The sequence below is a fragment of the Pseudacidovorax sp. 1753 genome, from assembly GCF_040544975.1.
Classification (GTDB): Bacteria; Pseudomonadota; Gammaproteobacteria; order Burkholderiales; family Burkholderiaceae_C; genus Xenophilus.
Map to the genome: position 1 here is coordinate 110,669 of NZ_JBEPKY010000012.1, position 54,620 is coordinate 165,288.

56 protein-coding genes (2 of these 56 running past the window's edge) are annotated in these 54,620 nt (G+C 70.5%); 31 read left to right on the top strand and 25 right to left on the bottom strand.

The annotated features are described in order from the left end of the window. A protein-coding gene (locus ABIC63_RS16475; protein ID WP_294365486.1) for a DUF2177 family protein crosses the window boundary here: on the top strand, positions 1–402 show its 3' portion. It extends 15 nt beyond the left edge of the window; only the last 402 of its 417 coding nucleotides appear in the window; its start codon lies off the left edge, out of view; the stop codon is at positions 400–402. On the opposite strand, the gene ABIC63_RS16480 is transcribed toward ABIC63_RS16475, so the two are convergent. The 6 genes from ABIC63_RS16480 to ABIC63_RS16505 all read right to left on the bottom strand — a co-directional run bounded on the left by ABIC63_RS16480 (position 380) and on the right by ABIC63_RS16505 (position 7,247). Then, on the bottom strand, positions 380–1,600 hold the full coding sequence (locus tag ABIC63_RS16480) for a PepSY-associated TM helix domain-containing protein (RefSeq protein WP_354320539.1): 1,221 nt from the start codon (positions 1,598–1,600) through the stop codon (positions 380–382). The genes ABIC63_RS16475 and ABIC63_RS16480 overlap by 23 nt on opposite strands. After that, positions 1,597–4,026, bottom strand: a complete 2,430-nt coding sequence (locus tag ABIC63_RS16485) for a TonB-dependent siderophore receptor (RefSeq protein WP_354320540.1) — start codon at positions 4,024–4,026, stop codon at positions 1,597–1,599. The genes ABIC63_RS16480 and ABIC63_RS16485 overlap by 4 nt, the downstream gene beginning before the upstream one ends. Positions 4,027–4,193: 167 nt before the next feature. Then, the gene (locus ABIC63_RS16490) at positions 4,194–5,147 is read right to left on the bottom strand and encodes a FecR domain-containing protein (protein ID WP_354320541.1); all 954 of its coding nucleotides are present in this window, start codon (positions 5,145–5,147) and stop codon (positions 4,194–4,196) included. Next, on the bottom strand, positions 5,144–5,650 hold the full coding sequence (locus tag ABIC63_RS16495) for a sigma-70 family RNA polymerase sigma factor (protein WP_354320542.1): 507 nt from the start codon (positions 5,648–5,650) through the stop codon (positions 5,144–5,146). The genes ABIC63_RS16490 and ABIC63_RS16495 overlap by 4 nt, the downstream gene beginning before the upstream one ends. A gap of 224 nt (positions 5,651–5,874) precedes the next feature. Continuing rightward, complete coding sequence (locus tag ABIC63_RS16500) at positions 5,875–6,555, bottom strand: ChrR family anti-sigma-E factor (RefSeq protein ID WP_354320543.1); 681 nt, start codon at positions 6,553–6,555, stop codon at positions 5,875–5,877. Beyond that, on the bottom strand, positions 6,552–7,247 hold the full coding sequence (locus ABIC63_RS16505; RefSeq protein ID WP_354320544.1) for a sigma-70 family RNA polymerase sigma factor: 696 nt from the start codon (positions 7,245–7,247) through the stop codon (positions 6,552–6,554). Before ABIC63_RS16505 ends, ABIC63_RS16500 begins: the two co-directional genes overlap by 4 nt. Positions 7,248–7,330: 83 nt before the next feature. Here ABIC63_RS16505 and ABIC63_RS16510 point away from each other — a divergent pair, with 83 nt between their 5' ends. Genes ABIC63_RS16510 through ABIC63_RS16520 form a run of 3 tightly spaced genes read left to right on the top strand, consistent with a single transcriptional unit; the run spans position 7,331 to position 10,835 of the window. Further along, entirely contained in the window at positions 7,331–8,716 is a 1,386-nt protein-coding gene (locus ABIC63_RS16510; protein ID WP_354320545.1) for an NAD(P)/FAD-dependent oxidoreductase, read from the top strand. Beyond that, the gene (locus tag ABIC63_RS16515; RefSeq protein ID WP_294365463.1) at positions 8,713–9,594 is read left to right on the top strand and encodes a DUF1365 domain-containing protein; all 882 of its coding nucleotides are present in this window, start codon (positions 8,713–8,715) and stop codon (positions 9,592–9,594) included. The genes ABIC63_RS16510 and ABIC63_RS16515 overlap by 4 nt, the downstream gene beginning before the upstream one ends. Beyond that, entirely contained in the window at positions 9,591–10,835 is a 1,245-nt protein-coding gene (locus tag ABIC63_RS16520; RefSeq protein ID WP_354320546.1) for a class I SAM-dependent methyltransferase, read from the top strand. The genes ABIC63_RS16515 and ABIC63_RS16520 overlap by 4 nt, the downstream gene beginning before the upstream one ends. Before the next feature lie 99 nt (positions 10,836–10,934). Here the strand turns inward: ABIC63_RS16520 and ABIC63_RS16525 are convergent, their stop codons facing one another. Further along, complete coding sequence (locus tag ABIC63_RS16525; RefSeq protein WP_294365456.1) at positions 10,935–11,543, bottom strand: Crp/Fnr family transcriptional regulator; 609 nt, start codon at positions 11,541–11,543, stop codon at positions 10,935–10,937. Positions 11,544–11,785: 242 nt separating this feature from the next. On the opposite strand from ABIC63_RS16525, the gene ABIC63_RS16530 reads away from it, so the two are divergent. The 7 genes from ABIC63_RS16530 (at position 11,786) to ABIC63_RS16560 (ending at position 21,159) form a co-directional block, all read left to right on the top strand. After that, positions 11,786–12,838, top strand: a complete 1,053-nt coding sequence (locus ABIC63_RS16530) for a porin (protein ID WP_354320547.1) — start codon at positions 11,786–11,788, stop codon at positions 12,836–12,838. A gap of 13 nt (positions 12,839–12,851) precedes the next feature. Next, complete coding sequence (locus ABIC63_RS16535; RefSeq protein WP_354320548.1) at positions 12,852–15,017, top strand: acetate--CoA ligase family protein; 2,166 nt, start codon at positions 12,852–12,854, stop codon at positions 15,015–15,017. A gap of 41 nt (positions 15,018–15,058) precedes the next feature. After that, positions 15,059–16,096, top strand: a complete 1,038-nt coding sequence (locus ABIC63_RS16540; protein ID WP_354320549.1) for a Bug family tripartite tricarboxylate transporter substrate binding protein — start codon at positions 15,059–15,061, stop codon at positions 16,094–16,096. A 35-nt stretch (positions 16,097–16,131) separates the two neighbouring features. Next, a complete protein-coding gene (locus tag ABIC63_RS16545) occupies positions 16,132–17,496 on the top strand; it encodes a DUF1254 domain-containing protein (protein WP_502935883.1) in 1,365 nt (454 codons plus the stop codon). Then, positions 17,493–18,854, top strand: coding sequence for a DUF1254 domain-containing protein (locus ABIC63_RS16550; RefSeq protein WP_354320551.1), 1,362 nt, complete (start codon positions 17,493–17,495; stop codon positions 18,852–18,854). Before ABIC63_RS16545 ends, ABIC63_RS16550 begins: the two co-directional genes overlap by 4 nt. Further along, positions 18,851–20,125, top strand: coding sequence for an alkyl sulfatase dimerization domain-containing protein (locus ABIC63_RS16555; RefSeq protein WP_354320552.1), 1,275 nt, complete (start codon positions 18,851–18,853; stop codon positions 20,123–20,125). The genes ABIC63_RS16550 and ABIC63_RS16555 overlap by 4 nt, the downstream gene beginning before the upstream one ends. A gap of 65 nt (positions 20,126–20,190) precedes the next feature. Further along, positions 20,191–21,159 carry a Bug family tripartite tricarboxylate transporter substrate binding protein gene (locus tag ABIC63_RS16560; protein ID WP_354320553.1) on the top strand — a complete coding sequence of 323 codons (969 nt, stop codon included), beginning with the start codon at positions 20,191–20,193 and terminating at the stop codon, positions 21,157–21,159. Between the two features lie 66 nt (positions 21,160–21,225). Here the strand turns inward: ABIC63_RS16560 and ABIC63_RS16565 are convergent, their stop codons facing one another. The 4 genes from ABIC63_RS16565 to ABIC63_RS16580 form a co-directional block, all read right to left on the bottom strand. Continuing rightward, positions 21,226–22,437, bottom strand: a complete 1,212-nt coding sequence (locus ABIC63_RS16565; protein ID WP_354320554.1) for a branched-chain amino acid ABC transporter substrate-binding protein — start codon at positions 22,435–22,437, stop codon at positions 21,226–21,228. A gap of 136 nt (positions 22,438–22,573) precedes the next feature. Then, positions 22,574–23,053: a hypothetical protein gene (locus ABIC63_RS16570; protein WP_294365434.1), complete on the bottom strand. Its 480-nt coding sequence runs from the start codon at positions 23,051–23,053 to the stop codon at positions 22,574–22,576. Continuing rightward, positions 23,050–23,487, bottom strand: a complete 438-nt coding sequence (locus ABIC63_RS16575; protein WP_354320555.1) for a DNA polymerase III subunit chi — start codon at positions 23,485–23,487, stop codon at positions 23,050–23,052. The genes ABIC63_RS16570 and ABIC63_RS16575 overlap by 4 nt, the downstream gene beginning before the upstream one ends. A gap of 18 nt (positions 23,488–23,505) precedes the next feature. After that, positions 23,506–25,005: a leucyl aminopeptidase gene (locus tag ABIC63_RS16580; RefSeq protein ID WP_354320556.1), complete on the bottom strand. Its 1,500-nt coding sequence runs from the start codon at positions 25,003–25,005 to the stop codon at positions 23,506–23,508. Between the two features lie 22 nt (positions 25,006–25,027). Between ABIC63_RS16580 and lptF the strand changes: the two genes are divergently transcribed. The 6 genes from lptF (at position 25,028) to ABIC63_RS16610 (ending at position 30,043) form a co-directional block, all read left to right on the top strand. Continuing rightward, the gene (gene lptF / locus ABIC63_RS16585) at positions 25,028–26,116 is read left to right on the top strand and encodes an LPS export ABC transporter permease LptF (protein WP_354320557.1); all 1,089 of its coding nucleotides are present in this window, start codon (positions 25,028–25,030) and stop codon (positions 26,114–26,116) included. Between the two features lie 4 nt (positions 26,117–26,120). Then, positions 26,121–27,230, top strand: a complete 1,110-nt coding sequence (gene lptG / locus ABIC63_RS16590; protein ID WP_354320558.1) for an LPS export ABC transporter permease LptG — start codon at positions 26,121–26,123, stop codon at positions 27,228–27,230. Continuing rightward, positions 27,227–27,598: a sirohydrochlorin chelatase gene (locus tag ABIC63_RS16595; RefSeq protein ID WP_294365417.1), complete on the top strand. Its 372-nt coding sequence runs from the start codon at positions 27,227–27,229 to the stop codon at positions 27,596–27,598. The genes lptG and ABIC63_RS16595 overlap by 4 nt, the downstream gene beginning before the upstream one ends. A 43-nt stretch (positions 27,599–27,641) precedes the next feature. Beyond that, entirely contained in the window at positions 27,642–28,583 is a 942-nt protein-coding gene (locus ABIC63_RS16600; RefSeq protein ID WP_234191764.1) for a CysB family HTH-type transcriptional regulator, read from the top strand. Positions 28,584–28,609: 26 nt separating this feature from the next. Further along, the gene (locus tag ABIC63_RS16605) at positions 28,610–29,770 is read left to right on the top strand and encodes a pyridoxal phosphate-dependent aminotransferase (RefSeq protein WP_294365407.1); all 1,161 of its coding nucleotides are present in this window, start codon (positions 28,610–28,612) and stop codon (positions 29,768–29,770) included. A gap of 114 nt (positions 29,771–29,884) precedes the next feature. After that, positions 29,885–30,043 carry a DUF3309 family protein gene (locus tag ABIC63_RS16610; RefSeq protein WP_017761920.1) on the top strand — a complete coding sequence of 53 codons (159 nt, stop codon included), beginning with the start codon at positions 29,885–29,887 and terminating at the stop codon, positions 30,041–30,043. A 147-nt stretch (positions 30,044–30,190) separates the two neighbouring features. Here ABIC63_RS16610 and ABIC63_RS16615 read toward each other — a convergent pair whose 3' ends face one another. After that, positions 30,191–31,096 carry a LysR family transcriptional regulator gene (locus ABIC63_RS16615; protein WP_294365397.1) on the bottom strand — a complete coding sequence of 302 codons (906 nt, stop codon included), beginning with the start codon at positions 31,094–31,096 and terminating at the stop codon, positions 30,191–30,193. Between the two features lie 92 nt (positions 31,097–31,188). Here ABIC63_RS16615 and ABIC63_RS16620 point away from each other — a divergent pair, with 92 nt between their 5' ends. From ABIC63_RS16620 to ABIC63_RS16635, 4 genes are read left to right on the top strand one after another with little or no spacing between them, the layout of a single operon-like run. Then, a complete protein-coding gene (locus ABIC63_RS16620) occupies positions 31,189–32,517 on the top strand; it encodes a sulfatase family protein (RefSeq protein WP_354320559.1) in 1,329 nt (442 codons plus the stop codon). Between the two features lie 35 nt (positions 32,518–32,552). Next, complete coding sequence (locus tag ABIC63_RS16625; RefSeq protein ID WP_354320560.1) at positions 32,553–33,548, top strand: Bug family tripartite tricarboxylate transporter substrate binding protein; 996 nt, start codon at positions 32,553–32,555, stop codon at positions 33,546–33,548. A 36-nt stretch (positions 33,549–33,584) separates the two neighbouring features. Then, positions 33,585–34,004, top strand: coding sequence for a YidH family protein (locus ABIC63_RS16630; protein ID WP_354320561.1), 420 nt, complete (start codon positions 33,585–33,587; stop codon positions 34,002–34,004). Next, positions 34,005–34,334 (top strand): DUF202 domain-containing protein, encoded by a 330-nt coding sequence (locus tag ABIC63_RS16635; protein ID WP_294365386.1) that lies wholly within the window; start codon positions 34,005–34,007, stop codon positions 34,332–34,334. A 149-nt stretch (positions 34,335–34,483) separates the two neighbouring features. Here ABIC63_RS16635 and ABIC63_RS16640 read toward each other — a convergent pair whose 3' ends face one another. Continuing rightward, a complete protein-coding gene (locus ABIC63_RS16640) occupies positions 34,484–34,837 on the bottom strand; it encodes an alpha/beta hydrolase (protein WP_294365383.1) in 354 nt (117 codons plus the stop codon). Between the two features lie 310 nt (positions 34,838–35,147). On the opposite strand from ABIC63_RS16640, the gene ABIC63_RS16645 reads away from it, so the two are divergent. Genes ABIC63_RS16645 through arsH form a run of 4 tightly spaced genes read left to right on the top strand, consistent with a single transcriptional unit; the run spans position 35,148 to position 37,728 of the window. After that, the gene (locus ABIC63_RS16645; RefSeq protein WP_354320562.1) at positions 35,148–35,477 is read left to right on the top strand and encodes an ArsR/SmtB family transcription factor; all 330 of its coding nucleotides are present in this window, start codon (positions 35,148–35,150) and stop codon (positions 35,475–35,477) included. A 9-nt stretch (positions 35,478–35,486) separates the two neighbouring features. Continuing rightward, positions 35,487–36,566: an ACR3 family arsenite efflux transporter gene (arsB, locus tag ABIC63_RS16650; RefSeq protein ID WP_354320563.1), complete on the top strand. Its 1,080-nt coding sequence runs from the start codon at positions 35,487–35,489 to the stop codon at positions 36,564–36,566. Positions 36,567–36,590: 24 nt separating this feature from the next. Next, on the top strand, positions 36,591–37,013 hold the full coding sequence (gene arsC / locus ABIC63_RS16655) for an arsenate reductase (glutaredoxin) (protein WP_294365375.1): 423 nt from the start codon (positions 36,591–36,593) through the stop codon (positions 37,011–37,013). Then, on the top strand, positions 37,006–37,728 hold the full coding sequence (arsH, locus tag ABIC63_RS16660) for an arsenical resistance protein ArsH (RefSeq protein WP_354320564.1): 723 nt from the start codon (positions 37,006–37,008) through the stop codon (positions 37,726–37,728). Before arsC ends, arsH begins: the two co-directional genes overlap by 8 nt. Before the next feature lie 46 nt (positions 37,729–37,774). Here the strand turns inward: arsH and ABIC63_RS16665 are convergent, their stop codons facing one another. Next, on the bottom strand, positions 37,775–38,962 hold the full coding sequence (locus ABIC63_RS16665; protein WP_354320565.1) for an aspartyl protease family protein: 1,188 nt from the start codon (positions 38,960–38,962) through the stop codon (positions 37,775–37,777). 95 nt (positions 38,963–39,057) lie between these two features. Here ABIC63_RS16665 and ABIC63_RS16670 point away from each other — a divergent pair, with 95 nt between their 5' ends. Together ABIC63_RS16670 and ABIC63_RS16675 are read left to right on the top strand one after the other, a co-directional pair. After that, positions 39,058–39,624 (top strand): hypothetical protein, encoded by a 567-nt coding sequence (locus ABIC63_RS16670; protein ID WP_354320566.1) that lies wholly within the window; start codon positions 39,058–39,060, stop codon positions 39,622–39,624. Between the two features lie 9 nt (positions 39,625–39,633). Then, positions 39,634–39,870 (top strand): helix-turn-helix domain-containing protein, encoded by a 237-nt coding sequence (locus ABIC63_RS16675; protein ID WP_354320567.1) that lies wholly within the window; start codon positions 39,634–39,636, stop codon positions 39,868–39,870. Positions 39,871–40,064: 194 nt separating this feature from the next. Here ABIC63_RS16675 and ABIC63_RS16680 read toward each other — a convergent pair whose 3' ends face one another. From ABIC63_RS16680 to ABIC63_RS16730, 11 genes are all read right to left on the bottom strand, one after another. Continuing rightward, on the bottom strand, positions 40,065–40,805 hold the full coding sequence (locus tag ABIC63_RS16680) for an IclR family transcriptional regulator (RefSeq protein ID WP_354320568.1): 741 nt from the start codon (positions 40,803–40,805) through the stop codon (positions 40,065–40,067). A gap of 195 nt (positions 40,806–41,000) precedes the next feature. Next, positions 41,001–42,428 carry an NAD-dependent succinate-semialdehyde dehydrogenase gene (locus tag ABIC63_RS16685; protein ID WP_354320569.1) on the bottom strand — a complete coding sequence of 476 codons (1,428 nt, stop codon included), beginning with the start codon at positions 42,426–42,428 and terminating at the stop codon, positions 41,001–41,003. Between the two features lie 124 nt (positions 42,429–42,552). Beyond that, positions 42,553–44,262: a bifunctional 3-(3-hydroxy-phenyl)propionate/3-hydroxycinnamic acid hydroxylase gene (locus ABIC63_RS16690; RefSeq protein WP_354320570.1), complete on the bottom strand. Its 1,710-nt coding sequence runs from the start codon at positions 44,260–44,262 to the stop codon at positions 42,553–42,555. A 31-nt stretch (positions 44,263–44,293) separates the two neighbouring features. Next, a complete protein-coding gene (locus tag ABIC63_RS16695; protein WP_354320571.1) occupies positions 44,294–44,590 on the bottom strand; it encodes an NIPSNAP family protein in 297 nt (98 codons plus the stop codon). Beyond that, positions 44,587–45,459, bottom strand: a complete 873-nt coding sequence (locus ABIC63_RS16700; RefSeq protein WP_354320572.1) for an alpha/beta fold hydrolase — start codon at positions 45,457–45,459, stop codon at positions 44,587–44,589. Before ABIC63_RS16700 ends, ABIC63_RS16695 begins: the two co-directional genes overlap by 4 nt. Positions 45,460–45,479: 20 nt before the next feature. After that, positions 45,480–46,082: an amino acid synthesis family protein gene (locus tag ABIC63_RS16705; protein ID WP_354320573.1), complete on the bottom strand. Its 603-nt coding sequence runs from the start codon at positions 46,080–46,082 to the stop codon at positions 45,480–45,482. Positions 46,083–46,123: 41 nt separating this feature from the next. Then, on the bottom strand, positions 46,124–46,615 hold the full coding sequence (locus tag ABIC63_RS16710; RefSeq protein ID WP_354320574.1) for a VOC family protein: 492 nt from the start codon (positions 46,613–46,615) through the stop codon (positions 46,124–46,126). 16 nt (positions 46,616–46,631) lie between these two features. Further along, positions 46,632–47,669, bottom strand: a complete 1,038-nt coding sequence (locus ABIC63_RS16715; protein ID WP_354320575.1) for a WD40/YVTN/BNR-like repeat-containing protein — start codon at positions 47,667–47,669, stop codon at positions 46,632–46,634. 29 nt (positions 47,670–47,698) lie between these two features. After that, complete coding sequence (locus tag ABIC63_RS16720; protein ID WP_017757015.1) at positions 47,699–48,493, bottom strand: SDR family NAD(P)-dependent oxidoreductase; 795 nt, start codon at positions 48,491–48,493, stop codon at positions 47,699–47,701. 42 nt (positions 48,494–48,535) lie between these two features. Further along, complete coding sequence (locus ABIC63_RS16725) at positions 48,536–50,098, bottom strand: acetolactate synthase large subunit (RefSeq protein ID WP_354320576.1); 1,563 nt, start codon at positions 50,096–50,098, stop codon at positions 48,536–48,538. Positions 50,099–50,139: 41 nt separating this feature from the next. Beyond that, on the bottom strand, positions 50,140–51,126 hold the full coding sequence (locus ABIC63_RS16730; protein WP_294365331.1) for a Bug family tripartite tricarboxylate transporter substrate binding protein: 987 nt from the start codon (positions 51,124–51,126) through the stop codon (positions 50,140–50,142). 504 nt (positions 51,127–51,630) lie between these two features. Here ABIC63_RS16730 and gstA (ABIC63_RS16735) point away from each other — a divergent pair. The 4 genes in view from gstA (ABIC63_RS16735) to ABIC63_RS16750 are tightly spaced (at most 36 nt apart) and all read left to right on the top strand, a layout consistent with a single transcriptional unit that may run on beyond the window. Continuing rightward, positions 51,631–52,257, top strand: coding sequence for a glutathione transferase GstA (gstA, locus tag ABIC63_RS16735; RefSeq protein WP_354320577.1), 627 nt, complete (start codon positions 51,631–51,633; stop codon positions 52,255–52,257). A 27-nt stretch (positions 52,258–52,284) separates the two neighbouring features. Then, on the top strand, positions 52,285–52,941 hold the full coding sequence (gene gstA / locus ABIC63_RS16740) for a glutathione transferase GstA (protein ID WP_354320578.1): 657 nt from the start codon (positions 52,285–52,287) through the stop codon (positions 52,939–52,941). Positions 52,942–52,972: 31 nt separating this feature from the next. After that, complete coding sequence (locus ABIC63_RS16745) at positions 52,973–53,950, top strand: Bug family tripartite tricarboxylate transporter substrate binding protein (RefSeq protein WP_354320579.1); 978 nt, start codon at positions 52,973–52,975, stop codon at positions 53,948–53,950. A gap of 36 nt (positions 53,951–53,986) precedes the next feature. Beyond that, positions 53,987–54,620: the 5' portion of a Bug family tripartite tricarboxylate transporter substrate binding protein gene (locus ABIC63_RS16750; protein WP_354320580.1), read on the top strand. Its footprint extends 353 nt past the window's final position; 634 of the gene's 987 nt are visible here — the first part of the coding sequence; it begins with the start codon at positions 53,987–53,989; its stop codon lies beyond the right edge, outside the window.

Genomic DNA, 54,620 nt, shown 5'->3' on the forward strand with positions numbered 1-54,620 from the left:
TCGCACTACCTCACCGCCTACGGCATCGCCGCCGTCGTCTTCCTCGGCCTGGACGCGATCTGGCTAGGCACGATGGCGTCGCGCCTGTACCGGCCCTCCATCGGCCACCTGATGGCGGACGGCTTCTCGGTGGCGCCCGCCGTCATCTTCTACCTGCTGTACCTGGTGGGCATGATGATCTTCGCCATCGGCCCGGCGCTGGAGGCACGCAAGCCCATGCAGGCGCTGGTCATGGGCGCGCTGCTGGGCCTCTTCTGCTATGCCACCTACGACCTCACCAACCAGGCCACGCTCAAGGATTGGCCCTGGCAGGTGACCGTTGCCGACCTGATCTGGGGCACCTTCGTGACCGGCGTGGCCTCGGCGCTGGCCACGCGGCTCACGCTCGCCTGGCGCGGTTGAGGATTCGCGCCCTGCGCTTCTTCTGCCACACCATCACGCCCGTGACGGTGATGACGACCACGGCGATGCCCAAGACGAAGACGAAGACCTGGTAGGACCGCCCGAAGACCTGCGCCATGTGCAGGGCGCCCATCCAGTTGCTCACCGTGTTGCCCGCGGGGCCGCCGGTGGGCAGCCAGCGGCCCATCGGCACGCCCGTGTCGGCGTCGATCAGGACGGCGGTGTTGCCGGCGTCGCTGCGCAGGTCCACCGTCGAATGCACGAGGTAGGCATAGACGCCGCGGCGCCGGTCGAGCTGGAGGCGGTCCTCCCGGTCGACGGTGAAGCCGACCTCAGCCGCCATGTCCTGCATGGCACGCCGTGCGGCGGCATGGGCTGCCGGCCAGTCCAGCCGCGGTGCCAGGACGGGCTTCGGCCGCATGGGCACGGTGCGCCAGGAGTCGTCGAAGGGAAACACCACGCCCATCACCGGCCGGAACACCGGCTCGCGCAGGTTGAACATCACGCTCGACCAGGCGAACAGCAGCAGCACGGCCCACAGCCACAGCCCGCCGGCGCGGTGCAGGTCCAGCGTGGCGCGGTGAACACCTGCCCGCCACTTGACCAGCCATGCTGGCTTCCACTTTGGCAGGAAGGGCCTGCCCTTGGGAAAGGTCAGCCAGGCGCCGACGAAGCAGTCCAGCGTCCACAGCAGCGAGATCACACCCAGCAGCAGCGTGCCCCAGATGCCCGGCAGCGCCAGGCTGTGATGCACCTTGTAGAGCAGCGGCACGGCCTGCTGCGCGGTGAAGGCGATGGCCTCGCGGGCGCGGCGGCCCTGGATGGCACCGGTGTGCGGGTCCACGAACACCTCGTCATAGCCCAGCCGGTGGAAGCCGCCGGCGCCGTCGGGATTCGGCGCGACGGGAAAGCGCGCGGTCCGGCCTGGACGCAGGTCGAGCACCACGGCATCCACCCGGCCCTGGGGCGCCACCTGCTGCGCAACGCGGGCGCGCAGCGCAAAGGGGTCCAGCAGTGGCGCCGCGGCGGGCGAGCGGGCCACGAACAGCTCGGGCGCCAGCCATTCGTCCAGCTCGTCCCGGAAGGCCAGCACGCTGCCCGTGGCGGCGGCCACGACCAGGAAAGCCGCCATCAGCAGGCCGACATACCGGTGCAGCGCCACGACATGCGCACGCTCCAGGCGACGCACGCCGGTCACCAGCGGTAGGTGGCCCGCACGATGGCGTTGCGGCCGTCGCCGTAGAAGCAGGTGGTGGTCGCGTAGTAGCAGGACTGCACGTAGGTCTTGTCGAACAGGTTGCCCACGTTGAGCGTGATGCTCCAGGGTCCGCGGTCGTAGCCGATCAGCGCGTCGACCACCGTGTAGGCCGGCAACTCGGCCGGCGTGGGCGTGCTGCCCAGCACATAGCCGCTGGTGCCGATGACGCGGCGCACGCCCAGGCCCACCTTCACGCCGGGCAGGATGTCCTGCGGCAGGCGGTAGCTGGCCCACACCGACAGGTTGTGCCGGGGCACGCCGGGCGGCGCGGTGCCCTGGTCGCCGTTGTTGCTGCGCGTGATCTCTGCGTCGGTGTAGCTGTAGGCGCCCATCAGCTCGAAGGCGCGGCCGATGCGGGCTTTGGCCTCGATCTCCAGGCCGCGGGACTTGATCTCGCCCGCCTGCACCGAATAGCCGGGATGGTCGGGATCGGTGGTGAGCACGTTGGTGCGGCGCAGGTCGAAGACCGCCGCCGTCATCGACACCGGGCTGTCCGGCGATTCGTACTTGATGCCCGCCTCGTACTGCCGCCCGCGGGTGGGCTTGAAGGGGTTGTTGTTGTAGTCGAGCGCACCGGCCTCGGGCTCGAAGGAGGTGGCGGCGCTCAGGTACGGCGCCCAGCCACTGTCCATCAGGTAGACCGCGCCGACGCGGCCCGTGGTGGCCGAGACGTTGTCGCGGAGGTTGACCGGCGTGATCGGGCTGGTGGCCGAGCCGTTGGTCACCCGGCCGGTGATGTCGCTGCGCGCGCTGTCGTGCCGCACGCCGGCCATGAGCACCCACTGGCGGTCGATCTTGACCTGCTCCTGCAGGTAGACGCCGAGCTGGCTCGAATCGGTCTTGAGCACACGGCTCGGCTGGAAGTTCGGGACGATGGCCGAGCCGTACACCGGCGCATAGAGGTCGAGCGCCCCGACCGTGCCGCGGCGCTCGTTGCGCACCCAGGGCACGTCGGCATAGTCGATGCCCGCCAGCGTGGTGTGCTCGAACACGCCGTGGCGCCATTTGGCTTGCACCTGCGTGTCGATGTTGAAGGACTTGTAGTCGTCGGCGCGGATGAAGGCGAAGCGGTTGAGGCGGCGCTGGTTGGCCGCCTGCAGGCCCGAGCCGTAGGCCGAGTCCCAGGTCATGTCCGACTGGTACCAGCGGGCGTTCTGCCGCAGCGTCCAGGTGTCGTCGAACTGGTGCTCGAACAGGTAGCCCAGCGTCCAGGTGCGGGTGTTGTAGCGGTCGAAGCCCGGCTCGCCGGTGAAGGTGCTGCGCGACAGCTGGCCGTTGCGGTTGGGCAGCAACGTGCCGGCGACCGGCAGGCCCCAGTTGTAGGCCGTGTCGGTGTTCTGGTAGCTGGCCAGCAGCGTGAGCGAGGTGCGGGCCGACGGACGCCAGGTGATGGCCGGCGCGACGTATTGCCGGTCATTGGGGATGTAGCGGGTCTGCGTGTCGGCGTCGCGGGCCATGGCCGTCAGGCGGTAGGTCCATTCGCCCGCGTCGTCGAGCTTGCCGCCCAGGTCCAGGCCAAGCTGGCGGTGGTTGTGGCTGCCGGCCTGCAGGTCGACCTCGCGCAGCGTGTCGGCGGTCGGCCGCTTGGAGACCACATTCACCAGCCCGCCGGGCGTGACCTGCCCGAAGAGCACCGAGCCCGGCCCGCGCAGCACGTCGATGCGCTCCAGGCCATAGGGCTCGACGGTCGAGGCATACATGGCCGGCGCCTGGCGCAACCCGTCGCGGAACACCGGCGTGTTGGACGACGTGGCCAGCCCCGCCGCGAAGCCGCGCACGTTGAACGAGTCGTCGGTGAGGTTGACGCCGCGCGTGCCGATCAGGCCGGGCGTGTAGCGCAGGGCGTCCTGCAGCGCGGGCGCAGCGCCCTGCTCGTCCATCTGGTCGCGCGTGACCACGCTGATGGCCTGGGCGACCTCGATGTTGGGGGTGTCGGTCTTGGTGGCGGTCGCGTTGCGCCGGGCCTGGGGGCCGAAGGTCGAGCCACCGCTCTGCGCCTCGGCGCTGACGGTCAGCGCAGGCAGCGAGGCTGCGGCCTGCTGCGCGCCGGTCCGGGTGGCGGCGGGCGTCCTGCGCAGCGCGTAGCTGCCGTCGGCGGCGCGCAGCGCCTCCAGCCCGGTGCCGGCCAGCAGTGTGTCGAAGCCCTGCTGCACCGTGTAGCGGCCGGACAGACCGCGGGAGGCGAGCCCGTCCGTCAGCGCGGCGTCGAAGGACAGCACGATGCCGGCCTGCGCCGCATAGAGCGACAGCGTCCGGCCCAACGGCCCGGCGGGGATGTCCCGCTGCGTGGCCACCGCCGCGCCAGCAGGGCCCGCCTGCGCCCAGGCGACGGCGGTGCCCGCCAGCTGCAGGGCCAGGGCGGCCATGACGGCCTGCGCCGTCGGACGGAGCAGGGATCGAGAGGGTGCGCAAGAGCGCGGTCGGCGGTGGCGCTGGGCCATGGGCTTCTCCTGGAGATGATGTCGTTCATCTCCTTGCCAATCGAAACGCCGAAAGTGACAGGCCCCGCCCGAAAAAACTTTCAAAGGGCCGATCAGGCGGGACCGATGCGCACCCACCAGCGCGTCAGGCGATGGACCCGCACCGGCAGCGCCCGCGTGGCCGCCGCCAGGGCGCGGTCGGTGTCGTCCAGCGGAAAGGCGCCCGACAACCGCAGCGTGCCGACGGCCGCGTCGCAGGACAGCACCCCGGGGCGGTAACGCGAGAGCTCGGCGGTGAAGTCCGCCAGCCGCATGCCGTCGGCCATCAGCAGGCCCTGGGTCCAGGCATCGGCACTCTCCGGCGCGGGCTGCACGGGGCCGACGCCGTGGCGGTCCAGCCGGACGCTGCGGCCGGCGTCCACCCTTACCGGCGGCGTGGCTGCGGCCGCGGTGTGCTGCGCCTGAACCGCGCCTTCCAGCACGTTCAGTTGCACGACCTCGTCCTCCTGCCGCACAACGAAGCGCGTGCCGATGGGGCGCAGCTCGCCGAAGCGCGTCGCCACCACGAAGGGCCGCTGCTGCGGGTCGTGCGCGGTGCGCACCTGGATTTCGCCCCGGCGCAGCGTCACGCGGCGCAGTTGCCCGTCGATGTGGACGGCCACCTCCGTGGCGGTGTTCAGCATCAGCGCGGTGCCGTCCTCGAGCGTGAGCGAGCGCCGCTCGCCGGTGGCCGTCTGGTAGCGGCCGGGTTCGCCGCGCCAGGGCGCCTGCTCCCACGCCAGCCAGCCGGCACCACCCGTCACGCCCAAGGCCGCGATGGCGCGCAACGCCCGACGGCGCGCCTCGGGGCGCGGGCGGGCCAGTGCCGCCATGCCGGCCGCCGGCAGCAGCAGACCGAAGCGCTGGCTGATCGCCTCGACCTGTGCCCAGGCCTGTTCATGGGCCGGATCGCTGCGCCGCCAGGCCATCCAGGCCGCGCGGTCGGAGTCCGCGAACTCGCCCGAGGTGGCGCGGGAGAACCACAGTGCCGCCGCCCGGGCGACCTCGGGGTCGAGCGACGGCGTCATCGCAGCAGCAGGCAGTTCTGCATGGCCCGCGCGATGTACTGCCGCACCGAGCTGACCGAGACGCCGAGCTGCGCGGCGATCTCGGCATGCGTCAGGCCTTCGAGTTGCAGCAGCAGGAAGGCGCGGCGCACCTTGGCCGGCAGCCCGTCGAGCAGCGCATCGATCTGGACCAGGGCGTCGACGACCAGCGCGCGCTCCTCCGGCGACGGCGAGGCTGCCTCGCCATGGCAGGCCAGCGCCTCCAAATAGGCGGCTTCGAGGCTGCGCCGGCGCAGCATGTTGACCATCAGGCCATGGGCGATGGTGCCCAGGAAGGCGCGGGGCTCGCGGATGTGGGGGGCGTCGTCGCGGCTGAGCACCCGCACGAAGGTGTCGTGCGTCAGGTCGGCGGCGTCGAAGGCATTGCCCAGCTTGCGGCGCAGCCAGCCCTGGAGCCAGCCCTGGTGTTCGACATACATCGCGCCCACGAGGTGGCGCTGCACGGAGTCGGAGACGGCAGGCATGAGGAACGAGGCGAGAACGGTCGGCGGGCATGGCGCGGCCGGCCACGGACGCCATGGCACGACGGCCACCGCGCCCCGCCCTGCCACGCAGTGTCGGAGAGTCGCCATCTTAAACGATAGTGGTTCTCATCTTCATCCGGCTGACCGCTGGATGTGGCGAACCTGCCGAAAGTGCCGAGCCCCTGCGACCGGCACGTCCCCAACGGACGGCCGGTGCCGCCCGGTCACATGCCGACGAGCGATCCCAGCGTGCGCGCGAGGAAGCTGTCGAACACCACGCGGCCGTCTACCGAGGCGAGGCAGATGCATTCGCTGCCCGCCTGCACCACCGGCTGGTGGTGGATGTCGCCATCCGCCGCATCGAAATCGCCCGGACCGAAGAGGGCCCGGCCGTCATGGAAGCTGCCCCACAGCACCTGGGTCAGTTCCAGTTCGCTGTGCGTGTGCGGCGGCAGGAACTTGCCGGCGCCGATGCGCAGCAGGAAGACGTTAGCCGCCGGATCCTGCGGCAGGTGCAGGCGGCTCCACCGCATGCCAGGGCCGATCCAGCGCCAGGGCGTGGCGCTGCAGCCGTCCAGGGCACGCGGCCAGTGCGCGCCGGCCGGAAGCTCAGGACGGGAGAGCCGGTGACCGCGCGCCCGCCGCGCAGGGGACGGCGTGACACGCGTCGCCGCCGGCGCGTCGATGGCGGCCAGCGTGAGGGCCAGCGCCTCAGGCGCCAGGCCGGCATCCGGCAGTTCCTCCAGCAGGGCGCCGCCCAGGGCTTCGAGGTCCATCAGGCGCCCGGCACAGGCCGGGCAGGTTTCCACATGGCAGGCCAGCACGGCCGCCGGGCCGGCGGGCAGCGTGCCCGCGGCAAGTGCGACCAATATGTCGTCGGTCGGGTGATGTCGGATCGTCGTCATGCCAGGCCGTCCAGCAGCTTGCGCAGATGCGCCACGGCCAGCCGCACGCGCGACTTGACCGTGCCCAGGGGAATGCCGAGTTCGTCGGCGATCCGCGCATGCGGCTGGTCCTCGAAATAAGACAGGTGGAGCACCCGCACCTGGTCGGGCGGCAGGCGCCGCAGCGCCTCGCGCAACCGGTGCTCGCAGCGGCGGGCGTGCAGGCGCTCGTCCAGTGCGGGGGCATCCTCGGGCATGGAATCCAGGTCGGCCTGCTCGGCCGAGAGCACCTCCACCGCCCCGCCCTGCCGGCGGTAGCGGTCCACGCGCAGGTTGCGCGCGATGGTGAAGACCCAGGTCGACACGCCGGCCTGCCGCGCATCGAAGAGTGCGGCCTTGCGCCACAGCGCCACCATGGTCTCCTGCGCCAGGTCTTCCGCGGCATCCGGGTCGGCCCCGGCACGCATGAGGTAGGTCTTGACGCGTGGCGCGAAGTGCTTGAACAGCACCGCGAAGGCCGTACGGTCCTGACGCTCGGCCACGGCGCGAACCAGGTCGCACAGTTCGGCAGAGGTGGGGAGTACGGCTTGGGCGTCGGCGAGGTTCACGATGGACACGGGCAGCGGACGCTTCCGTGGCGGGGGGACGTTCGACGGCTGGTACCGGGCTTCCATGATGAAGGCCTTTACGTTGCCGCCGGCGGATTGGATCACGGCATCCGCTGCATCGCCTGTAGGACAGGACGAATCCAAAATCCACGGCCGGCCGTATAGGCGGCATGCACCCTGGAGTTCCGATGAGTCTGACCACCCCTGTCGCCCCCGGCCTGCCGCCCGCGCCCGTCGCTTCCGGGGACGCGCCGCTGAACATCGCGGTGGTCGGCGGCGGCATCGCGGGCCTGTCGGCCGCCTGGCTGCTCAACCAGCGCCACCGCGTGACGGTCTTCGAAAGCGAGCCCCGCCCGGGCGGCCACAGCCACACGGTCGACGCGCCGGCCACCGGCGGCGGCCATGTGCCCGTCGACACGGGCTTCATCGTCTACAACGAGCCCTCCTACCCCAATCTCACCGCCCTGTTCGCGCACCTCGAGGTGCCGACGGTGGCCTCGGACATGTCCTTCGCCGTCAGCCAGGACGGCGGCGCGCTCGAATACGCCGGCACCGACTTGCAGGGCCTGTTCGCGCAGCCGCGCAACCTGCTGCGCCCGCGCTTCTGGGCCATGCTGCGCGACCTGATGCGCTTCTACCGCGAGGCACCGCCGCTCGCGGCCCAGGCCGGCCTGCAGCCGCTGGAAGAATTCCTGGACGCCCATGGTTACGGCCGCGCCTTCCGGGAGGACCACCTCTATCCGATGGCGGCGGCGATCTGGTCCACGCCCGCCGGCCAGGTGGGCCGCTACCCGACCGAAGCCTTCATCCGCTTCTGCGAGAACCATCATCTGCTGCAGGTCAACGGCCGTCCCGTCTGGCGCACCGTGAAGGGCGGCAGCCGGGCCTATGTGCAGCGGCTGACGGCCGGCTTTCGCGAACGCATGCACCTCGACCAGCCGGTCGTCGCACTGCGCCGCGATGACGAAGGTGCCTGGGTGCGCACGGCGGCCGGCTGGTGGCCCGAGCGCTTCGATGCCGTGGTCGTCGGCGCGCATGCGGACCAGGCGCTGGGCATGCTGCAGGATCCGAGCGAAGAAGAGAGCCGCCTGCTGGGCGCCTTCCGCTATTCGCGCAATCACACCGTGCTGCACAGCGATCCGGCGCTGATGCCGCGGCGCCGCGCCGTCTGGTCGAGCTGGAACTACCTGTCCGACCGCCGCCAGCCCGACGGCGCGCCCTGTGTCACCTACTGGATGAACCGGCTGCAGGGCATCGACGAGAAGACGCCGCTGTTCGTCACGCTAAATCCCATCGTCGAACCGCATGGCGATCACCTGATCCGCACGCAGGTCTACGAGCATCCGCTGTTCGACGCGCGGGCCATCGAGGCGCAACGGGCACTCTGGTCGATCCAGGGTCAGCGGCGCGTGTGGTACTGCGGCGCCTACTTCGGCTCGGGCTTCCACGAGGACGGCCTGCAGTCGGGACTGGCCGTGGCCGAGGCCCTGGGCGGCGTACGCCGGCCGTGGCAGGTCGCGAACGAATCGGGCCGCATCCACATCGGCGCCCAGCCGGCCGAGGTGGCCGCGTGAGCGGGCGTCCGGTGGCTGCTGGCGCGCACGACGCCGCACAGGGCGACGGGCAGGCGCTGTACCTCGGCCGCGTGATGCACCAGCGCCTGCGGCCCCGGCGGCATCGGCTGGGCTACCGCGTGTATTCGCTGCTGCTGGACATCGACCGCGTGCCGGCCCTTGCGGCGCGCAGCCGGCTCTTTTCGCTCGGGCGCTTCAACCTGTTCAGCCTGCACTGGCGGGACTACGGCGCCGGCGATGCCCAGGGGCCTCGCGCGCACGTGGAGCAGCAGTTGCAGGCCGCCGGCCTGCCGACGGGCGGGCGCATCCGCCTGCTGACCATGCCGCGCATCCTCGGCTATGCCTTCAATCCGCTGAGCGTGTACTTCTGCGATGCGCCGACGGGCGGCCTGCAGGCCATCCTCTACGAGGTCAACAACACCTTCGGCCAGCGCCACAGCTACCTGCTGCCCGTCGCGGCGGACCACGCCGGTGTCATCGAGCAGCGCTGCGACAAGCAGCTGTACGTCTCGCCCTTCCTGGGGCTGGACATGCACTACCGCTTCCGCATCCGTCCGCCCGAGACCGCTGCCGGCGCCGACAGCCGGCTGGCGGTGGGCGTGGACGCGGTCGACGCCCAGGGCCCGCTGCTGGTGGCGCGGCTGGACGCGCGGGCCCGTCCGCTGGGCGATGCGGCGCTGCTGCGGGCCTTCTTCAGCCATCCGCTGCTCACGCTCAAGGTGATCGGCGCCATCCACTGGGAGGCGCTGCGGCTGTGGCTCAAGGGCGTCGGCCTGGTGGCCAGGCCGGCGCCTCCCCAGAATCCGGTTACCGTGTCGCCGGCAGAGTCCCCGGCCCTGCCCTCCGGCCCGTCCGCCACCTTGCGTCCCACGCCATGACCGCTCCCCTCGATCCCTCCTGCGACCTGACACCGCCGCCCGACTCGCGACGGCCCGGCCTGCTGGCGGCGCTGCTGGCACGGCGCTGCATCCGGCCCCTGCTGCGGCAGCTGAAGGCCGGGCACCTGATCGTGCAACTGCCGCACGGCGAGCGTCTTGAGGCGCGGGGCACGCTGCCCGGTCCGCAGGCGCTGATCCGGCTGCACCGCTGGCGTCCGCTGCTGCGGCTGCTGGCGCAGGGCGACCTGGGGCTGGCCATTGCCTATCGTGAAGGCGAATGGTCCACGCCCGACCTGCTGGCCGTGCTGGAACTCGGCGCCGCCAACGAGGCCGCATGGCAAGGCGCCATCGACGGCATGCGGCCGGCCCGGTGGCTGGCCCGGCTGGCCCATCTGCGCCGCGACAACAGCCGCAGCGGCAGCCGCGACAACATCGCCTTCCACTACGACCTGGGCAATGCCTTCTACGAGCGCTGGCTCGACCCGGCCCTGCAGTACTCCAGCGCCATCTACGCACACGACCACGAGACGCTCGAAGCCGCACAGGCCCGCAAGCTCGGTCGCATCGTCGAGCTGCTCGACGTGGCGCCCGAGCAGTCGGTGCTGGAGATCGGCTGCGGCTGGGGCGGCCTGGCGCGCCAGATCGCCCAGGCCGGTGCCCGCGTCACCGGCCTCACGCTGTCCACCGAGCAGCTGCGCTGCGCCCAGGACCGCGCGGCGCAGGCCGGCCTGCACGAGCGCGTCGACCTTCGCCTGCAGGACTACCGGGACGTGCAGGGCCAGTTCGACCGCATCGTCTCCATCGAGATGATCGAGGCCGTGGGCGAGGCCTGGTGGCCGACCTACTTCCAGGTGCTGAAGGACCGGCTGGCGGCCGGCGGCCGCGTCGTCGTCCAGGCGATCACGATCGACGAGTCGGCCTTCGCGCGCTACCGCGCCGGTGCCGACTTCATCCAGCGCTTCATTTTCCCGGGCGGCATGCTGCCCACGCCCACCCTCATGCGCGAGCAGGGCGAGCGGGTGGGCCTGAAGCTGGCCGAGGTGCAGCGCTTCGGCCACAGCTATGCGCTGACGCTGGCCGAATGGCGCCGCCGCTTCATGGCGCAATGGGCGTCGATCCAGCCGCTCGGTTTCGACGAACGCTTCCACCGCCTGTGGGAGTACTACCTGGCCTATTGCGAGGCGGGCTTCCGCGAGGGGCGGATCGACGTCGGGCTGTACGTCTTCGAGCACGGCCGCTGAGCAGCGGCGCGGGGGCGTGCGCCGCGCCAGGCTGCGCCCTCGGAGGGTGTGAATGAACCGGCGCGGCCGAGCGGCCATGGCGGCTTCGGTCACACCTTCTCAGGTCTCGACAAGCCGCTGCAGGGCCGCCAGATCGACGATGCGCAGGCGCTTGTAGCCTCCCCCGTAGTCGACCAGGCCCAGGCCGCGCAGGTGGGCGAGTTCCTTGTTGATCGTCTGGCGCGACAAGCCGAGCATCGCGGCCAGGTCGGCCTGCGACACCTGCAGGAGGCCCTCGCGGGCGGGTTGCCCCGACAGGTGGTAGCCCATCTCCATGTTCAGCAGGGTGGCCGCCAGCCGTCGCTGGATCGAGCCCACCATCTGCGCGCGCAGCGAGCCCACGCTCAGCCGCTGCCGGTACAGCGCCAGCCGCGCCACCTCGCGCCACAGGCCCGGGTCGGCGTCCAGCACCTCGATCACGGCGTCGGCCGGGATGTGCAGCACCACCGAATCCTCGTGCGCGTCGTAGCCATAGCTCAGCGGCACGTCGTCGAGCAAGCGCACCAGCGGGACCACATGGCGCGGTCCCAGCAGTGAGTTGACATAGCGCCGGCCGGACTCGTTGACCGCGGCCACCTCCAGGCTGCCCGACACCACGACCAGCAGTTCGCGCCGCGCGCTGTCATGCCCCAGCACCTGCGCACCACGACGGTAGCGCCGCAGCCGCACGGCCGGGATCAGCCGCTGGAGGCAGTGCGCCGGCCAGGTGGAAAACAGCTCGCACCAGCGCAGACCGCGCTCGATGAGCGCCGCCTGCGAGGCCGGCCGGATGGAGCCCGTCTTCGGGTTCGCCAGGGGGTGCTCTCCGTATTTGTGTGGGTGGATTGACAGATTTTGGGCTTTCGCCTGCCTATCGTGGAACCCGTTCAAACCACGACAAGGGCCGGACGGCCCCACGGAGACAAGCAAGCATGAAGACTTTCCTGGCAGCCGGCCTCGGGCTGGCGGCGGGCGCTGGCGCGTGGGCGCAAGGCGTCACGATGTACGGCACGGTGGACCTGCACGTGGCCCACGCCCGCAGCGGCAGCAGCTCGTGGACGCGGATGCAGGACGGCGGCCACACCGCCTCGCGCCTGGGTTTTCGCGGCACCGAGGACCTGGGCGGCGGGCTGCGCGCCGGCTTCGTGCTCGAAAGCGGCATCTCGCCCGACACCGGCCTGGGCAACCTGCCCGGCCCGGAGCTGAGCTTCACGCGCCAGTCCTTCGTGAGCCTGGCCGGCGCCTGGGGCCAGGTGGACCTGGGGCGCATGTACACGCCGATGTTCTACACGCTGTTCCGGGCCGATCCCTACGGCCTCAACGCCGTGTTCTCCCCGCTAAACCTGGTGGCGGCGACCGACGCGCAGCCGGGCGCGCAGGCCTTCCCCGGGCGGGCCAGCAACATGGTGCGCTACCGGACGCCGCAGGGCGACGGCTTCTGGCTCGATGCGGCCTTCGGCTTCGGCGAAGCCGCGCAGGCCAGCCGGCGCAGCGGCCAGTTCGAGGGCGCCGCGGCGGGCTGGACGGGCGAGCGGCTGACGCTGGCCTATGCCTTCCAGCGCGCGCATGGAGGCAGCGCCACCGCGCCCCTGGCCGACCCGCCCCGCACCACCTACCAGGCGCTGAGCGCCACCTACAAGCTCGGCGACCTCGACCTCTACGCCAACCACGTGCGTGTGCGCTCCAGCCTGGCGGGCGTGCCGCAGGCCCGGTTGACCAGCCTGGGCGCGCGCTACAGCTTCACCGCGATGTCGCAGCTGATGGTCGAGGCGGTGGACCGCCGGGTGGACGGCAGCGCGCGCCGCCAGCTGGGCTGGACGCTGGGCTACGACCACCACCTCAGCCGGCGGACCACGCTCTATGCCCGCTGGCTGGGCCTGGGCAACCATGCCGACGCCTCGGCCACGCTGGCCGGTGTCACGGTGGCCGCCAACAGCGGCGACGCAGTGCGCGTGCTGGCCGCCGGCATCCGGCACAACTTCTGAGCCTGCTTTCCCCATGGACACCCTGCACTCCCTCCAGAGCCGGCTCGACAGCCTCTCCGCCCTCTTCAACCCGCGCGCGATCGCCGTGGTCGGCGCCTCGGCCAACCCGCAGAAGATCGGCGGCATCCCGGTGGACTACCTGCGGCGCTTCGGCTACGAAGGCCGCCTCTATGCGGTCAATCCGACCACCGACCAGGTCCAGGGCCTGCACGCCCACGCCAGCCTGCAGTCCATCGGCGCGCCGGTGGACCTGGCCATCCTGTCGGTGCCCGCCGCCCGCGTCGAGGCCGCGGTGGAAGACGCCATCGCGGCCGGCGTGCGCGGGCTGGTGCTGTTCTCGTCGGGCTATGCCGAGATCGGCGGCGACGGCGTTGCCGCGCAGGCGCGGCTCGGCCGCCGCGTGCGCGAGGCCGGCATCCGGCTCGTGGGCCCCAACTGCCTGGGCTTCATTAACCTGCGAAACCAGGTCTACGCCACCTTCTCGCCCGCGCCCGGCGTGGGACGGGTCGCGCCGGGCCGCATCGGGCTGGTGAGCCAGTCCGGCGCCTTCGGTGCCTATGCCTATGCCATGGCGCGCGAGCGGGGCGTGGGCCTGTCGCTGTGGGCCACCACCGGCAACGAGGCCGACGTGCAGTTCGCCGACTGCCTGGCCTGGCTGGCCCGCGACCCCGGCACCGACGTGATCATGGGCTACATGGAAGGCTGCCGCGACGGCGAGCGGCTGCGCGAGGCCCTGGCCCTGGCGCAGGCGGCGGGCAAGCCGGTGGTCATGGTCAAGGTCGGCCAGACCGCGCTGGGCGCCGAGGCCGCGGCCTCGCACACCGCCGCGCTGGCCGGCGACGACGCGGTGTACGAGGCCGTGATGCGCCGCCATGGCGTGATGCGCGCCCACACGCTCACCGAGTTCTTCGACCTGGCCCACAGCGCGGCCGTGGCCGGCCGGCCGCGCGACCGCAGCCTGGGCCTGTTCACCCTGTCGGGCGGCGTGGGCGCGCTGATGGCCGACGCCGCGCACGCCCAGGGCCTGGACGTGCGCCCCCTCAGCCCCCAGGCCCAGGCCACGCTGCGCGAATGGGTGCCCTTCGCGGCGCCGCGCAATCCCGTGGACATCACCGGCCAGGTGACCAACGACTTCACCCTGATGGAGCGCAGCGCGCGCCTCATGCTGGAGGACCAGGGCTTCGCCTCGTGGATGGGCTTCCTGGCGGCGGCCGGCGCGTCCGAGGCGTTCTGGCCGGTGCTGCGCTCGCTGGTCGCCTCGCTGCGCGAGGCCTTCCCCGACACCCTGCTGGCCATCAGCACGCTGATGCCGGCTGCGCGCCGGGCCGAGCTCGAGGCCATGCGCTGCCTGGTCTTCGCCGATCCGTCCGACGGCATCCGCACCATCGCCCGCCTCGCCGGGCAGGCACCGCGTGTGGTGACCGAGCCCGCCTCGCGCGGGGCGCCGATCCGCCTGGCGCCGGGCGCCCTGAGCGAGCCGGCCGCCCTGGGGCTGCTGGCCGAATGCGGCGTGCCGGTGGTGGCGCACCGCTGGGTGCACGGCGCGGCGGAGGCGGCCGATGCCGCGCAGTCGGTGGGCGGCACCGTGGCCCTGAAGGTGGTCAGCGCCGACCTGCCGCACAAGACCGAGGCCGGCGGCGTGATGCTGGGGCTGGACGGCGCCGCCGCCGTCCAGGCCGCCTACCGCGAACTGCAGGCCCGCGTGGCGCAGCGCCGCCCCGATGCGACGCGGGACGGCGCCCTGGTGGCGCGCATGGTGCAAGGCGGCACCGAATGCATCGCCGGCGTGCGACAGGATCCGGTCTTCGGGCCGGTGCTGCTCGTCGGCCTGGGCGGCATCCATGCCGAGCTGCTGCGCGACGTGGCCGTTCGGGTGCTGCCGGTGGACCGTGAGGAGGCACTGGCGATGGTGCGCGAGCTGCGCGCCTTCGCCGTGCTCGACGGCGCGCGCGGCCGGCCGCCGGCCGACCTGGACGGCCTGGCCGACACCCTGTGCGCCCTGGCCGATCTGGCCCGCCGGGCCGGCGACACGCTGGAGAGCGCCGAGATCAATCCGCTGATCGTCCGCCCGCGAAGCGAAGGCGGCTGCGTGGCGGTGGATGCCCTCGTGGTCGGCCGGTCGCCGTCACCGCCCGCGGCCGGCGCCGCGCATGCCATCGGCACGAAAGGCCAGGCATGAATGGCCCGACGCGCCCTTCGCCATCTGCTGGCGCCGCAGGCATGCGCAACCGGTCGGCGGATGGCGCGCAGACCGCCGATGCCGGACGGCGACGCCTTCTGGCGGGCCTGTCCGCCCTGGCCGCAGGCGCACTGCCGCTGCGCACGACGCAGGCCTCCACCCCGGCCACCGACGGCTGGCCCAGCCGTGCGCTGCGCATCGTGGTGCAGTACGCGCCCGGCGGCTCCACGGACACGCTGGCCCGGCTCCTGGCCGAGGCACTGTCGCCCCGCCTGGGCCAGCCCGTGATCGTGGAGAACCGCGCCGGCGCGGGCGGCATCATCGGCACCGATGCGGTAGCCAAGAGTGCGCCCGACGGCCTCACGCTGCTGCTGACCGTGCCAGGACCGATCGCCGCCAACCTGGTGCTCTACAAGCGTCTGCCCTACGACCCGCGCACGGATCTGCGCATGGTCTCGGACGTGGCGACGCCCCGCACGGTGCTGGCGGTGCATCCGTCGGTGCAGGCGCGCGACTTCGCCGGGCTGATCGAGCGCATCCGTGCCCAGCCGGGACGCTTCGCCATGGGCTCCTGGGGCGCCGGCACGCAGCCGCACCAGATCCAGGTCTTCATGGACCGGCACTACGGCCTGCACACGCTGCACGTGGCCTACAAGGGCGAGGCGCCGATGGCCATGGACCTCGTGGCCGGCACGGTCCAGATGACCGTGGGCTCGACCACCACGCTGGCGCCCTACATCCAGGCGGGCCGTCTGCGTGCGCTTGCCACCGCCGGCACCACGCGCGCGCAGGTGCTGCCCGAGGTGCCCACCTTCGCCGAGCAGGGCTTCACGGACGAGGTCTATGCGCTGACCGGCCCCATCTCGCTGATGGCGCCCGCCCGGGTGCCCGACGCGGTGGTCGAGCGGCTGGGCCGGGAGGTCCAGGCCGCGCTCCAGAACCCCGCACTGCGCGCCCGCATCGCCGCCCTCGGCGCCGAGCCCATCGGCAACCTGCCGGCGCAGGCGGCCGACAGCTACCGCCGCTTCCTGCCCGTGTCGATGCGCCTGGTCGAAGCCACCGGCGCGCGGCTGGACTGAGCCGCCCATCAACCCCTTTGCCTCCGCCCATGACCATGACCTCCCCTGACACCTTCACCGGCCTGGACGCCGGCCGCCGCGACCTGGCCCGCGCCGTGGGCCTGACCGCCTTCGTGCACGGCTATCCCCTGGTCGAATCGGTGCGCACCTGCCGCCTGCAGACCGGCCATCCGGGCCTGGCGCCGCGGGCCCCCATCAACGCGCTCCATGCCATCACCCGACCTTCCACCGACCAGGACCGCGACATCGTCACGCCGGCCAACGACCTGCTCTACACCACGGCATGGATCCACCTGGGCGACGGCCCCTGCGTGCTGACGGTTCCGGCGGCGGCCGAGCATCCCGGCCGCTACTTCGTGCTGGCGCTCTACGACGCCTACACCGAGAACTTCGAGAACCTCGGCCCGCGCAACTGCAGCGCCCAGGGCGAGCAGGTGCTGCTGCTCGGACCCGGCCAGCGCGCCCCGGCGGCGCTTGCGCACCTGCGGCACGTGCCCTGCCCCACCACGCTGGTGTGGCTGATCGGCCGCATCCTGGTCGGCGACGAGGCCGACTGGCCCGCGGCCCGTGCCCTGCAGGCCGGCATCCGGCTCGCGCCGGCCGAGGGCACCGGCCCGAGTCGTGTGCCGGCCTGCGTGGCCGCCTGGGAGGGCGAGCCCGTGGACGCCATGGCCGACATGCAGGCCGGCGTGCCCACGCAGGACGTGGCCAGGCGCTTCTTCGGCAACCTCTGCCGCACGCTGGCCGATGTCCCCGGCCGGCCCGAGGACGTGGGGCTGGTCGCATGGCTGGGCCAGGCCGGGCTGCGGCCGGGCTCCGGCTTCGACTGGGCGGCCCTGGACGCGCCCACGCGCGAGGGTCTGCAGCAAGGGCTGGCCGAGGCGACCCGGCTGGTCGGCGAAGCGGCACGCAGCCGACGCCGCAAGCCCTGGGTGCTGGCCGGCCGGGCCGGGCGCTATGGCAACGACCACCTGACCCGTGCGCTGACGGCGTACATCGGCCTGGGTGCGCTGGCCACCACCGAAGCGCTCTACGCGGCGGGCCATTTCGATGCCGCCGGCGACGCCCTGGACGGCAGCCGCCGCTACACGATGCGCTTCGAGGCCGATGCACTGCCGCCGGCCGACGCCTTCTGGTCGGTCACGCTGTACGACGCGGACCGCTTCCTCCATGCCAATGCGCTCGGCCGCCATGCCATCGGCGACCGCACGCCCTGCCTGCGGCGCGATGCGGACGGCGGCCTGCGGCTGGTCTTCAGCCACGACCGCCCGGCCGACGACGCCAACTGGCTGCCGACGCCGGCGGGCCGCTTCTACCTGATCCTGCGCCTCTACCATCCGCGCGAAGAGGCCCGCACCTGGCGCATACCCGCCCTGCAGGCCTGGGGAGCAACGGCATGAGCCCCGCGACCAGCACCGCCGACCGCGAGGCCATCGTCTATGCCTATCCGCTCTACGAAATGCGCCGCATGCGGGCCGCGACCTCCCCCAGGCGGGTGGCGGCGCACGGCGAGGCGCCCGAAGGCCAACGATGGTGCAACGTCTTCACCCACAGCCGCAGCCTGCTCGCGCCCGGGCGCAGCCGCGTGGTCACGCCCAACAACGACACGCTCTACTCGACGGCCTGGCTCCATGTCGACGACGAGCCGCTGGTCGTCGAAGTGCCCGACACACAGGGCCGCTACTACGTGCTGGGCCTGCTCGACTTCTTCACCAATCCCTTCGCACATCTGGGCACGCGACTGACCGGCAATGCGGCGCGGCGCTTCGTGCTCACGCCGCCGGGCTGGCAGGGCGAGCTACCGGAGGCACTGCAGTCGGCCGGCACCCGCGTGCCCTGCCCCACGCCCTGGGTCTGGGTCATCGGCCGCATCCTGGTGGATGGCGAGCACGACCTGCCGGGCGCCCATGCCGTGCAGGACGGACTGCGGCTGCACCGCCTTGGCGACTCGGTCGCCGGCCGCGCGCCCAGGCCGCGGGCCTTCGACCCCGACTGCGATCCGTCGGCGCCCGCCGGGCCGGCGCACTTTGCCCACCAGGTGCGGGCGGCACTCGGCGAAAACCCGCCGCCCGCCTCCGACCTGCGGCAGATCGCCGCGCTCGCGGCGCTGGGGCTCGATCCCGCCGGGCCACCGCCGGCGGACGAGGCCTTGCGCCGCCTGGGCCAGGCCCTGGACGAGGCGCTGGCCCTGTTGCGCAACACCGAGACGGGACGACAGACGGCCGAAGGCTGGACGCTGCCGCCCCTCGTGGAAGGCAGCTTCGGCGACGACCACCGGGCGCGGGCCCTTGTGGCGCTCAAGTACATCGGCATGCTCGAAAGCGCCGAGGCCTACTACCCCCTGGCCTGGAAGGATGAGGACGGCGAGCCGCTCACCGGCCGCCGCGTGTACGCCCTGCACTTCGCGCCCGGTGCCACCCCGCCCGTGGACGCCTTCTGGTCGATCACGCTCTACGACGCCCGCGACTACATGCTGGTCGCCAACCCCATCGACCGCTACGCCATCGGCGACCGCAGCGCCGGGCTGGCCTGGGCGGCCGACGGCAGCCTCACGATCCACATCGCGCACGAGGCACCGCAAGAGCCGGACGCGCGCGCCAACTGGCTGCCCGCGCCGGCCGGCGAGTTCTACCTCTGCCTGCGGGCCTACATCCCGCGGCCGGCCCTGCTGGAGGACCGCTGGCGTCCGCCCGCGCTGCGCGTGACCGGCCGGCCCGCGGGAACGGCGGACGCCCCGGGTCCGGAGTCACGCGCATGACCCTGCCGCAACCCACGCCGGGCGGCGCCAGCGCCGAAAAGCCCTTCCTCATCGTCGGCGAAGGCAGCGAAACCGTCGGACCCGGGCTGCATCTGCTGCGCGGCCAGGGCCATTCCTTCGCGGCCGAAACCGATGTGGGCCTGGTGGTGATGGACGCCGGGCCCGGCGGCCGGGTCACCGCGGGCATGATCGATGCGCTGCGCGCGCTGAGCGATGCCCCGCTGCACGCCCTGTGCTTCAGCCATGGGCACCTGGGCTACAACGCCGGCGTGGACCAGTGGCTGGCCCATGCCGCGCAGCGCGGCGATCCGCGGCCCCGGGTGATCGCCCATGCAGGCGTGCTGCGCCGTCACGCGCGCTACCGCGAGACAGCCGGCCTGCAGCACCGGCTGGCGGAGATGCAGTTCCGCCGGCCCGCCGCCTTCTTCGAACGCCACCTGGCGCTGCACGACCCCGACGAGACCTTCGAGGACCGGCTGACGATCGGGCACGACGAGCGGCGCGTCGAGCTGAGGTGGGCCCCATCGGAGACGGACGATGCCATCGTGCTGTGGTCGCCTGCCCAGCGGGTGCTCTACGGCGGCGCGGCCCTGATCGACTCCATGCCCAATGTCGGCACGCCGCTGCGCACGCTGCGCGACCCGGTCCGCTGGGCGCGCACGCTGGAGCAACTCGCCGCGCTGCGCCCGGAGGTCGCCGTCCGCGAGTTCGGCCCGACGCTGCGTGGCGCCCAGCGCGTGCAGGACGTGCTGCTGCACACGGCGCGCGCCCTGCGCTGGTTGCGGGAGCGGACCGTCGCGCTGATGAATGAGGGACTGGACGAGCGCCAGATCCTCGCGCGGCTGGACTATCCCAAGGAGATCTTCGGCGTCGACTGGCTCAAGCCCACCTATGGCGAGCCGAGCTATGTGGTGCGGGACGTCTACCGCGCCGAGAACGGCTGGTGGGACCGCAACCCGACCAGCCTGCATCCCGCCCCGCCCGACCGGGTCGCGCGGGAGGTCGGCGCCGCCATCACGGACAAGGCCGGCGTGCTGGCCCGCGCCGCCGCACTTGCGTCGCGTGGCGAATGGCAACTGGCCCTGCACGTGGTGGACCTGCTGGCCACCGCCGAGGGCGAGGCGGCCGAATTCGCCGAGGCCCGCCGGCTCAAGGCTGCGTGGCTGCGCGAGCGCGCCGGCCAGGTGCAAAGCTATGTGTCGCGCAATCTCTTTCTCAGCAGTGCCGAGCGCCTGGACGCCAGCCTGCCCCCACAGCCGGGCGCTGGCTGACGGCGCCCCCTCCCGCGCCCTTGCCCACCTGCCGGCCCTGCAACATCCCGATCACGGAGACACCCATGCCCACCATCCTGCGCCACGGCGCACTTTTCCTTGCCGCCATCTGCGCGTCCAGTCACGCCGCCGAACCGTACCCACAACGTCCGGTGACGCTGATCGTGCCCACTGCACCGGCCGGTGGCACGGACACCATCGCGCGCATCATGGCCGAATTCCTCGGAAAGCAACTCGGCCAGCCCTTCGTGGTCGAGAACAAGCCGGGTGCCAACGGCGTGCTGGGCGTGGAGGCCGGCGCCCGGGCGGCACCGGATGGCTACCGGCTGCTGTTCACCTATGCGGCGTCGGTGGTGGTCAATCCCGGCCTCTACCGGAAGCTGCCCTACGACCCGGTCAAAGACCTGGCACCCATCGCCCAGATCGGTCGCGGCGGCAACCTGCTGCTGGTGCGTCCGGACTTTCCAGCCCGCACGCTCGACGAGTTCGTGCGCGAGGTGAAGGCGCATCCCGGCAAGTACAGCTACTGCTCCTGGGGCGCCGGCTCAGGCGGACACCTGGCCATGGAAAGCCTGAAGAAGCAGGCCGGCATCGACATGCTGCATGTGCCCTACAAGGGCACCAGCCCCTGCGTGCAGGACCTGGCGGGCCGGCAGGTGGACGCCGCCTTCGGCGACACCTCGTCGACCATCGAACTGGTCAAGGCGGGGCGCGTGCGCGCCCTGGCCAACAGCGGCCCCAAGCGGCTGCCGATGCTGCCCGACGTGCCCACGATGACGGAAGCCGGCTATCCCTTCACCACCTACAGCTGGTACGGCCTGCTGGCACCCGCGCACACGCCGCCAGACATCATCGGACGCATCAATGCGGCCGTGCAGAAGGCCCTGGTCGACCCCGAGGTGGTGCGGCGCATGCGGGAACTCAACTTCGACGATCTTCCGCAGACCACGCCTGCGCAGTTCGGCGCGGTGATCCGCCAGGATCTCCAGGACTGGCGCGGGCTCATCCGCTCGATCAACCTCAGCCTGGATTGAAAGCCGCCGCGCCCAAAGAAAAGGGGCCCGAAGGCCCCTTGCGGTCTGGCGATGCGCCGGAGGTGCTCAGCGCACCACGGCGATCTGCGTGCGCGCGCCACCCTTGTAGGTGTAGAGCGTCAGCGCGCCGTTCTTGATGTCGCCCTTCTCGTCGAAGGCGATGGGGCCGGTCAGGCCCTTGTATTCGATCTTGCCGACTTCGGGCAGGTACTTGGCGGGGTCGGCCGAGCCGGCCTTGGCCATGGCGGCAGCCAGCACCTGCACGGCGTCGTAGACGTACGGCGCGTAGATCTGCACGTCCACGCCGTTCTTTTCCTTGAACTTGGCCTTCCAGGCGTCCAGCGGCGCCTTGAAGTCGCCGTCCACGCCGCCGGCTTCGGCGCAGTAGACCATCTCTTCGCCGATGGCATCGCCGGCCAGCTTGGCCAGCTCGCCCGTGCACAGGCCGTCGCCGCCCATGAACTTGACGTTCAGGCCCAGCTGCTTGACCTGCTTGAGCATCGGGCCGCCGACGGCGTCCATGCCACCGAAGAACAGGATGTCGGGCTTGGCGCCCTTGAGCTTGGTCAGGATGGCGTTGAAGTCGGTGGACTTGTCGGTGGTGAACTCGCGGCCCACGATCGTGCCGCCGGCGGCCTTGGCGGCCTTCTCGAACTCGTCGGCGACGCCCTGGCCGTAGGCCGTGCGGTCGTCGATCACGGCAATGTTCTTGCCCTTGAGGGTTTCGACGGCGTACTTGCCCAGGGTGCCACCCAGCTGGGTGTCGTCAGCCACCACGCGGAAGGTGGTCTTGAAGCCCTGACGGGTGTACTTGGGGTTGGTCGCGGAGGGGGAGATCTGCGGGATGCCGGCGTCGCTGTAGATCTTGGAGGCGGGGATGGTGGTGCCCGAGTTCAGGTGGCCGACCACGCCGTTGACCTGGCTGTCCACCAGCTTCTGGGCCACGGCCGTGCCCTGCTTCGGATCGCCGGCATCGTCCTCGGCGATCAGCTCGAACTTGGCCGTCTTGTCGCCGATCTTCATGGCCTGGGCATTCAGGTCCTCGATGGCCATCTTGGCGCCCAGTTCGTTGTCCTTGCCCAGGTGGGCGATGGCACCGCTGGTGGGCGCCACGTGGCCGATCTTGACCGTGAGAGTTTCACCCGCCGGAGGCGCAGCAGGCGCGGGCGCCGCCGCCGTGGCTGCCGGGCTCGCTGCGGGTGCTGCGGCTTCTTCCTTCTTGCCACAGGCCACCACCGAGAGTGCAGCCAGGGCGACCGCGGTCCATTTCAATTGCATGAGAAACCTCCAGAACGATGAAGACAGGATTGATGTTGGTCTACCGGTCGATGCAACCGGCGCGCCATGCTGGAGCAAGTTCCAGGCCGACGCACCGGCTGGCGGCACCCGCGCGCCCTCCGACCTGCGGGTCAGTTTAGCCCAACGATGGTGCACGAACCCCGGCGGAAACACGGGGTTGGGCGGCCGAAAGCTCCTCGGCCAGGGCGTTCGAAATGAGCTGCCGCAGCTGGTCTTCGAGACGGTTGCGAAGCACCGGGATCATGGCGTCGAGCTGCTGCTGGACGGCCTGCGAGACGACATCGGTCAGCGCCTCCTCCAGCCGCAGGTCGACGCGCTGGAGCACACGGTGCAGCAGTTCTTCCTCGATCTCGAAGACGTCCTCCGGGCGGATGGCCACCATGGAGGCGGTGGGCGCCGGCTCGGCAGAGGCCTGCGCCACGGACATGGCTTCGGCGGCCGGCGGGACCGTGGCGGCGGGTGCATCGGCCTGGAGCACCGGAGCGGGCGTCTCGGGCCAGACCAGCTCGGGGCCCACCACCGACGGCGCGTCGAGGTCGACCACCGCGGTGAGGGTCGGCACGAAGCGCGGCGGGGTGCGGGGCGGCACGCTCATGCGCTGCGCGATCCCACGTCGTGTCGCGTGATGGCGTAGCCGCGATCCGAATAGTGGCGCCAGCGCGTGCGGCCGGCCAGCCGCTCGTCGTCATCGAGGCCCACCACGTCGATCAGGCGATCGAAGCGCTCGAAGCCCTGCGGCAGGGGCCGACCCAGGTTGAGCATCACCTGCCGGTGGGACGGTGGTTCGCCTTCGGCCAGGCCCAGCAGCACGGCGGAGCGCCCGCGCACATGCACTGGCGCATCGGCCTTGCAGTGCGGGATGAAGTCCGCCGGCGAGAAGCGCCACAGGGCTTCGTCCAGCGCGTCGAGCAGTTCGCCGGGCCCTTGCACCACGACCTGCGCATCGGCGCCGAGCACGGCCTTGCGCAGGAGCCGGCAGGCATGCTGCAGCTTGTCGGCCGTGTTGTAGTGGACGTCGATCTCGGTCACGGGGCGTTACGCTCGGCCTCAGGCCGAGGCTGGCGTCTTGCGGGCGCGCTTGCGCGGCGCCGTCGGCACGGCGCCTGCGGCAGCCTGCGACAGCAGGTAGTCCAGCAGCAGGCCCACGGGACGGCCCGTGGCGCCCTTGGCCGCACCGCTTTTCCAGGCGGTGCCGGCGATGTCCAGGTGCGCCCAGGCGAAGTCGGCGGTGAAGCGCTGCAGGAACTTGGCGGCCGTGATGGCGCCGCCCGCGCGGCCGGCCACGTTGGCGACGTCGGCAAAGCGCGTCTTCAGCCCTTCGGCGTACTCGTCATCCAGCGGCATGCGCCAGCAACGGTCCTGCGCGTTCTCGCCCGCACGCTGCAGGGCTTCGGCCAGGGCATCGTCGCTGGAGAACAGGCCGCTGCGCACGCCGCCCAAGGCCACCACGCAGGCGCCCGTCAGGGTCGCGATGTCGATGACCGCCTTGGGCGAAAAGCGCTTGGCGTAGGTCAGCGCATCGCACAGGATGAGCCGGCCTTCAGCGTCGGTGTTGAGGATCTCGATGGTCTGGCCGTCCATGCTGGTGACCACGTCGCCGGGCTTCACGGCTCGGCCGTCGTTCATGTTCTCGCAGCTGGGAATGAGGCCGACCACGTTGATGGCAGGCTGGATCTCGCCCAGCGCACGGAAGACGCCGAGCACGCTGGCCGCGCCGCCCATGTCGAACTTCATCTCGTCCATCTCGGCCGCGGGCTTGAGCGACACGCCGCCCGTGTCGAAGGTGATGCCCTTGCCAACCAGCACCTGCGGCGCCACGTCCTTGGCCGCGCCCTGGTAGCGCAGCACGATGAAACGCAGCGGCTGTTCGGACCCCTGCGCGACGGCCATGAAGGCGCCCATGCCGAGCTTGGCCACCTCGCGCGGACCGAGCACCTCGACCTTGAGCTTGGAGCCGCGGGCCAGCGACTGCGCGGCCTCGGCCAGCATCGTGGGCGTGGAGTGGTTGCCCGGACGGTTGGCCCATTCCTTGGCGAACTCGATGCCCCGCACCGTGGCGCGAGCGACGTCGAAGCCGGCCTGAAGGCCGGAGGCATCGGCCACGCCCAGCACGAGCTGGCGGATGGTGCGCGGCTCGGGCTTGGACTGTGTGGTGGTGTAGACGTAGCTCGCGTCGGCGGCGGCGAGCATCGCCGCATGCAGGGCCCGGGCATCGACGGCGCCCGCGAAGACCATCGCCAGCTTCTTGGGCGCGGCGGACTTGACCGCCTGCAGGGCCGCACCGACGGCACTGCGAACAGCCGTGGACGAAAGATCACCGGCAGAGCACAGCACGAGCCGCATCGCCGAGACGTCGGCCGCCCCATAGGCCTCGACCAGCTTGCCCGGCTTGCCCTTCAGGTCGCCGGCCTTGCGGGCCTGGGCCAGCAGCCGCGACACGCCGTCGCTGCCCTCGCCCTTGAAGTCGTCATGCACGAGGACGACGAGTGCGTCGGCCTTTTCCGAGGCAGCCTGCGCGAGGCCGAGGGTCTTGAGTTGGAAGTCCATAATCCGTCTTTTCGCTCGGACGATGTTATTCCATTCCACTTTGCGCAAGGAGCTGTCGCGCAGCTTCGGGGCCACGCTGGTGGTGCTGATCGCGATCGTGATGACGATCATCCTGATCCGCACGCTGGGCCTCGCCTCGCGCGGCAGCGTCAATCCCTCCGAGGTGTTCCTGGTGATGGCCTATACGGTGATCGGCTACATGCCGACCATCCTCAGCCTGAGCCTGTTCATCTCGATCGTCGGCACGCTCTCGCGCATGTACCGCGACAGCGAGATGGTCATCTGGTTCTCGGCGGGTCGCGGCCTGGCGGACTTCATCTCGCCCTTGCTGCGCTTCGCCTGGCCGGTGCTGCTGCTGATCGCCGTGCTGTCGCTCGTTGGCTGGCCCTGGGCCAACTCGCAGACGCAGGGCATGCGTGACCAGTACGAGCGCCGCGGCGACCTCGACCGCGTGGCGCCCGGACAGTTCCAGGAATCGGCGGCCCGCAACCGCGTGTTCTACATCGACAAGGACTCGCCGGACGCCACCTCGGCCTCCAACGTCTTCATCTCCTCGCTGGAGCGCAACCAGCAGATCATCACCTCGGCCCAGAGCGGCAAGGTGGAGACCCTCATGGGCGGCCGCTACCTGGTCCTGTCCAACGGCCAGCGGCTGGAGCGCAGCTTCGACAACAGCGACCTGAAGATCAGCGAATTCGGCACCTACGGCGCGCGCATGGGCAACGACAGCCCCTTGCCGGGCGAGACCGTTGCGCCGAAGGCGCTGTCCACGCTCGCTCTGCTCGCATCGCCTTCGCTGCCCAACCAGGGCGAGCTCGGCTGGCGCGTGGGCATGGTGTTGGCCGCCGTGAACTTCGTGCTGCTGGCGCTGGTGGTGTCCAACGTCAACCCGCGGGTGGGGCGCAGCGGCAACCTGCTGTTCGCCCTGTTCTGCTTCGTCATCTACTTCAACCTGCTCAACCTGGGCCAAAGCTGGGTGGGCAACGGCCGCTTCTCGCTGCCGGGCTTCCTGGTGGTGCTGCATGGCGGCATGCTCGTGGGCATGCTGCTGTGGATCGCCCTTCGCCACAACAGCTGGCGGCGTCCGCGCCCGCGCGCCGCCACATCCTGAACGCATGAGAACGCTGCGCCGCCTGATCTACGCCGAGGCGATCAAGTCGATCGCCTTCGTCACGCTGGGCTTCCTGAGCCTGTTCTTCTTCTTCGACTTCGTGGACGAGCTGTCCTCGGTGGGCAAAGGCACCGTGGCACCTTACGGCCTGCCCCAGGCCCTGCTCTACGTCACGCTGCTGGTGCCCAGCCACCTCTACGAACTGCTTCCGATCGCGGTGCTGATCGGCAGCATCTTCGTGATGGCCAATCTGGCGCGCAGTTCGGAATACACGATCCTGCGCACCAGCGGCCTCGGTCCATGGCGAGCCTTGCGCATGCTGCTGACGCTGGGCCTCGGCTTCGTGGTGCTGACCTTTGCGGTGGGCGACTACGTGGCGCCGCTGTCCGACCGTGCGGCGCAGTTGCTCAAGTCCCGCTATCAGGGCTACCTGGCGACGGCCGGCCTCACGGGCGGCTGGCTGAAGGAGCGGCAGGGCGACCATTCCTACGCGGTCAACGTGGTGTCCATCGACCGCGACGGCACGCTGAAGCTGCCGCGCGTGTTCGAGTTCGACGACCGCGGCTTCCTGCGCTCGCTGACCACGGCCGACACGGCGCGCATCGTCGCAGGCGGCTGGGTGCTGCAGAACGCCCAGCGCCAGGAGTTCCAGACCGCGCCCGGCACGACGTCGCCCAAGGTGATCAATGTTCACCAGCCGCTGCTGGCTTGGCAGACCGGCCTGACCACGGACATGGTGGCGGTCGCACTGCTCAAGCCGGAGCGCATGCGCACGGTCGACCTGTTCGAGTACACGCGCCACCTGGATGCCAACGGCCAGGCCACCCAGCGCTACAAGATCGAGTTCTGGCGCAAGGTGTTCTATCCGCTGTCCTGCCTGGTGATGGTGGTGCTGGCCCTGCCCTTCGCCTACCTGCACTTCCGCCAGAGCGGCATCGCCGGCTATGTGTTCGGCGGCGTGATGATCGGCATCAGCTTCTTCCTGCTGAACAACGTATTCGGTTACATCGGCAATCTGCGCGACTGGTGGCCGTGGGCCACGGCGGCGGCGCCGGGCCTTCTGTATTCGCTGATGTCGCTGGGCGCCTTCGGCTGGCTGGTGCTGCGGCGATGACGATGCACGGCATCGTCCTCTTCGCCCATGGCTCGCGCGACGCGCAGTGGCGCGAGCCGGTGGAGGCCGTGGCGCGTCGCGTCGCCGAGCAGGCGCCGGACGCGCGCGTGCGCTGCGCCTATCTGGAACTGGTCGCGCCCGACCTGCCGGCGGCGGTGGCGGAACTCGTGGCCGAGGGCGTGGCCAGCATCCACGTCGTGCCGCTCTTCCTGGGCATGGGCCGCCATGCGCGGGAAGACCTGCCGCTGCTCATGGCCGAACTGCGCCAGAAGCACCCCGCCGTGCAGTTCACCCAGGCCCCAGCCGTGGGCCAGGATCCGGCCGTCATCGACCTGCTGGCCCGGCTGGCGCTCCAACCACTTCAATAGATTCATAAGGCATAATGAATCTCGATAAACATCGGGATTTGTTATGAACCTTCACCAGTTCAAGTTCGTTCAGGAGGCGGTGCGCCGCAACCTGAACCTGACCGAAGCCGCCAAGGCGCTGCACACCTCGCAGCCCGGCGTCTCCAAGGCCATCATCGAACTGGAAGAAGAGCTGGGCGTGGAGATCTTCGCGCGCCATGGCAAGCGCCTGAAGCGCGTCACCGAGCCCGGGCAGCACGTGATCGCCAGCATCGAGCTGATCATGCGCGAGGTGGGCAATCTGCGCCGCATCGGCGAGCAGTTCAGCGCGCAGGACAGCGGCACGTTGTCCATCGCCACCACGCACACCCAGGCCCGCTACGTGCTGCCCGTCCCCGTGGTCAAGCTGCGCGAGGCCTATCCCAAGGTCAACGTCAGCCTGCACCAGGGCTCGCCGGCACAGGTGGCCCAGATGGTGCTCGACGAAGTGGCGGAGGTCGGCGTCGCCACCGAATCGCTGGACGATTACGACGGCCTCGTCACCCTGCCCTGCTACGAATGGCAGCACGTGCTGGTGCTGCCCAAGGACCATCCCCTGGCCGCCAAGGAGCGCGTGAACCTGGAGGACCTGGCGGCCGAGCCGATCATCACCTACCACCCTTCCTTCACGGGCCGTACGCGCATCGACCATGCCTTCGCGCAGAAGAAGCTGTCGCCGCGCATCGCGCTGGAGGCCATCGACTCCGATGTCATCAAGACCTATGTGCGTCTGGGCCTGGGCGTGGGCATCGTGGCCGAGATGGCCGTCCGCGAGGACAACAACGAGGACCTCGTGGTGCGGCCCATGGGCCAGGTGATCGGCCAGAACGTCGCCCGCATCGCCTTCAAGCGCGGCGCCTACCTGCGCAACTTCGTCTTCAAGTTCGCCGAGCTGCTGTCGGACCGGCTGGACCGCAACCTCATCGCCAAGGCCCTGAGCGGCCATTACGACGACTACGAACTCTGATTCCGCCGCATCGCGCCTTCACTGCCATGACCGCTCCCCGAACGCCCGAGCCGGGCACCAAGCTGCCCGCCGTGGGCACCACCATCTTCACCGTGATGTCCGCCCTGGCGACCGAGCACGGCGCCGTCAACCTGGGCCAGGGCTTCCCGGATTTCGGCTGCGACCCGAAGCTGCTGGACGCCGTCACGGCCGCCATGGCCGCCGGCCACAACCAGTACCCGCCGATGACCGGCGTGCCGCTGCTGCGCGAGCGCATCGCCGCCAAGATCGAGGCGCTCTACGGCCGGCGCTACGACGCCGGCACCGAGATCACCGTCACGGCCGGGGCTACGCAGGCCATCATCACCGCCATCCTGGCGCTGGTGCGGCCGGGCGACGAGGTGATCGTGCTGGAGCCCTGCTACGACAGCTACGTGCCCAACATCGAACTGGCCGGCGGCACGGTGGTGCGCGTGCCACTGGTGCCCGGCAGCTTCCGGCCCGACTTCGACCGCATCGCCGCCGCGCTGACGCCGCGCACGCGCGCGATCCTGATCAACACGCCGCACAACCCGAGCGGCACCGTGTGGACCGCCGACGAGATGCGCCAGCTCGAAGCCCTGCTCGCGCCCACCGACGTGTTCGTGATCAGCGACGAGGTCTACGAGCACATGGTCTACGACGGTGCCCTGCACCAGAGCGTGGCCCGCTTCCCGGCACTGGCGGCGCGCAGCCTGATCGTCAGCAGCTTCGGCAAGACCTACCACGTCACCGGCTGGAAGGTCGGCTACGTGGCCGCGCCGGCCGTGCTCACGGCCGAGTTCCGCAAGGTGCACCAGTTCAACGTGTTCACGGTCAACACGCCCATGCAGCATGCGCTGGCGCATTACATGGCCGATGCGGCGCCCTATGTGGACCTGCCGGCCTTCTACCAGCGCAAGCGCGATCTGTTCGCCGAAGGCCTGGCACGCACCCGCCTGCGGCTGCTGCCCAGCGAGGGCAGCTACTTCCAGTGCGTGGACATCTCGGCGGTCAGCGACTTGTCGGAGTCCGACTTCTGCCAGTGGCTCACGCGCGAGATCGGCGTGGCGGCGATCCCGCTGTCGGCCTTCTATGGCGATGGCTTCGACCAGCGCGTGGTGCGCTTCTGCTATGCCAAGCGCGATGAGACGCTGCGCGATGCGCTGACGAGGCTGGCAAAACTCTGACACCCGACCGCGGCGAGGGCCTGACAGCGCAAGGGGCCCGCCGCCGTCTGCCCGGCCCCTTCGACATGCGCAGCATCCGCTCTGTCAACAACTCACAGAGCTCGGAGCTACGCCATGTCCCTTTCCTTCATCCTGCTCATCGTCCTGATCCTGCTGCTGATCGGCGCCCTGCCCAGCTGGGGTTACAGCCGCAGCTGGGGCTACGGCCCGAGCGGCGGCCTGGGTCTGGTGCTCGTGATCGTGATCGTGCTGCTGCTCATGGGACGAATCTAGCCCTCCGCGCGCACCACCAAGAAGCCGCCCGCGCGGGCTGGGTCGAAGACCCGGCCGACGCGGGCGGTTTTTCTCGTCGGTCTTTGGCGCAGCTCCGGCGCAAGTCGCTCTCTGCCCGAACCTTGAAGTCCGCTTCGCCCGCGCCGCTCAGGCCAGCGCCCGCACCTGCGACAGGATCAGTTCTCCCACTTGCGCCATGAGTCCGCTCTCGGTGGTCGTAGTCCGGTTCCAGAGGTAGATGGGCCGCGCCGCGGGCGGTCCCGGCCACGGCAACGACACCAGCCCGAAGCGCTGGCTCAGCCGCCGCAAGGGAAAGTCGGGCAGCACCGACAGGTGCCGCCCGCGCGCCAGCATCTCCAGTAGCACGAAGGCCTCGCCCAGCACCGTCACCTGTGCCCGCATCTGCTGCACGCCGCCGCCCACCAGCATGCTCTGCACGTCCTGGTCGAAGGGCGATGCGGTCCCCAGGCTGATCCAGTCGGCGGCGTCGGCCTCGCCGTGCGCCAGCGATGTCCGCCCGGCGAAAGGATGGCCCGTCCCGCAGTACACGCCCAGGGTGTCGGCCACCAGCAGTCGCCGCTCGATGCCCTGCGGCGGTCGCTCCAGCCAGGAGGGGCCGATGACGAAGTCGTGCTGGCCGTCGATCAACTGCTCAACGAGCACATGGGGCCGGTCGCTGCGCACCGACAGGGCCAGGTCGTCGAAACGGGCCAGCAGGGCGCGCGTCACCTCGTCGAGCACCGCGGCGCCCACCATGGGCCCCGAGCCGATGCGCAACTGGCGCCGGATGCCGCCGCGGTGCCGCGCGCTGACCTCCGCGGCGTCCTTGAGCCGGCGCGCAATGGCCCGCCCCTCGCGCGCCAGCATCTCGCCCAGCGGCGTGCTGCGCACGCCGTAGCGGCTGCGCTCGAAGAGCTGGCCGCCGGCCTGCATCTCCAGCGTCTGCATGTTGTGGGTGAGCGTGGGCTGCGTGAGATGCAGATGCCGGCTCGCCTGGGTGATCGAGCCTTTTTCCAGGATGGTCGCGAGCTGGACCAGGTGCCGAGGATCCATCGGAATTTTTATGGTTGGCGCGTGATTTTCAATTTTACGGATGGGTACATCCTGCCTAAGCTCGGTGGTTGCTCCTCGCAGTGCACGCTGTCATGACCTCCAGACCCAACATCATCTACATCGTCGCCGACGACCTGGGCTATGCCGACCTCGGCTGCTACGGTGGCCGCAGCGCCGACTTCGGCCTCGTCTCCCCGAACATCGACGCCCTGGCCCAAGGCGGCCTGCGCTTCACCGAGGGCTATGCCAACTCGCCCGTCTGCTCGCCCACGCGCTTCGCGCTGATGACCATGCGCTACCAGTACCGCCTGCGCGGCGGCATGGAAGAGCCGATCAACAGCCGCAGCAAGGGCAGCACCACGCTGGGCCTGCCGCCCGAGATGCCCACCCTGCCCTCGCTGCTGCGCGATGCCGGCTACGCCACGGCGTTGATCGGCAAGTGGCACCTGGGCTATCCGCCCAGCTTCGGTCCGCTGCGCTCGGGCTACGACGAGTTCTACGGAATCATGGCCGGCGGTGTGGACTACTTCACCCACTGTTCGGGCCGCGGCGACCACGACCTCTACGTCGGCGAAAGCGAGCACCATGAGACGGGTTACCTCACCGATCTGCTCTCCGCCCGCGCCGTGGGCCATGTGCAGGCCCGCGCGGCCGAGGCCCGCGCCGGCAAGCCCTTCTTCCTGAGCCTTCACTACACGGCGCCGCACTGGCCGTGGGAAACGCGCGACGACGCGCATGTGGCCGCCGAGACCGCCGCCAACCTGTTCCACCTGGACGGCGGCAACATCCACACCTACCGCCGCATGATCCACCACATGGACGAGGGCATCGGCCAATTGGTCGCCACGCTGCGCGCGGAAGGCCTGCTGGAGAACACGTTGATCGTCTTCACCAGCGACAACGGCGGCGAGCGCTTTTCGGACAACTGGCCGCTGGTGGGCGGCAAGATGGACCTGACCGAAGGCGGCATCCGCGTGCCCTGGATCGCACACTGGCCGGCCGCCATTCCCGCTGGCACCACCAGCGCCCAGCACTGCATGACCATGGACTGGTCGGCCACGATGCTGGAGCTGGGCGGCGGTGCGCCGCCTGAGGGCCACACGTTGGATGGCGTCTCGCTGGCGGCCGTGCTGCGCGATCCGTCGCAGGGCTTCGAGCGCCCGCTGTACTGGCGCATGAACCACCGCGGCCAGCGTGCCCTGCGCCGTGGGCCCTGGAAGTACCTCAAGGTCGACGAGCACGAGTACCTCTTCGACCTGCGCGCCGACGAGCGCGAGCGCGCCAACCTGGCGACGCGCGAACCCGCACGCTTCCAGGCGCTACGCGAGGACTGGCTCGCCTGGAACGAATCCGTGCCCGCCATCCCCGACGACGCGGCCGTGAGCCTGGGCTATTCGTACCGCGACATGCCGCAGCGCTGAGCGTTGCGCCCCCTCGACATCCAAGGAGACAGACCATGACCCCTTCAACCCGCTCGGCCGTCGCCCGCCGTACGGCGATCGCCGCCTGCCTGGCATTCGGCGCCTTCGCCGGCGTCGGTGCCCATGCCCAGGCCTGGCCCACCAAGACGATCAAGATGATCGCGCCCTCCACCCCAGGCGGCCCACCCGACGTCTATGCCCGGGCACTGGCCGACCTCATGTCGCGCGACCTGGGCCAGCCCATCGTGGTCGAGAATTCGCCGGCCGTGGGCGGCATGGTGGCCGCACAGCAGATGCTGCGCGCGCCCGCCGATGGCTACACGCTGATGGTCAGCACGGCCGGCATGCTGACCATCACGCCCAACGCCAACCCCAGGGCCAAGTACACGCCTGCCGACTTCACGCCCATCTGCCAGGGCGTGGACGCCGGCCTCGTGCTCGCCAGCCATCCGTCGCTAGGGCCGAAGGACTTCAAGAGCCTGCAGCAGTGGCTCAAGGCCGAGAAGACGCCGCCCACCTATTCGTCGTATTCGCCGGGCTCGCCGGCGCACTTCCTGGGCTTTCAACTGAGCGAAGCGCTGAACGTGCCCATGACGCATGTGCCCTACCGCAGCAGCCCGCAGCAGATCACCGACATGGTGGGCGGCATGGCGCCGCTGGGTTTCGTGCAGATCGCCACCGCCACGCCGCAGATCAAGGCAGGCAAGCTGCTCGCCTTCGCCACCACCGCGCCGACGCGTGCTCCCGAGCTGCCCGACGTGCCCACGGTGCGCGAACTCGGCCTGCCGCAGCTGGAGACCACCGTGTGGTTCGGCCTGAACGGCCCACCCGGCCTGCCCGCACCCATTGTCAAACGGCTTACCGAGGCGCACCGCAAGGTGCTGGCCTCGCCGGAGTTCCGCAGCCGCATGGCGCTTTCGGGCCTTGCGCCCTCGCCCGACATCTGCGGCGACGCCTTCCTCAAGAAGATGAACGACGAGTCCGCGCGATGGGCGCGCATCGTCAAGGCCACCGGCTTCGTGGCCGACTGAGGCGGCAGTCAGCCGGCACACACGGATACTCGGGCGATGGCCGAAAACGACACTGAACACAAGGCAGGCCCCGCCCCCCGCACCCAGCCCCGGCCGGCATGGCGCTCCAGCGGCGAAGAGCCGGACTACCGGTTCACGCTCGCCAACGAGCGCACCTTCCTGGCCTGGGTCCGCACGGCGCTGGCGGTGCTGGCGGCGGGCGTGTTGCTCGACCAGTTCTCCACCAAGTTACAGCCCCATCTGCTGGTGGTCGGCACCGCCATCCTGCTGTGCGTGGTGGCCGGCACGCTGGCCTCGCTGGCCTACACGCGCTGGCGCGACAACGAGGTCTCGATGCGGCACCGCGGTGCACTTCCCCATTCGCGCATGCTGGCCATCCTGACAGTGGCCGTGGTGCTCATCTGCGCGGTGCTCGCCGTGCTGATGGCCTGGGCCATCGCCATCCATCGCGCCTGAATGTCCACCGCCGCCGGCCGCGACCCGGGCCTGCAGCCTGAGCGCACCACGCTGTCCTGGACGCGGACCGCCGCCGGCCTGCTGCTGAATGCCGTGCTCAATCTGCGCAGCGGCTATGTGCACGACTCGGTGCCGCTGCTGGTGCTCTCCGGCGCGCTGGTCGTGGCTGCCGCGGCCGTCTTCAGCTTCGGCCGGCTGCGGCGGCGCCAATTGTCGGAGCATGGGCCCGAAGCCCTGGCCGATCCGCTGGCCATGCGCGCCGTGACGGCGGCCACGCTGCTGGCCTCGGCGACCGGCCTGGCTTCGATCCTGCTCGGCCACTGGCACTGACGCGCCCTAGATCAGGAGCCGCGCAATCGCGGGCGTCGGCCCTAAAAACAGAAAGCCGGCATGCTTTCGCATACCGGCTTCCGGGTTACCCGAAGGCATCCGCCCCGCCCTCGCCCGCTGACAACGGGCGTCGTGCTGGGCGGCGTCTATTACAGAGCCGCCTTGCGGTAGACCGACAGGCTGCCTTGCGTGTATTGCGTCGGGATCGTGCTGTTCACGAAGGCCTTGGCGTCCAGGTTGGACGTGGGATTGTGGGCAGCGGCCACGGCTTCGGTCTGGACGGCGGTGCGGCTGCGGGGAGCGGCGGGGGCCACGGCGACTTGCTGGCCAACGTATTCCAGGTTCTGCTCGGCGCGAGCAGCTTGCACGCCCTGGGCGTTCACTTCGGCGCGGCTGAAGGCCGACACGGGGGCGACGACGCCTTGGTATTCCTCGGCGCTGGCGCCGGCAACGGCGGCGAACGACAGGGCGGCGAGGGCGATGATCTTCGAGGTCTTGGTCATGATTTTTCTCCTAAGCAGAGCGTTGAACAGAGCGGGCGGGGCACCTGCCTCACCGGCTTCGGGTCTGCGTTCAATCGCTGGCCCGTGAGATGAATTGTGGACCGCCGACCCAGGGAAAACCCGAGGCATTGCCGAACGTGGTGTTCCGCCGCAAGAAACAATCCCTGTCTACCGCGGGCCGCTGGCGCGCGCTGACGCGAGGCAACCCTGCCCGGTCGCGGCCCGCTGCGCACGCGGGTGCCTTTCGTAGGCCCAGTGCAAGCCCCACGAACACGCGCGACTGATTCAATAACTCTTGTATCATCGAACAATGACCGAAAGCGAAGCCGTATCCGCCCTCGCCGCCCTGGCCCATCCGCAAAGGCTGCGGGCGTTCCGCGCGCTGGTCGTGGCCGGGCCTCAGGGAGCGACGCCCAGCACGCTGGCCGATCAGCTCGATGTGGCACGCAATACCTTGTCCTTCCATCTGAAGGAACTGGCCCATGCCGCCCTGGTGACGATCGAGCCCCAGGGCCGCAACCTGGTCTATCGCGCCGATTTCGCCCGCATGAACGATCTGCTGGGCTACATGACCGAGCACTGCTGTCAGGGCGAAGCCTGCGACGTCGTCGCCGCAGCGCCCAGGTGCACCGCCTGCTGAGTAACGACGATGACCCCTCCCTCTCTTTCGAGCCGCCGCCAGCCAGACGCGGACATGAGTGCCTTCGAGCGCTACCTGACCCTCTGGGTCCTGGCTTGCATCCTTGCGGGCATTGCCTTGGGCCAGTCCGCGCCGCGCGTGTTCGAAGCCATCGGCCGCATGGAAATCGCCCAGGTCAACCTGCCGGTGGGCATGCTGATCTGGGTCATGGTGATCCCGATGCTGCTCAAGGTGGACTTCAGTGCGCTCGGACAGGTGCGACAGCACTGGCGCGGCATCGGCGTGACGCTGTTCATCAACTGGGCGGTCAAGCCCTTCTCGATGGCCTTGCTAGCCTGGCTCTTCATCCGCCATGTCTTTGCCGGCTGGCTGCCGGCCGACCAGCTCGACAGCTACGTGGCAGGCCTGATCCTTCTGGCGGCCGCGCCGTGCACGGCGATGGTCTTCGTCTGGAGCCGGCTCACGGGGGGCGATCCGGTGTTCACGCTGTCGCAGGTGGCCTTGAACGACACCATCATGGTGTTCGCCTTCGCGCCCATCGTCGGACTGCTGCTGGGCCTGTCGGCGATCACCGTGCCGTGGGCCACGCTGCTGACCTCCGTGGCGCTGTACATCGTCATCCCCGTCGTCGTGGCGCAGTTCTGGCGACGCGCATTGCTGCGCAAAGGCCAGGCACGCTTCGATGCCGCTTTGGCGCGCATCGGCCCGCCCTCCATCGCAGCGCTGCTGCTCACGCTCGTGCTGCTGTTCGCCTTCCAGGGTCGCGCCATCCTGCAGCAGCCGCTGGTCATCGCCATGCTGGCGGTGCCGATCCTGATCCAGGTGTTCTTCAATTCCGGACTGGCCTACTGGCTCAACCGGCGAGTGGGCGAGAAACACGCCATCGCCTGCCCCTCGGCGCTGATCGGTGCGAGCAACTTCTTCGAGCTGGCCGTGGCGGCCGCCATCAGCCTCTTCGGCTTCCATTCCGGCGCGGCCCTGGCGACCGTGGTCGGCGTGCTGATCGAGGTGCCCGTGATGCTGCTGGTCGTGCGCCTGGTCAACCGCTCGCGCGGCTGGTACGAGCGTGGCGCGGCGTCCGCTTCCTGACCCCTGACCCCTGACCCCTGCCCCATGAGCGACATCACGATTTATCACAACCCCGACTGCGGCACCTCGCGCAACGTGCTGGCCCTGATCCGCAACAGCGGCGAGGAGCCGCTGGTCATCGAGTACCTGAAGACGCCACCCGACCGGCAGACCCTGGTCGGCCTGATCGCGGCCATGGGCATGCCGGTGCGCGCGCTGCTGCGCGAGAAAGGCACGCCCTACGTCGAGCTCGGCCTCGACGCGCCGACATGGAGCGACGAGCAGCTGATCGACTTCATGGGCCAGTACCCCATCCTCATCAACCGCCCCATCGTGGTCACGCCGCTCGGCACCCGCCTTTGCCGCCCGTCGGAGACGGTGCTGGACCTGCTGCCCCAGCCGCAGCGCGGCGCCTTCGACAAGGAAGACGGCCAGCCGGTCGTCGACGCGGAGGGCCGCCGTGTCTGAGGCCATCCACGATCTGCCGCAGGTCGACGGCGCGCTTTTCGAACTGCCCGACATCCGGCGCCTCATGCCGACCGAGCGCAGCACCCATGCGCCACGCTTCCTGCTGCTGTATGGCTCGCTGCGTGCGCGCTCCTACAGCCGCTTGGCCGCCGAAGAGGCCGCCCGCATCCTGCGCGCGCTCGGCGGCGAGACACGGATGTTCAATCCGTCCGGCCTGCCGCTGGTGGACGACGCGCCGGCGGACCATCCGAAAGTGCAGGAGCTGCACGCGCTCACCCAGTGGGCCGAGGGCATGGTGTGGTGTTCGCCCGAGCGCCACGGCGCCATGACCGGTCTGATGAAGACACAGATCGACTGGATCCCGCTCTCGGTCGGCGCCGTGCGCCCGACGCAAGGCAAGACGCTGGCCGTGATGCAGGTCTCGGGCGGCTCGCAGTCCTTCAATGCGGTGAACCAGATGCGCGTGCTGGGCCGGTGGATGCGCATGCTGACCATCCCCAACCAGTCCTCGGTCGCCAAGGCCTACCAGGAGTTCGACGAAGCCGGACGCATGACGCCATCGGCCTACTACGACCGCATCGTCGACGTGATGGAAGAGCTGATGAAGTTCACGCTGCTCAGCCGCGACGTGGCGCCCTACCTGTTGGATCGCTACAGCGAGCGCAAGGAGAGCGCGCAGGCCCTGAGCCAGCGGGTCGGGCAGGCGGGGCTCTGAGCGCTGTCCAGAGAGAAGCAGGCCGGCCGGAGCACGAGCCGACGTCTCAGACCAGTTCCCTGAGCACGAGCGCCCGCGGTCCCTCGGCGGTCATCAGGTGGACGGCCGTCCCAGGACGCGCGCGCAGGGCCTTGCGCAGAGTCCATCCTTGCCCTGGACCCAGAGGCAGGCCGTCCACCGCGCGCAGCAGGTCGCCCTCCTGCAGGCCCGCCAGCGCAGCTGGCCCGTCGGCCAGCACCTCGGCGACCTCGAGACCCCGATCCGTGTCGCGCCAGATGAAACCGGCGCGCGGACCCGGGAAGGCTTCGTCCAAGGCCGCATTGGGCTGCAGCGCGAGATGTCCACCGGAGGCGTCCAGCGCCAGGTTGAAGCGGCGCAGCAACTCGCCGCCGATGTTGCCCAGCCAGGCGTCGCTGCCAAACAGGCCGCCGCGCGCCAGCGACAGCTCGACCACGGGGCGCTGCAGCCGGTAGGCGCCCAAGTGCAGCGCTTGCGCGCGCACGCAATCGGCATGGTCGATGCCGCCCGTCGTCACGCCGGTTGCGAGGCGCACGCCACGGCCCCAGCGTGTGCGCAGGCCGAGGCGCTCCACGGCAGGCGCGAACAGGGTGACCGCCTGGCCTGCTCCCGTGTCGATCGAGAACCAGCCGACGACCCCGTCCAAGTCCGCCTCGACCAGCAGCTTTCCCGAGGCATGGCGCCGCAGCGGCAACCAGGGCTCAGGGCCGAGCAGTTGCCGCACGCCGTCCCGCGATGTCGCCGGGGCCAGACCGAGGCGGCCGCGCGGGTAGTCGACGCGAATGGCATAGGTCCGCAGGAAGTCGGCACCCAGCACGCCGTCCCAAGGAAACTCGCGCGGGAATGCCGTGACATACACCGGCTGGTCGCGCCGCAGTGCACCCCCGACGGCAAAGCGCGGCACCACGGCGCGGCGGATCTCGCCGGAGGGACCGCTACCGCCCGAACCTGACACCACTTCCCGAGACAACGGCAGTCCCAACGCGCGCGCCAACCGAAGGTCCAGCACGGTGGCATCGGCCCCGGTGTCCAGCACCAGCAAGGCCTCACGCGCCTGCAGCCGTGCGGTGACGATGGGATAGGGATCCTCGATCGCAAGCGGCATCTCCTGGATGGCCTGTGCAGGCGTACGGCCGAGTTCACGGCTCGCTTCGCAGGCGCCAAGGCACGAAACGGCGGACAGGCTGAATATTCGGCCAAGAAAGGCTCGGCGCATGGGTGATACTTGCTGCACAGCAGATATAAATTTCTGTTTTACAGAAATTATCCGAGTCACTTTCGGCGTGTCAAGCGCCAAGGCAAGGAGCACGCATGCCCGCCACCCCGCCTTTTCCAGTTGCTGCCAGTCTGCGAGCGGCCCGCCACGCCCCCCTGGTAGGGTGGGCCGTGTTGCTGGCGGGCCTGCTGCTGCCGCTGCTGACCGCGTGTGCACTTTGGCAACTACCAGCCGCGCAGTGGCTCACCCGCGCGGTGCCCACAGCGCCGGACCTTGCATCGGCCGTGCCCGCGCTGCCCTGGCCTGTCTGGGCCGGTGTGGCCCTCCTGGCGATGGCGCCCGCGCTGATGATGGGGGCCGCCCTGCTCTGGGCCGGACTCGGCCTGCTGCGCATGGCGGCCGACCCGCCGCTTTCCCGGACGCTCGTGGTCCGGCTGCGATGCTTTGCGGCATGCACGCTGGTCGCCGCGGTGTTGGGCCTGCTCTGCCCCACAGTGATCGGCCTGGTGGTGTCGGGGGCGCTCGGCGGACCGCTCCGGCTGGCCCTGGGGCTGGATTCGCGCGAGGTCATCCTTCTGCTTTTCGCGGCCGTGACCTGGCAACTCGCGGCACTGCTCGACGAGGCCACGCGCATCGCGGACGACCACGCCCAGATCATCTGACCCACCGCCATGCCGATCCATGTGACCCTGGGCGTCATCCTGGCGCAGCGCAACGTGCGCGCCAAGGACCTCGCCGCATTCGTCGGCATCACGGAGGCCAACCTGTCGTTGCTGCGGCGCGGCCATGTCAAAGGCATCCGCTTCGACACCCTGGAGCGGATCTGTGCCTACCTGCAATGCCAGCCCGGCGACCTGTTGACCTACACCGGGGACGCGACGGCACCGGCAGACGAGGATGAGGCATAGCGGGCTTCGCCACGCGTGGCAGCGACGCGCGGGAGCCGGCGGTTGAATTCACGCGGCGTATGACGGGCAGCCATCCGACTGGCGCAGTCCCCTTCGACGCCGCGAACAAGCCATCCGAACAGATCTCGGACGAGTCTGCGGGCTGACGTTCGTGGTCCTCGCCGGGCACTGCAATGCCCCGGCCGGCACGCGCCCTACTGCTGCGCAATGCGCGCCGTGAGTTCGGCGGCGGCCGTGGTCACCAGGTTGCAGAGGTAGCTTTCCTGGAAGGCCCGGAAGCGCTCGTTGCGGCCCACCAGCGTCATGCTGCCCAGCACGCGCTGCTTCTCATCGAAGATGGGCGCCGCCACGCCGGTGCGACCCGCATGCAGTTCGCTCTCGCTGATGCAGTAGCCCTGCTTGCGGATGGCGAGCAGGCCCTTGGAGAACGCCTTCCATTCCAGGCCCTGGGCCTGCGCCTCGGGCGTGCTGGCATGGGCATCGAAGATGCGGCGGATCTGCCGCGGCAGCAGGTAAGCCAGCACCACGCGCGAGGTCGCGCTATGGAACAGGTCGATGGGCCGTCCGCGGCCACCGCCCGCCGGGCCCGGGTCGGGGCCACGCCGGATCAGCACGTTGACCACCGCATCGCCGTACCACTCGCTGATCATGGCGTCCAGGCCGGTCTCGGCCACCAGCTTCTCGACCAGATCACGGCTGCGCACCAGCACCGGGTCGTAGTCGGTCATCTGGTGCTCCAGCGCAATGATGCGCGGGCCCAGCGCATAGCCGCGCGGCAGCCGTACCAGCAGGCCCGAGTCGCCCAGTTCGCGCAGGTAGCGGTAGGCGCTCGCCGGGGTGTAGCCGAGCTGCTGGCAGATGATCTCGACATCGATGACCGGCTGGTCGGGCCGGAAGAGGTCGAGGACATCGAGCATGCGTCGGAGGCTGTTCATCGTCAGGAAGCGCGGTCGGCGTGGCAAAGCGGGAGGAAGCCGCGGGGGCGCGGCAGGCCCGCATTCTCCGCCACGCACCTCGCCGCTCCGGGCCGCACCCGGCCCTGCGCGGCGGGACGGCCCGCACCCCGGCGCGAGGAATGCGGCCGGCGTGCCGGGCCTCTCGCAGGCGGCTGTGGGCGGCCTGGGGTCGCTTCACGCCTGCGTAATCAGCTTGGTGCTCAGGAAGGGGTCGAAGGACTCGGTGCCGCCTTCGCTGCCGAAGCCGCTGTCCTTGATGCCGCCGAAGGGCAGCTCGGGATGGGCCATGCCCGAATGGTTGATGTTGACCATGCCGGCCTCCAGACCGTCGCCCACGCAGGTGGCGGTCTGCAGCGACCGGGTGAACACATAGCTGGCCAGGCCAAAGGGCAAGGCATTGGCCTGCTGCAGGGCCTCTTCCACGGTGTCGAAGCGCGCCATAGCGGCGACGGGGCCGAAGGGCTCCTCGTGCATCACGCGCGCGCCGGGCGGCACCTGCACCAGCAGCGTGGGCGCGTGAAAGTGGCCCTGCGCGCCCAGGCCGCCGCTGCCGGTCAGCAGCTCGGCGCCGGCCGCGCGGGCGTCTTCGACCAGCGCCTGCACCGCCTGGAAGCGCCGTCCATGGATCAACGGCCCCATCTGCACGCCGGGCTCCAGGCCATGCCCCACCTTCACGGCAGCCAGCGCCTCGGCGAAGGCGGCGGCGAAGCGGTCGTGGATGCCCGACTGCACGTAGAAGCGGCTCGGCGAGACGCAGACCTGGCCGGCATTGCGCGTCTTCAGCCGCGCCAGCAGCGCGACGGCGGCGTCCACGTCGGCATCGTCGAAGACCAGCACCGGCGCGTGGCCGCCCAGCTCCATGGTCATGCGCTTCATGTGCTGCCCGGCCAGCGCCGCCAGTTGCCGACCCACGGGCACCGAGCCGGTGAAGGAGACGACGCGCACCGATGGCGCTTCGATCAGCTGGCGCGAGATGTCCGCCGGCACGCCCCACAGCAGGTTGAAGACCCCTGCCGGCAGGCCTGCGTCGTGGAAGAGCTGCGCCATGGCCACCAGGGCGCTGGGCGATTCCTCCGGCCCCTTGAGCACGATGGGGCAGCCGGCGGCGATGGCGGCAGCGGCCTTCTTCATGGCCTGGCCGAAGGGGAAGTTCCAGGGACTGAAGGCGGCACACACGCCGACGGGCTCGCGCACCACCAGCTGGCGCACGCCCGGCTGGCGGGCCGGCACCACGCGGCCGTAGATGCGCCGGCCTTCCTCGGCATGCCATTCCACATGCTCGGCGGCATTGAGCACCTCGGCCACCGCGTCGGCCAGCGGCTTGCCGTTGTCCAGCGTCATGGCGTGGCCGATGACCGCGGCGCGCTCGCGCGCCAGCGCGGCGACGCGTCGCAGCAGGTCCGACCGCTCGACGGGCGACACGCGGCGCCACTGGCCGAAGGCGGCGTGGGCGGCATCGACCGCCGAGGCCACATCTTCGGCCTCGGCCCAGGGCAGTTGCCCCAGCGTCTGAAGCGTGGCGGGGTCCTGCACGGCCTGCGTGCGGCGGCCTTCGGCCCCGATGAAGCGGCCGGCGATGTAGAGGGAGAGTTCGGGGTACATGGACTTAGGTCGAGCGGGCGGAAGGCGGCGGCAGGGTTCGCGGCGCAGGCCGACGCCTGGCGGCGGGGCCGCGCGGGGTCGGGGGATGACGGCCTCTGCCCTCGCGGGAGAGGGGAGCACGTCGTCAGGCGGCGATCGCGTCGGTCTGGGCAGGCGCAGGCTCGGCCGCCCTCCCTGCGGGCGCCATCACCTGCGCGGCAGGCGCCGCGTCCATCGGCGCAAGCACCGTGTCGCAGAAGGCGCCCAGTTCCGCCACCGCGTCGTCGCGGCGACCGACGGCCGCGATGAACCGGTCGGGGCGGATCAGCACCCAGTCCACGTCCTTGCCCTGGAACCACAGATGCAGGCCGTTCTCCAGATCCTCGATCACGGTGCCCGAGGGCTGCAGCGGCATGGGGGAGCCCGCTTCGTTGCCGGCGCTGCGCGAGCGCACCGCCAGGTAGTGGTCGCAACCCAGGCGCGCCAGCTGCTCACGCAGCGAAGGCGGCGCATCGGCCAGCGCATCGCAGCGCCAGCTGATGAGCGCGAAGCGCGCGCCGACCACATCGTCCAGCTTCTCGGCGCCACCGCGGCGGCGCTCCACGTTGGGCTGGATGAACATGCGCCCCACCAGCGCATCGCGCGCCGCAACGCCGCTGTTGCGCACCACGCCGCGCACGAAGCGCGGCATGGGCTTGAACTTCATCTGCAGCACGTAGTCGCGCACCGCGGGAATGCCGCGGATGGCCATGAAGAAGCGGTCGCGCACCCAGGCCAGCAAGGCATTGCGCTGCGAGAGCACGGCACCGAAGGTGTCGGCCAGGTCGATCATGGCCTTGGCATGGGCATGGCGCTCGTCGTGGTAGCTGGCCAGCAGTTCGGGCCGCAGCCGGCCCTGGAGGATCCAGGCCAGCTTCCAGCCCAGGTTGAAGGCATCGCGGATGCCGGCGTTGAGGCCCTGGCCGATCCACGGCGGCGTGATGTGGGCGGCGTCCCCGGCCAGGCAGACACGGCCGCTCACGAAGCTGGCCGCCACCCGCGAGTTGTGGGTGTAGACCCGCGCGCGGATCACGTTGAGCGCGGACGGATCGGCCACATGGCGGCGCAGCAGTTCGCGCACCTTGTCGGGCGCGAGCATCTGTTCGCCGTCCTCGCCGGGGAAGAGCATGAACTCCCAGCGGCGCAGGCCGTAGGGCAGGCGCAGGCAGACATAGGGACGTTCGGGCTCGCAGTGCAGCGCGGTGTAGGGCGCGTCCAGCGGGTCCTGGTCGCATTCGATCACCACCCACTTGGCCGGATGGGTGCGGCCCTCGTAGGGCAGTTGGAGCATCTCTCGCACGGTGCTGCGGCCGCCGTCGCAGGCCACCACGTAGGCGGCGCGCACCTGCTGCTCGGCCCCGGCTTCGTCGCGCAGGGTGGCGGTGACGCCGGCCTCGTCCTGCGCCAGTGCGACCAGCTCCAGGCCCAGCCGCAGCTGCACGTCGGCAAAGCGCGCCAGCCCGCGCCGCAGCGTCTTCTCGCCCAGCGGCTGCGAGAACAGGTTGCGCCGGAACCAGCCGAATTCGCGCGTGCTGGGCAGGATCTCGGCGAAGCATTGCTTGCGCGCCGTGTACATGCGCATCGGCACGTTCTGGATCATGTCGCGCAGCATCTCGTCGGCCAGGCCGGTGGCCTGGAAGGTGCGCAGGGCTTCGTCGTCCAGGCCCACTGCACGCGGGAAGTCCAGCACCGCGGGGCTGCGTTCGGCCACCAGCGTCCGCACCCCATAGGTGCCCAGCAGGTTGGCCAGCGTCACGCCGACCGGGCCGGCACCGATGATGAGGACGGGGACTTCTTCTTCCACGGGCGAGCTCATGGGGGGACTCCTGGATCGGGAACGGTTGGCCTCAGGCCGCAGACAGCAGCCGGCTTTCCTGCCGCACGAGCAGGTGGCGCACCTGCTTGCGGAATTCGGCGAACGCCGGGTCGGCCATCAGCGCGGCGCGGCGGCGGCTGCGCTCGTCCAGGCTGTCGAAGGCCCAGTGGAAGACCAGCTGGTTCACATCGCCGCTCTCGGGCGTCATCAGTGCGACCAGGCGGCCGAGGGTGCGGGTCTGCAGCTCGCGGCCGGTCTCGTTGTAGATGCGCAGGTAGTCGCGCACGCCGCCGGGCACCAGGGTGTAGGTTCGCAGTTCGTGGATCATGGTCGGATCGGATCGCTGGCGGCGCCGTCGGGCCGCTTCAGGAAGGCAGTGACAGCCTCGGCGAACAGCGCCGGCTGGTCGTCGTGGATGTAGTGGCCGGCGTCGGGAATCTCGACGGCAGCGATGCGCGGATTGAGCGCCTGCATGTGCGCGACCATCGCCGGCTGCAGATAGTCGGATCGGCCCCCGCGCACCACCAGCGTCTCGCAGCGCAGCTGCTCCACATGCATGGCCAGATCGACCTTGCGGGCCGGGTCGGGGTTCAGCCGCGTGGCGACGATGCCGGCGTGGTCGTAGCGCCAGGTGAAGCCGCCGCCCTCCAGCGGCTTGAGCATGTTCCGCAGCCGCTGCTGGCGCGCCTCTTCGGTCACGGTGGGGCGCAGTGCGCGCATGAAGGCCGCGGCCTCGTCCCAGTTTGCGAAGGTGGTGGGCGTGGTCGCCAGTTCCTTGCGGATGCGGGTGGCGCCGTCGCTGGCCTCGAAGGCGCCGGGGCCGGCGTCCTCGATGACCAGGCGGCGCAGCCGCTGCGGGTGCCGCGCGGCATAGACGATCGCATTGATGCCGCCCATGGAATGGCCCAGCAGGTCGAAACGCTGCAGGCCCAGTTGCGCCACCAGCGCCTCGGCATCGGCCACGTAGGCATCGGTGTAGTAGTCGTGCCTCGGGTCCCAGTCGGTCTCGCCGCGGCCGCGCTGGTCGAAGGCGATGACGCGAACGCCCGGCTGCAGCGCGGCAGCCACGCCGGCGAAGGTCTCGGCATAGCCGCGGATGCCGTGCAGCATCAGTACCGGCCAGGCATCGGGCTCGCCCCATTCGGTGACGTGGAAGCCCAGGCCGTTCAGGCTCAGGCGGTGGTCGCGGCGTTGCATCGATGGCTCTCCCGCCGCGCTCAGACCAGGCCGTCCTCGCCCTTGATCTCGGAGGCCTTCAGGCCGCCCAGGCGGGCATTGAGCCGGCCGCGGGTGGCGAAGGCCCAGATCAGCACCACCTCGTCGCGGTTGGGGCCGTCGCCGAACATGGCGGAGACGGTGTCGTAGTGCGATCGCACGTAGAGCGCGTCCTTGTGCGCGAGCGGGATGTCGATGATCGTCCCCGGACCGCCGCGCTTGCCGGAAGAAGGCACCCAGGACTTGCCGCCGCCCACGCCTTCGCGCACCGGGTTGGCTGCGGGGTTGGTCAGCAGTGCGTTGCCGTGCTCGTACTCGCCGTCGATGCCCACGAGGCAGGCCTTGCCGTAGCTCTCGATGCGCTGGCCGGCGGCGGCCTCGCGGATGCGGCGGCCGAACTCCTTGCCGAGTTCGGGCGATGGGCCGATCCATTCGGACAGGTCCTGCACATAGCGGCCCGCGAAGGGGTTGCGCAGGCAGGCAGCGATGACGATCTTGCGCAGCGGCTCGCCGTCGGCGGGGGCGCCGGTCTCGCCGGCCAGGGTGTCCTCGATCTGGAGGTACCACTTGCGGATGTGGAAGGCGCTGAGGTCGGGGTTGCTCATGGTGCGTGTCGATGGATCAGTGAAGGTTCGCGGCCTGCGGCTCACAGCGGCTGCAGGTCGAAGGAATCGCTGGGCGCGTTGTACTCGCCCAGCAGCCGGCGGCCTTCCTCGTCGTCGTGGACCGTCTCCAGGAAGAACTCGAAGCGATGGCCGTCCGGGTCGTGGAAGTAGAGGCCGTAGCCCACCTTGTGGTCGGTGGTCTTGACCACCTCCACGTTCTTGCGCAGCAGCATGCCGTAGAGGCGGCGCAGGTCGTCCAGGCCGCCCTCGATCTCCAGGCCGTAGTGCTGCATGTTCACCGTGCCGCGATGGGCCGCCTCGGGTTCGTCGACCTGGATCAGCGCGATGTCGTGGTGCTTCTGGCCGAAGGAGAGGAACACCCAGCGCGCGCCGCGCGCCGTGACCTGCATGCCCAGCACCTCCTCGTACCAGGGGGCCGAGGCGAAGGGGTCCTTCACGAACAGCGCGAGGTGCGTGCGGCGGATGCGGGGGCGAACGGGCTCGGCGGCAGCTGCGGGAGCGAGGGTGTTCATGGCAAACCTTTGCGGGTCAGTTGATGGACTGCGGGTGGGCGTGCACGGGTGCGACGAAGGGCGTCCAGGCCACCGAGGTGATCTCGCTGAAGTCGCGCCATTCCTTGAACCAGGTGCGGCCGCCGTTGGTGGAGCGCAGCAGGTGGCCGTATTTGGTGCCGGCGAAGAGCAGGCCGCGGTCGCTGGCATGCGTGCCGAAGGCCCAGACGGTGGAGTTGGGCGCCGTGTTCAGCAGGGTCTGCGCCCAGGTCTGGCCGCGGTCCTCCGAGCGGTAGATGCGCGTGCGCGAGCCCGGCGTGCCGTCGCCGATGGCCAGCAGCAGTTCGCGTCCCTCGGCGTCCAGCGGCTGTACCGTGCGCGTGTAGTAGAGGCCGTCGAAGCGGTCCTTCGACGGGTGGCAGCGGAAGCTCTCGGCATCGTCCGTGCTCTCGCACACCGAATTGACGGTGACGACGATGTGCTTGGCCGGTGCGTCGGCCGTGGCCGGCAGCACCGCGATGGCATGGATATCGGAGTTGTTGATGCCGCGGCCGGGCGTGTCGATGCGCTCCCAGCTGTCGCCGGCATCGCGGGTGCGCCAGGCGCCGCCCTCTTCCACGCCGAACCAGGCCTCGCCGGCCTTCTGCGGATGGAAGGCGATGGTGAGGATGCGGGGGCGGTTCACGCCGGCGCAGAACTCGGGCAGTTCCACATTCAGCTGCTCCCAGCTCAGGCCGCCGTCGCGCGAGCGGAACATGCAGGCCCGCGAGGGCGCGCCGGTGCCGGCCAGCACCAGCCGGGGGTCCGTGGGGCTGAAGGCCAGCGCCCAGACCGTCCGGCCGTCCGCGGGCGAGGTCATGCGCTGGAAGTGGGCGCCGCCGTCCGTGGACAGGCAGATGCCCACGTCCGCACCTGCCAGCACCCGGCTGGGGTCGGCAGGGTCCACCGCCAGTGCCCGCACCGTGCCGTCGAACTCGATGGCCTCCTTCAGGCCCAGGCGGTGCCAGGTGGCACCATCGTCCACGCTGCGCAGGATGCCCTGCCCTGCCGTGCCCACCAGAATGGTTCCGTTCATGTCGCTCGCTCCTTGGATGGTTGCGTGTCTCAGAGGAAGATGCCGCGGGTGATGCCGCCATCGACCGCGATGGATTCGCCGGTGATGGCCGCCGCCCGGTCGGACGAGAGGAAGAGCACCACGTCGGCGATCTCGTCCACCTGAAGCACGCGGCGGATCGGCGTGGCCTTGGCGTAGTTGGCCTCCACCTGCGCGGGCGTCAGGCCCTGCAGCTTGGCCTCCTTGGCATAGAGCTCGTGGATGTGCGGCGTCTCCACCACGCCGGGATGGATCACGTTGACCGTGATGCCCGAAGGGCCGAGCTGGTCGGACAGCGTCTTGGTCATGTGCGCCACGGCCACATTGCGCATGCCCGACAGCTGCTTGCTGCCGCGACCGGTGAGCCCCCCGATGTTGACGATGCGGCCCCAGCCGCCCTTGCGCATGTGCGCCGCGCAGGCCTTGGCGAAACGCATGTAGCCCACGACCTTGATGTCGATGTCCTGCAGCAGGCCCTCGGGATCGGCGTTCTCGATCTCGCTACGCACCAGGCCGCCCGGATGGGCCGCGCCATTGACGAGGATGTCGATGCGGCCGAAGTGCGCCGCCACCTTGTCGACGGCCGCCTGCACCTGCGCCGTGTCGCTCACGTCGGCCGGCGCGGCCAGCACCTCGGTGCCGGTTTTTTCGGTGATCTCGCGCGCGGCCTGTTCCAGCGCGCCCTGGCTGCGGGCCACGATGGCCACGCGCACGCCTTCGGCCGCGAAGGCCTCGGCCACCGCGCGGCCGATGCCCAGGCTGCCGCCGGTCACGACGGCCACCTTGCCCTTGAGTCTGAGGTCCATGTTCGATTGCTCCTTGGATGCGTTGCGGCCCGTCGCAGGACGTCAGAGGGCCATTTCGATGAGCGCCGGGCCGCGGCGCCCGAAGGCGTCCTGCAGCTGGGCCGCGAGTTCTTCGGCGGTGGCGGCGCGTGTGGCGGGCACGCCGTAGGACTGGGCCAGCCCCACCCAGTCGATGCGCGGCGAGTCGAGCGCCGTCAGCGCCTCGGCCCGCTTGCCCAGGGCCGCGCCGCCGCGGCGCAGTTCATTGCGCAGGATGGCGTACTGGTGGTTGGCGGCGATGAGCACCACCACATCGAGCTGCTCGTGCGCCATGGTCCACAGCGCCTGGATCGTGTACTGCGTGCTGCCGTCCGACAGCAGGCCCACCACCTGGCGGCCCGGACAGGCGATGGCCGCGCCCACGGCCACGGGCAGGCCCTGGCCGATGGCGCCACCGGTGTTGGTCAGCGCCGTGTGCAGCGGCGCCGCGGCCGAGGCGGCATAGAAGGGATAGCCGCAGGTGCCGCCTTCGACCGACACGATGGCCCCCTCGGGCAGGGCGCGCGTGAGCACGGCACCGATGGCGGCGGGCGTGAGCGGGCCGGCGGGTGCGGCGGGCAGCGGATGCACGGGCGCTTCGAAGGCCGGCGCATCGAGCGCGTCGGCCAGCTGCTCCAGCGCCTCGGCCACCGCATGCCCCGGCTCGCCCAGGGCGAGCAGCCGCTCGGCCTCCACCATCAGGCTGGGATGGCCGGTGTAGCCGAAGTAGGTGACCGGCGGCAGCGCGCCGGCCAGCAGCACGAGGTCGGCGGGATCGAGCACCGCGCGCGCCGGCTCGGGAAAGTAGGGCAGCCGGTCGAAGGCCGGCAGGCCCTGGCCGCGCTCCGCACGGGCCGGGAAGGTCTCGGCATACGCGGTGGCGCCCAGCGCCGCACACAGGCGCGCGGCCGCCCGCTGGGCGCGCACCCCCAGGCCGCCGCGTTCGCCGCCACCGCCCAGCAGGATGACGACGCGGCGCGCCGAACGCAGGCGCTGTGCGCAGGCCGCCAGATCGAGCGCAGGCGCGTCGGCCGCGGCAGGCAGCGCGACTGCCGCGGGCGCCACAGGCGCACCCGGTAGCGCCTCGGCCTGGTAGTCCGCCGGAAAGATCAGCGTGGCGCCCTGCCCGCCCCCGGCCAGCGACTGGTGCACCGCCTGCGCCGCCGCCCGCGGCGCATCGGCCGTGCTGCCAATGCGATGCACCCAGCCCGACACCGGCCGCGCCAGCGATTCGATGTCCGAGGTGAGCGGCGCATCGAAGGGCAGGTGCCAGCTGGTGTGGTCGCCGATGAGGTTGACGATGGGCGTGCGGGCGCGCCGCGCGTTGTGCAGATTGGCGATGCCGTTGGCGAAGCCGGGCCCCAGGTGCAGCAGCGTGGCGGCCGGCCGCCCCGTCATGCGCCCATAGCCGTCGGCCGCGCCGGTGCAGACGTTCTCCTGCAGACCGATCACGCAGCGGATCGCGTCCTGGCCCTCCAGGGCGCGCACCAGGTCCAGCTCCGTCGTGCCGGGGTTGGCGAAGCAGGTGTCCACCCCTTCGCCGGAGAGCGCCGCCCACAGGGCCTGGGCGCCAGTCTGCTCAGTCATCGCCGATGTCCTCTTTTGCTCGTGTCTGGAAAAGCGGTGCGTCACTGCACCTTGATGCCGCGCTCGCGCACCAGGCGGCCGATGCGGTCGTTGTCCACGGCGATGCGCGCATCCAGCTCCGCGGGCGTCGACGCACCCGCACCCAGGCCGCGCTCACCGGCCCAGCGCTTGAGCTCGGGCTGCGACAGCACCTTGGTCAGCGCTTCGTTCATGCGCGCCAGGATCTCGGGCGGCACGCCGCTCTTCGCGTGGAAGGAATACGAGGTGGACAGCAGCATGTCCGAGCCCCCCGCCTCCATGATGGTCGGCACGTTGGGCACGATGGTCTGGCGCGTGGGCGCGCCCACCGCCAGCAGCTTGAAGCTGCCCTTCTGCACATAGGGCAGCATGGCCTCGACGCCGCCGGAGGTGGCCTCGACCTGCCCGCCCAGCATGGCCGGGATGACCTCGGCCAGCGCCTTGTAGGGCACATGCAGGAACTGCACGCCGGTGCCGGACTGCAGCAGCTCCATGTTCAGGTGCATGACGCTGCCCACGCCGCCGGTCCCGAAGCTGACCTTGCCCGGGTTTGCCTTGGCGTAGGCGATGAAGGACTTGAAGTCGTTGGCCGGCAGCTGCGCGCTGGTGACCAGGTAGAGGTTCACGTCGGCGATGTTGCTGACGGAGACCAGGTCCTTCTTCGGGTCGTAGGGCGGCTGATAGAGCAGCGGATTGACCGTGAGGGTCAGCCGGTCGACCAGCAGGTAGGTGTAGCCGTCGGCCGGCGCCTTGACCACCTCCGACGTGCCGATGATGCCGTTGGCCCCGGCCTTGTTCTCCACCACGATGGACGCCTTGAGCTCCTTGCCCAGGCCGTCGGCCACCAGCCGGGCCATGACGTCGGGCCCGGTGCCCGGCGGGTAGGGCACCACGATGCGGATGGGCCGCGAGGGCCAGTTGCCCTGGGCCGATGCCTGCAGCGGCATCCACCACGAAGCGACCGCCAGTGCGATGGCACCGCAGGCCTGAAGAACGAATTTCCTTCTCATTGCACGATTCCTTGGCACCCCTGCGAAGACCGGGCCGGCACCAGGCGCCGGGGGAGACGCGCCTGGGCGGCAATGGACGGCGGCGGCATCGGACACCTCGTCGGCAACCAAATATTATGCTGTTTTCTCGTTTAGACAAAACACAGCACTATTATTTGACGCTGGTGTTTTCACCTAATGCACCATTTCATCCATACGCGATCCCAGCAAGCAACTAACGTTCCATGCGCGCGCCTGCCCTGTCTTTTCGATATTCCCGCCATGCGATAACAGCCACGGTGGGCAGCCTGGGCCAGCGAGACGTCGATCTCCCGAAGCAGGTGCACGGCCGGCATCCACCGGATGGTTGGCATTGAGTAGTTACACCAGCACGACGCGCCTGGCGCGGATGGCATATTTATCGCATAGCAGTAATCCAATGACCATGCATTCGACCCTGTGCAACAAGCTGGTGCATGCGTGCACCACCCCGCCTCACGGCGACCGCGACCGGAGTGCGGCGCGATGAGGCTCTATCTCACCCCCCACACCTGCGCACTGGCCGTGGACGTGGTGGCGCGCGAAATCGGCGTCGAACTCGATCTGACCTGGGTGGACGTGCGCGCCAAGCGGCTGGCCGACGGCAGCGACCTGCACCGGGTCAACCCCAAGGGCCAGGTGCCCGCCCTGGCGACGGACGACGGCCAGGTGCTGACCGAGGCCGCGGTGATCATTCAGTACCTCTGCGACCGGCACGGTGCCGACGCGCTGCTGCCCCGCGCGCTCGGCATGGACCGCTACCGGGTGCTGGAGTGGATGAACTTCCTCGGCTCGGAGCTGCACAAGAGCTTCACGCCGCTGTTCCGCGCGAACACGCCGCCCGAGTACCGACGCATCGCCACCGAGAACGTGCAGCGCCGCCTGGCCTGGCTGGACGAGGTGCTCGCCACGCGCGAGTACCTGCACGGCGGCCGCTTCACGGCCGCGGACGCCCATGCCTACGCGATCGTCATGTGGGCCGAGCTGCAGGCCATGCCCCTGTCGGCCTGGCCGCACCTGCATGCCTATGTCCAGCGCATCGATGCGCGGCCCAGCGTGCAGGCGGCGCGCGCTGCCGAACGCGTCGAGATCGCCCGCCGCGCCGGTGCCTGAACCCCGCCCCCTTTCCGGAGAACCCCCATGAAGCTCTACCACGAAGTCCGCGGCTGCTCGCTCGCGGTCGACATCGTCGCGCGTGAACTGCAGCTGCCCCTCACCCTCGAATGGGTGGACATGAAGACCAAGCGGCTGGAGGACGGCCGCGACTACTTCAGCGTCAACTCCAAGGGCACCGTGCCGACGCTGGAGATGCCCGACGGCCAGCACCTGAGCGAGGGCTGCATCGTGATGCAGTACCTGGCCGACCAGTGCCCTGGCAACACGCTGCTGCCCTCCTCGGGACTGCCGCGCTACCGCGTGCTGGAGTGGATGAGCTTCATCGCGGCCGACCTGCACAAGGGCGGCTTCATGCCGCTGTTCAAGGCCGTCACGCCGCCCGAATACAAGGCCATCGCGCGCGGCATCGTGCAGGCCAAGCTCCAGTGGGTGGACGCGCAGCTGGCCGGCCGCCCCTTCCTGACCGGCGAGCACTTCACCATCGCCGACGCGCACTGCTACACGATCGCGATGTGGACCCGCGCCCATGCCATCGACACGCAGGGCTGGCCCCATCTGGAGGCCTACCTGGCGCGCTGTGGCGCCCGCCCCAGCGTGCGTGCCGCCGAGGCAGCGGCCGCTGCGCAGGGCGTGCGCGAGCGCGAACGGGCCGCCGCAACCGCCGCCGCGCCGACGCACTGACCGCCTTTCCCACTCCCCGCAAGGAACGACCATGCCGTTGTCGCGACGTCTTCTGATCACCTCCGGCCTCGCAGCCCTGGCGCCGGCACTGGCCTGCGCCCAGCCGACCGCCTACCCTTCCGCACCCGTGCACCTGGTGGTGGCCTTTCCCCCCGGCGGCGGCACCGACGGCGCAGCCCGGCTCATTGCCGAGAAGTTGGCGCCCGAGCTGGGCCAGTCCATCGTGATCGACAACCGCGCCGGCGCCGGCGGCACCATCGGCGCGCAGTCGGTGGCCCGCGCCAAGCCCGATGGCCAGACGCTGTTCTTCGGTACCGGCGCCGAGCTGCTGATCAACCCGGTCACGCGCAAGACCGCGCCCTACGACCTGCTCAAGGACTTCGTGCCGGTCACCGAGGTGGGCATCGTGACCTTCGTGCTGGCCGTGCCCGCGGGCTCGCCGGTGCAGAACGTGCAGGAACTGATTGCCAGGGCCAAGGCGCAGCCCGGCAAGCTCAATTACTCGTCCTTCGGCATGGGCTCGACCAACCACCTGATCGGCGAGCTGTTCCTGAACGCCACCGGCACGCGCGCCACGCATGTGCCCTTCCAGGGCAGCCAGCAGGCGATGTCCTCGCTGCTGGCCGGCGACGTGGACTTCACCTTCGACACCACCGCCGTCGTGCTGCCGCAGATCAAGGCCGGCAAGCTGCGCGCCCTGGCCACGCCCTCGCCCAAGCGCCTGCCCGGCCTGCCCGAGGTGCCCACGCTGCAGGAGCTGGGCTACGACGGCCTGGCCGCCGAGGGCTGGATGGGCGTGTTCGCCCCCGCGGGCACACCGCCCGCCATCGTCAAGACGCTGGGCACGGCGCTGGACAAGGTCATCCGCACGCCCGACATGGAGGCCAAGCTCGGCGCCCGTGGCGTGGTCGTCACGGCGGCCGACGGCGCGCAGTTCCGCGCCAAGCTGCAGGCCGAGCTGGACAAATGGCGCCGCGTGGCCCGCGAGGCCAACGTGTCGCTGGACTGAGACCTGCACCGATTGCCACGCCGACCGGAACCCGCCATGCCCCTTCTCGATGCCACCCGCCGTCGCGCCGGCGTGCTCCTCGCACTGGCAGCCGCCAGCCTCTTCGCCGGCACGGCTGCAGGGGCCGATGCCTGGCCCTCGCGCCCCATCACGCTCATCGTCTCCTTCGAGCCGGGCGGCTCCACCGACATCTCGGCCCGCGCCGTGGCGCAGGCACTGGCGGTGGAGCTCAAGCAGCCGGTCGTGGTCGAGAACCGCACGGGTGCGGGCGGGCGCATCGGCACCAAGGCCGCGGCGCTCGCGCGGCCCGACGGCTACACCCTGCTGTGGGGCAGCGGCAGCAGCCTGACGGCCGCGCCCGTGCTGTATCCCGACCAGGGCCATGTGGCAACGCTGGTGCCCGTGAGCCTGGGCGCGACCCAGTCCTTCGTCTTCGTCACCAACCCCACGCTGGGCGTGCGCACGGTGCAGGAATTCGTCGCGCTGGCCAAGCGCCAGCCGGGCCAGCTCAATTTCGCGTCGGCGGGCATGGGCTCCAGCAACCACCTGCTGGGCGAGATCTTCCTGGCCGCCACCGGCGCGCCCGTGGTGCACGTGCCCTACAAGGGTGCCGTGATGGCCAAGGACGCCGTGATCCGTGGTGAGGCCCAGCTGATGGACGAAGTGACCT

Coding starts and splice junctions, on each gene's coding strand:
- ABIC63_RS16675 (WP_354320567.1), top strand. CDS start 39,634: ATGCCGATCCATGTGACCCTGGGCGTCATCCTGGCGCAGCGCAACGTG.
- ABIC63_RS16605 (WP_294365407.1), top strand. CDS start 28,610: ATGACCGCTCCCCGAACGCCCGAGCCGGGCACCAAGCTGCCCGCCGTG.
- ABIC63_RS16745 (WP_354320579.1), top strand. CDS start 52,973: ATGCCGTTGTCGCGACGTCTTCTGATCACCTCCGGCCTCGCAGCCCTG.
- ABIC63_RS16595 (WP_294365417.1), top strand. CDS start 27,227: ATGACGATGCACGGCATCGTCCTCTTCGCCCATGGCTCGCGCGACGCG.
- arsC (WP_294365375.1), top strand. CDS start 36,591: ATGAGCGACATCACGATTTATCACAACCCCGACTGCGGCACCTCGCGC.
- ABIC63_RS16530 (WP_354320547.1), top strand. CDS start 11,786: ATGAAGACTTTCCTGGCAGCCGGCCTCGGGCTGGCGGCGGGCGCTGGC.
- ABIC63_RS16545 (WP_502935883.1), top strand. CDS start 16,132: ATGACCTCCCCTGACACCTTCACCGGCCTGGACGCCGGCCGCCGCGAC.
- ABIC63_RS16495 (WP_354320542.1), bottom strand. CDS start 5,650: ATGCCTGCCGTCTCCGACTCCGTGCAGCGCCACCTCGTGGGCGCGATG.
- ABIC63_RS16725 (WP_354320576.1), bottom strand. CDS start 50,098: ATGACTGAGCAGACTGGCGCCCAGGCCCTGTGGGCGGCGCTCTCCGGC.
- gstA (WP_354320578.1), top strand. CDS start 52,285: ATGAAGCTCTACCACGAAGTCCGCGGCTGCTCGCTCGCGGTCGACATC.
- ABIC63_RS16600 (WP_234191764.1), top strand. CDS start 27,642: ATGAACCTTCACCAGTTCAAGTTCGTTCAGGAGGCGGTGCGCCGCAAC.
- ABIC63_RS16715 (WP_354320575.1), bottom strand. CDS start 47,669: ATGAACGGAACCATTCTGGTGGGCACGGCAGGGCAGGGCATCCTGCGC.
- arsB (WP_354320563.1), top strand. CDS start 35,487: ATGACCCCTCCCTCTCTTTCGAGCCGCCGCCAGCCAGACGCGGACATG.
- lptG (WP_354320558.1), top strand. CDS start 26,121: ATGAGAACGCTGCGCCGCCTGATCTACGCCGAGGCGATCAAGTCGATC.
- ABIC63_RS16670 (WP_354320566.1), top strand. CDS start 39,058: ATGCCCGCCACCCCGCCTTTTCCAGTTGCTGCCAGTCTGCGAGCGGCC.
- ABIC63_RS16485 (WP_354320540.1), bottom strand. CDS start 4,026: ATGGCCGCCCTGGCCCTGCAGCTGGCGGGCACCGCCGTCGCCTGGGCG.
- ABIC63_RS16510 (WP_354320545.1), top strand. CDS start 7,331: ATGAGTCTGACCACCCCTGTCGCCCCCGGCCTGCCGCCCGCGCCCGTC.
- ABIC63_RS16645 (WP_354320562.1), top strand. CDS start 35,148: ATGACCGAAAGCGAAGCCGTATCCGCCCTCGCCGCCCTGGCCCATCCG.
- ABIC63_RS16640 (WP_294365383.1), bottom strand. CDS start 34,837: ATGACCAAGACCTCGAAGATCATCGCCCTCGCCGCCCTGTCGTTCGCC.
- ABIC63_RS16680 (WP_354320568.1), bottom strand. CDS start 40,805: ATGAACAGCCTCCGACGCATGCTCGATGTCCTCGACCTCTTCCGGCCC.
- ABIC63_RS16535 (WP_354320548.1), top strand. CDS start 12,852: ATGGACACCCTGCACTCCCTCCAGAGCCGGCTCGACAGCCTCTCCGCC.
- ABIC63_RS16490 (WP_354320541.1), bottom strand. CDS start 5,147: ATGACGCCGTCGCTCGACCCCGAGGTCGCCCGGGCGGCGGCACTGTGG.
- ABIC63_RS16730 (WP_294365331.1), bottom strand. CDS start 51,126: ATGAGAAGGAAATTCGTTCTTCAGGCCTGCGGTGCCATCGCACTGGCG.
- ABIC63_RS16695 (WP_354320571.1), bottom strand. CDS start 44,590: ATGATCCACGAACTGCGAACCTACACCCTGGTGCCCGGCGGCGTGCGC.
- ABIC63_RS16615 (WP_294365397.1), bottom strand. CDS start 31,096: ATGGATCCTCGGCACCTGGTCCAGCTCGCGACCATCCTGGAAAAAGGC.
- ABIC63_RS16580 (WP_354320556.1), bottom strand. CDS start 25,005: ATGGACTTCCAACTCAAGACCCTCGGCCTCGCGCAGGCTGCCTCGGAA.
- ABIC63_RS16630 (WP_354320561.1), top strand. CDS start 33,585: ATGGCCGAAAACGACACTGAACACAAGGCAGGCCCCGCCCCCCGCACC.
- ABIC63_RS16635 (WP_294365386.1), top strand. CDS start 34,005: ATGTCCACCGCCGCCGGCCGCGACCCGGGCCTGCAGCCTGAGCGCACC.
- ABIC63_RS16700 (WP_354320572.1), bottom strand. CDS start 45,459: ATGCAACGCCGCGACCACCGCCTGAGCCTGAACGGCCTGGGCTTCCAC.
- ABIC63_RS16500 (WP_354320543.1), bottom strand. CDS start 6,555: ATGACGACGATCCGACATCACCCGACCGACGACATATTGGTCGCACTT.
- ABIC63_RS16690 (WP_354320570.1), bottom strand. CDS start 44,262: ATGAGCTCGCCCGTGGAAGAAGAAGTCCCCGTCCTCATCATCGGTGCC.
- gstA (WP_354320577.1), top strand. CDS start 51,631: ATGAGGCTCTATCTCACCCCCCACACCTGCGCACTGGCCGTGGACGTG.
- ABIC63_RS16665 (WP_354320565.1), bottom strand. CDS start 38,962: ATGCGCCGAGCCTTTCTTGGCCGAATATTCAGCCTGTCCGCCGTTTCG.
- ABIC63_RS16620 (WP_354320559.1), top strand. CDS start 31,189: ATGACCTCCAGACCCAACATCATCTACATCGTCGCCGACGACCTGGGC.
- ABIC63_RS16540 (WP_354320549.1), top strand. CDS start 15,059: ATGCGCAACCGGTCGGCGGATGGCGCGCAGACCGCCGATGCCGGACGG.
- ABIC63_RS16720 (WP_017757015.1), bottom strand. CDS start 48,493: ATGGACCTCAGACTCAAGGGCAAGGTGGCCGTCGTGACCGGCGGCAGC.
- ABIC63_RS16710 (WP_354320574.1), bottom strand. CDS start 46,615: ATGAACACCCTCGCTCCCGCAGCTGCCGCCGAGCCCGTTCGCCCCCGC.
- ABIC63_RS16565 (WP_354320554.1), bottom strand. CDS start 22,437: ATGCAATTGAAATGGACCGCGGTCGCCCTGGCTGCACTCTCGGTGGTG.
- ABIC63_RS16550 (WP_354320551.1), top strand. CDS start 17,493: ATGAGCCCCGCGACCAGCACCGCCGACCGCGAGGCCATCGTCTATGCC.
- ABIC63_RS16520 (WP_354320546.1), top strand. CDS start 9,591: ATGACCGCTCCCCTCGATCCCTCCTGCGACCTGACACCGCCGCCCGAC.
- ABIC63_RS16570 (WP_294365434.1), bottom strand. CDS start 23,053: ATGAGCGTGCCGCCCCGCACCCCGCCGCGCTTCGTGCCGACCCTCACC.
- ABIC63_RS16625 (WP_354320560.1), top strand. CDS start 32,553: ATGACCCCTTCAACCCGCTCGGCCGTCGCCCGCCGTACGGCGATCGCC.
- lptF (WP_354320557.1), top strand. CDS start 25,028: ATGTTATTCCATTCCACTTTGCGCAAGGAGCTGTCGCGCAGCTTCGGG.
- ABIC63_RS16685 (WP_354320569.1), bottom strand. CDS start 42,428: ATGTACCCCGAACTCTCCCTCTACATCGCCGGCCGCTTCATCGGGGCC.
- ABIC63_RS16705 (WP_354320573.1), bottom strand. CDS start 46,082: ATGAGCAACCCCGACCTCAGCGCCTTCCACATCCGCAAGTGGTACCTC.
- ABIC63_RS16560 (WP_354320553.1), top strand. CDS start 20,191: ATGCCCACCATCCTGCGCCACGGCGCACTTTTCCTTGCCGCCATCTGC.
- ABIC63_RS16610 (WP_017761920.1), top strand. CDS start 29,885: ATGTCCCTTTCCTTCATCCTGCTCATCGTCCTGATCCTGCTGCTGATC.
- ABIC63_RS16555 (WP_354320552.1), top strand. CDS start 18,851: ATGACCCTGCCGCAACCCACGCCGGGCGGCGCCAGCGCCGAAAAGCCC.